51 protein-coding genes and 1 tRNA gene (2 of these 52 running past the window's edge) are annotated in these 56,352 nt (G+C 67.9%); 27 read left to right on the top strand and 25 right to left on the bottom strand.

Annotation, left to right across the window (positions count from 1 at the left end; translation table 11 throughout):
- The 4 genes from KEG38_RS35495 to KEG38_RS35510 form a co-directional block, all read right to left on the bottom strand.
- A protein-coding gene (locus KEG38_RS35495; RefSeq protein WP_272424796.1) for a fused MFS/spermidine synthase crosses the window boundary here: on the bottom strand, positions 1–1,339 show its 5' portion. The gene continues 224 nt to the left of window position 1, outside the view; 1,339 of the gene's 1,563 nt are visible here — the first part of the coding sequence; it begins with the start codon at positions 1,337–1,339; the stop codon falls past the left edge of the window.
- Positions 1,336–1,881, bottom strand: a complete 546-nt coding sequence (locus tag KEG38_RS35500) for a hypothetical protein (protein WP_272424798.1) — start codon at positions 1,879–1,881, stop codon at positions 1,336–1,338. Before KEG38_RS35500 ends, KEG38_RS35495 begins: the two co-directional genes overlap by 4 nt.
- Before the next feature lie 189 nt (positions 1,882–2,070).
- Complete coding sequence (locus tag KEG38_RS35505; RefSeq protein WP_272424800.1) at positions 2,071–3,588, bottom strand: serine/threonine-protein kinase; 1,518 nt, start codon at positions 3,586–3,588, stop codon at positions 2,071–2,073.
- On the bottom strand, positions 3,585–5,927 hold the full coding sequence (locus KEG38_RS35510) for a FecR domain-containing protein (RefSeq protein WP_272424802.1): 2,343 nt from the start codon (positions 5,925–5,927) through the stop codon (positions 3,585–3,587). The genes KEG38_RS35505 and KEG38_RS35510 overlap by 4 nt, the downstream gene beginning before the upstream one ends.
- 164 nt (positions 5,928–6,091) lie before the next feature.
- Here KEG38_RS35510 and KEG38_RS35515 point away from each other — a divergent pair, with 164 nt between their 5' ends.
- The 3 genes from KEG38_RS35515 (at position 6,092) to KEG38_RS35525 (ending at position 11,123) form a co-directional block, all read left to right on the top strand.
- Entirely contained in the window at positions 6,092–7,840 is a 1,749-nt protein-coding gene (locus tag KEG38_RS35515) for an OmpA family protein (protein WP_272424804.1), read from the top strand.
- A complete protein-coding gene (locus KEG38_RS35520; RefSeq protein WP_272424806.1) occupies positions 7,837–9,609 on the top strand; it encodes an adenylate/guanylate cyclase domain-containing protein in 1,773 nt (590 codons plus the stop codon). Before KEG38_RS35515 ends, KEG38_RS35520 begins: the two co-directional genes overlap by 4 nt.
- A 101-nt stretch (positions 9,610–9,710) precedes the next feature.
- Positions 9,711–11,123 (top strand): sigma 54-interacting transcriptional regulator, encoded by a 1,413-nt coding sequence (locus tag KEG38_RS35525; RefSeq protein WP_272424808.1) that lies wholly within the window; start codon positions 9,711–9,713, stop codon positions 11,121–11,123.
- Positions 11,124–11,127: 4 nt separating this feature from the next.
- On the opposite strand, the gene KEG38_RS35530 is transcribed toward KEG38_RS35525, so the two are convergent.
- The gene (locus KEG38_RS35530; protein WP_272424810.1) at positions 11,128–11,961 is read right to left on the bottom strand and encodes a LysR family transcriptional regulator; all 834 of its coding nucleotides are present in this window, start codon (positions 11,959–11,961) and stop codon (positions 11,128–11,130) included.
- 85 nt (positions 11,962–12,046) lie between these two features.
- Between KEG38_RS35530 and KEG38_RS35535 the strand changes: the two genes are divergently transcribed.
- Positions 12,047–12,766, top strand: a complete 720-nt coding sequence (locus KEG38_RS35535; protein ID WP_272424812.1) for a TSUP family transporter — start codon at positions 12,047–12,049, stop codon at positions 12,764–12,766.
- Positions 12,767–12,899: 133 nt separating this feature from the next.
- Positions 12,900–12,974: transfer RNA gene (locus tag KEG38_RS35540), tRNA-Thr, on the top strand.
- 95 nt (positions 12,975–13,069) lie between these two features.
- Here KEG38_RS35540 and KEG38_RS35545 read toward each other — a convergent pair.
- Positions 13,070–14,032 (bottom strand): tyrosine-type recombinase/integrase, encoded by a 963-nt coding sequence (locus KEG38_RS35545; protein WP_272424814.1) that lies wholly within the window; start codon positions 14,030–14,032, stop codon positions 13,070–13,072.
- A gap of 12 nt (positions 14,033–14,044) precedes the next feature.
- On the opposite strand from KEG38_RS35545, the gene KEG38_RS35550 reads away from it, so the two are divergent.
- From KEG38_RS35550 to KEG38_RS35570, 5 genes are all read left to right on the top strand, one after another.
- A complete protein-coding gene (locus KEG38_RS35550) occupies positions 14,045–14,353 on the top strand; it encodes a hypothetical protein (protein WP_272424816.1) in 309 nt (102 codons plus the stop codon).
- Positions 14,350–14,757 carry a SpoIID/LytB domain-containing protein gene (locus KEG38_RS35555; RefSeq protein ID WP_272424818.1) on the top strand — a complete coding sequence of 136 codons (408 nt, stop codon included), beginning with the start codon at positions 14,350–14,352 and terminating at the stop codon, positions 14,755–14,757. Before KEG38_RS35550 ends, KEG38_RS35555 begins: the two co-directional genes overlap by 4 nt.
- A gap of 241 nt (positions 14,758–14,998) precedes the next feature.
- Positions 14,999–15,631 carry a hypothetical protein gene (locus KEG38_RS35560; protein WP_272424820.1) on the top strand — a complete coding sequence of 211 codons (633 nt, stop codon included), beginning with the start codon at positions 14,999–15,001 and terminating at the stop codon, positions 15,629–15,631.
- A 251-nt stretch (positions 15,632–15,882) separates the two neighbouring features.
- Complete coding sequence (locus tag KEG38_RS35565) at positions 15,883–16,242, top strand: Ig-like domain-containing protein (protein ID WP_272424821.1); 360 nt, start codon at positions 15,883–15,885, stop codon at positions 16,240–16,242.
- 208 nt (positions 16,243–16,450) lie between these two features.
- A complete protein-coding gene (locus KEG38_RS35570; RefSeq protein WP_272424823.1) occupies positions 16,451–16,942 on the top strand; it encodes a hypothetical protein in 492 nt (163 codons plus the stop codon).
- A gap of 15 nt (positions 16,943–16,957) precedes the next feature.
- Here the strand turns inward: KEG38_RS35570 and KEG38_RS35575 are convergent, their stop codons facing one another.
- Positions 16,958–17,422, bottom strand: a complete 465-nt coding sequence (locus KEG38_RS35575; RefSeq protein ID WP_272424825.1) for a hypothetical protein — start codon at positions 17,420–17,422, stop codon at positions 16,958–16,960.
- A gap of 537 nt (positions 17,423–17,959) precedes the next feature.
- Here KEG38_RS35575 and KEG38_RS35580 point away from each other — a divergent pair.
- Entirely contained in the window at positions 17,960–18,151 is a 192-nt protein-coding gene (locus KEG38_RS35580; protein ID WP_272424827.1) for a hypothetical protein, read from the top strand.
- A 365-nt stretch (positions 18,152–18,516) separates the two neighbouring features.
- A complete protein-coding gene (locus tag KEG38_RS35585; protein WP_272424829.1) occupies positions 18,517–19,935 on the top strand; it encodes a hypothetical protein in 1,419 nt (472 codons plus the stop codon).
- Positions 19,936–19,962: 27 nt separating this feature from the next.
- Here KEG38_RS35585 and KEG38_RS35590 read toward each other — a convergent pair whose 3' ends face one another.
- Positions 19,963–21,102, bottom strand: coding sequence for a hypothetical protein (locus KEG38_RS35590; RefSeq protein WP_272424832.1), 1,140 nt, complete (start codon positions 21,100–21,102; stop codon positions 19,963–19,965).
- Positions 21,103–21,215: 113 nt separating this feature from the next.
- Positions 21,216–23,972: an ATP-binding protein gene (locus tag KEG38_RS35595; RefSeq protein ID WP_272424834.1), complete on the bottom strand. Its 2,757-nt coding sequence runs from the start codon at positions 23,970–23,972 to the stop codon at positions 21,216–21,218.
- Positions 23,973–24,221: 249 nt separating this feature from the next.
- On the opposite strand from KEG38_RS35595, the gene KEG38_RS35600 reads away from it, so the two are divergent.
- Complete coding sequence (locus KEG38_RS35600; RefSeq protein ID WP_272424836.1) at positions 24,222–24,518, top strand: hypothetical protein; 297 nt, start codon at positions 24,222–24,224, stop codon at positions 24,516–24,518.
- Between the two features lie 255 nt (positions 24,519–24,773).
- Here the strand turns inward: KEG38_RS35600 and KEG38_RS56155 are convergent, their stop codons facing one another.
- Positions 24,774–25,169: a tyrosine-type recombinase/integrase gene (locus KEG38_RS56155; RefSeq protein ID WP_372518213.1), complete on the bottom strand. Its 396-nt coding sequence runs from the start codon at positions 25,167–25,169 to the stop codon at positions 24,774–24,776.
- 165 nt (positions 25,170–25,334) lie between these two features.
- Complete coding sequence (locus KEG38_RS35605; protein ID WP_272424838.1) at positions 25,335–26,195, bottom strand: sigma-70 family RNA polymerase sigma factor; 861 nt, start codon at positions 26,193–26,195, stop codon at positions 25,335–25,337.
- A 79-nt stretch (positions 26,196–26,274) separates the two neighbouring features.
- On the opposite strand from KEG38_RS35605, the gene KEG38_RS35610 reads away from it, so the two are divergent.
- Positions 26,275–26,733 carry a carboxymuconolactone decarboxylase family protein gene (locus KEG38_RS35610; RefSeq protein ID WP_272424840.1) on the top strand — a complete coding sequence of 153 codons (459 nt, stop codon included), beginning with the start codon at positions 26,275–26,277 and terminating at the stop codon, positions 26,731–26,733.
- 120 nt (positions 26,734–26,853) lie between these two features.
- On the opposite strand, the gene KEG38_RS56160 is transcribed toward KEG38_RS35610, so the two are convergent.
- The 3 genes from KEG38_RS56160 to KEG38_RS35620 all read right to left on the bottom strand — a co-directional run bounded on the left by KEG38_RS56160 (position 26,854) and on the right by KEG38_RS35620 (position 30,752).
- A complete protein-coding gene (locus tag KEG38_RS56160) occupies positions 26,854–27,126 on the bottom strand; it encodes a tyrosine-type recombinase/integrase (protein WP_372518212.1) in 273 nt (90 codons plus the stop codon).
- Positions 27,123–27,287, bottom strand: coding sequence for a hypothetical protein (locus tag KEG38_RS35615; RefSeq protein WP_272424841.1), 165 nt, complete (start codon positions 27,285–27,287; stop codon positions 27,123–27,125). The genes KEG38_RS56160 and KEG38_RS35615 overlap by 4 nt, the downstream gene beginning before the upstream one ends.
- A gap of 264 nt (positions 27,288–27,551) precedes the next feature.
- Complete coding sequence (locus KEG38_RS35620; RefSeq protein ID WP_308216893.1) at positions 27,552–30,752, bottom strand: tetratricopeptide repeat protein; 3,201 nt, start codon at positions 30,750–30,752, stop codon at positions 27,552–27,554.
- 269 nt (positions 30,753–31,021) lie between these two features.
- On the opposite strand from KEG38_RS35620, the gene KEG38_RS35625 reads away from it, so the two are divergent.
- Together KEG38_RS35625 and KEG38_RS35630 are read left to right on the top strand one after the other, a co-directional pair.
- On the top strand, positions 31,022–31,663 hold the full coding sequence (locus KEG38_RS35625) for a hypothetical protein (RefSeq protein WP_272424842.1): 642 nt from the start codon (positions 31,022–31,024) through the stop codon (positions 31,661–31,663).
- A gap of 68 nt (positions 31,664–31,731) precedes the next feature.
- Positions 31,732–34,710: an RCC1 domain-containing protein gene (locus tag KEG38_RS35630; RefSeq protein ID WP_272424844.1), complete on the top strand. Its 2,979-nt coding sequence runs from the start codon at positions 31,732–31,734 to the stop codon at positions 34,708–34,710.
- Between the two features lie 27 nt (positions 34,711–34,737).
- Here the strand turns inward: KEG38_RS35630 and KEG38_RS35635 are convergent, their stop codons facing one another.
- On the bottom strand, positions 34,738–35,640 hold the full coding sequence (locus tag KEG38_RS35635) for a sigma-70 family RNA polymerase sigma factor (protein WP_272424845.1): 903 nt from the start codon (positions 35,638–35,640) through the stop codon (positions 34,738–34,740).
- Positions 35,641–35,724: 84 nt separating this feature from the next.
- On the opposite strand from KEG38_RS35635, the gene KEG38_RS35640 reads away from it, so the two are divergent.
- A complete protein-coding gene (locus tag KEG38_RS35640) occupies positions 35,725–36,084 on the top strand; it encodes an arsenate reductase family protein (protein WP_271918323.1) in 360 nt (119 codons plus the stop codon).
- Between the two features lie 127 nt (positions 36,085–36,211).
- On the opposite strand, the gene KEG38_RS35645 is transcribed toward KEG38_RS35640, so the two are convergent.
- A complete protein-coding gene (locus KEG38_RS35645; protein ID WP_272424847.1) occupies positions 36,212–37,441 on the bottom strand; it encodes a monooxygenase in 1,230 nt (409 codons plus the stop codon).
- 120 nt (positions 37,442–37,561) lie between these two features.
- Between KEG38_RS35645 and KEG38_RS35650 the strand changes: the two genes are divergently transcribed.
- Positions 37,562–37,792, top strand: a complete 231-nt coding sequence (locus KEG38_RS35650) for a hypothetical protein (protein WP_272424848.1) — start codon at positions 37,562–37,564, stop codon at positions 37,790–37,792.
- Positions 37,793–37,935: 143 nt separating this feature from the next.
- On the opposite strand, the gene KEG38_RS35655 is transcribed toward KEG38_RS35650, so the two are convergent.
- The 4 genes from KEG38_RS35655 to KEG38_RS35670 all read right to left on the bottom strand — a co-directional run bounded on the left by KEG38_RS35655 (position 37,936) and on the right by KEG38_RS35670 (position 40,754).
- A complete protein-coding gene (locus KEG38_RS35655) occupies positions 37,936–38,694 on the bottom strand; it encodes a DsbA family protein (protein ID WP_272424849.1) in 759 nt (252 codons plus the stop codon).
- Positions 38,695–38,759: 65 nt separating this feature from the next.
- Complete coding sequence (locus KEG38_RS35660; RefSeq protein WP_272424850.1) at positions 38,760–39,308, bottom strand: zf-HC2 domain-containing protein; 549 nt, start codon at positions 39,306–39,308, stop codon at positions 38,760–38,762.
- Positions 39,305–39,928 (bottom strand): RNA polymerase sigma factor, encoded by a 624-nt coding sequence (locus KEG38_RS35665; protein WP_272424851.1) that lies wholly within the window; start codon positions 39,926–39,928, stop codon positions 39,305–39,307. The genes KEG38_RS35660 and KEG38_RS35665 overlap by 4 nt, the downstream gene beginning before the upstream one ends.
- Positions 39,929–40,082: 154 nt before the next feature.
- Positions 40,083–40,754, bottom strand: coding sequence for a DNA alkylation repair protein (locus KEG38_RS35670; protein WP_272424852.1), 672 nt, complete (start codon positions 40,752–40,754; stop codon positions 40,083–40,085).
- A gap of 683 nt (positions 40,755–41,437) precedes the next feature.
- Here KEG38_RS35670 and KEG38_RS35675 point away from each other — a divergent pair.
- Both KEG38_RS35675 and KEG38_RS35680 read left to right on the top strand, forming a co-directional pair.
- Complete coding sequence (locus KEG38_RS35675) at positions 41,438–41,860, top strand: PDZ domain-containing protein (protein WP_272424853.1); 423 nt, start codon at positions 41,438–41,440, stop codon at positions 41,858–41,860.
- A gap of 117 nt (positions 41,861–41,977) precedes the next feature.
- Positions 41,978–42,133: a hypothetical protein gene (locus tag KEG38_RS35680; protein ID WP_272424854.1), complete on the top strand. Its 156-nt coding sequence runs from the start codon at positions 41,978–41,980 to the stop codon at positions 42,131–42,133.
- Between the two features lie 31 nt (positions 42,134–42,164).
- Here the strand turns inward: KEG38_RS35680 and KEG38_RS35685 are convergent, their stop codons facing one another.
- Entirely contained in the window at positions 42,165–42,335 is a 171-nt protein-coding gene (locus KEG38_RS35685) for a hypothetical protein (RefSeq protein ID WP_272424855.1), read from the bottom strand.
- Positions 42,336–42,888: 553 nt separating this feature from the next.
- On the opposite strand from KEG38_RS35685, the gene KEG38_RS35690 reads away from it, so the two are divergent.
- A complete protein-coding gene (locus KEG38_RS35690) occupies positions 42,889–45,321 on the top strand; it encodes an FG-GAP repeat domain-containing protein (RefSeq protein ID WP_272424856.1) in 2,433 nt (810 codons plus the stop codon).
- A 34-nt stretch (positions 45,322–45,355) separates the two neighbouring features.
- Here KEG38_RS35690 and KEG38_RS55750 read toward each other — a convergent pair whose 3' ends face one another.
- Entirely contained in the window at positions 45,356–46,660 is a 1,305-nt protein-coding gene (locus KEG38_RS55750) for a HEAT repeat domain-containing protein (RefSeq protein WP_272424858.1), read from the bottom strand.
- Between the two features lie 363 nt (positions 46,661–47,023).
- On the opposite strand from KEG38_RS55750, the gene KEG38_RS35700 reads away from it, so the two are divergent.
- Both KEG38_RS35700 and KEG38_RS35705 read left to right on the top strand, forming a co-directional pair.
- Positions 47,024–48,430: a hypothetical protein gene (locus tag KEG38_RS35700; protein WP_272424859.1), complete on the top strand. Its 1,407-nt coding sequence runs from the start codon at positions 47,024–47,026 to the stop codon at positions 48,428–48,430.
- A 477-nt stretch (positions 48,431–48,907) separates the two neighbouring features.
- Entirely contained in the window at positions 48,908–49,423 is a 516-nt protein-coding gene (locus tag KEG38_RS35705; RefSeq protein ID WP_272424860.1) for a tetratricopeptide repeat protein, read from the top strand.
- A 360-nt stretch (positions 49,424–49,783) separates the two neighbouring features.
- Here the strand turns inward: KEG38_RS35705 and KEG38_RS35710 are convergent, their stop codons facing one another.
- Positions 49,784–50,455, bottom strand: a complete 672-nt coding sequence (locus KEG38_RS35710; RefSeq protein WP_272424861.1) for a hypothetical protein — start codon at positions 50,453–50,455, stop codon at positions 49,784–49,786.
- 780 nt (positions 50,456–51,235) lie between these two features.
- On the opposite strand from KEG38_RS35710, the gene KEG38_RS35715 reads away from it, so the two are divergent.
- Together KEG38_RS35715 and KEG38_RS35720 are read left to right on the top strand one after the other, a co-directional pair.
- Positions 51,236–52,039 carry a hypothetical protein gene (locus tag KEG38_RS35715; protein ID WP_272424862.1) on the top strand — a complete coding sequence of 268 codons (804 nt, stop codon included), beginning with the start codon at positions 51,236–51,238 and terminating at the stop codon, positions 52,037–52,039.
- Between the two features lie 65 nt (positions 52,040–52,104).
- Complete coding sequence (locus tag KEG38_RS35720; protein ID WP_272424863.1) at positions 52,105–52,908, top strand: hypothetical protein; 804 nt, start codon at positions 52,105–52,107, stop codon at positions 52,906–52,908.
- Between the two features lie 114 nt (positions 52,909–53,022).
- On the opposite strand, the gene KEG38_RS35725 is transcribed toward KEG38_RS35720, so the two are convergent.
- Both KEG38_RS35725 and KEG38_RS35730 read right to left on the bottom strand, forming a co-directional pair.
- Positions 53,023–53,571: an RNA polymerase sigma factor gene (locus tag KEG38_RS35725; RefSeq protein ID WP_272424864.1), complete on the bottom strand. Its 549-nt coding sequence runs from the start codon at positions 53,569–53,571 to the stop codon at positions 53,023–53,025.
- Between the two features lie 385 nt (positions 53,572–53,956).
- Positions 53,957–54,388 (bottom strand): hypothetical protein, encoded by a 432-nt coding sequence (locus KEG38_RS35730; protein WP_272424865.1) that lies wholly within the window; start codon positions 54,386–54,388, stop codon positions 53,957–53,959.
- A gap of 263 nt (positions 54,389–54,651) precedes the next feature.
- On the opposite strand from KEG38_RS35730, the gene KEG38_RS35735 reads away from it, so the two are divergent.
- Complete coding sequence (locus KEG38_RS35735; RefSeq protein ID WP_272424866.1) at positions 54,652–55,188, top strand: hypothetical protein; 537 nt, start codon at positions 54,652–54,654, stop codon at positions 55,186–55,188.
- Positions 55,189–55,221: 33 nt separating this feature from the next.
- Positions 55,222–56,352: the 5' portion of a glycoside hydrolase family 5 protein gene (locus tag KEG38_RS35740; RefSeq protein ID WP_272424867.1), read on the top strand. Its footprint extends 222 nt past the window's final position; 1,131 of the gene's 1,353 nt are visible here — the first part of the coding sequence; its start codon is at positions 55,222–55,224; the stop codon falls past the right edge of the window.

Here is a 56,352-nt window from a genome sequence, read left to right on the forward strand (position 1 = left end):
TTGGCGGATCCGCCGCCTGCACGTGCGGGAAGACCTGCGCGAGCGTGCGCGCGAGCGCGTGCACCACGCCGCGCTCCTCGCCGTGACGGCCCGCATTCACCATGAGCACGCCGCCCGGTGAAAGGCAGCGCCGCGCCGCCGCGAAGAACTCCACCGTCGCGAGCTGGAAGGGCACGTACGGGAACTGGAACGCATCGAGCACGATGACGTCCTTTGTCCCCGGCGCGCGCTGGGCCTCGGCTTCGAGGAAGGGGCGTGCGTCGTCGATGATCACCGAGGCCTCGGGTAACTCGAAACCGAGCCACTTGCGGCCCGCCTCCACCACCGCCGCATCGAGCTCTACGCCCACCACCGCCGCCGCCGGGTAGAGCCGCCGGAACACCTCCGCCGACGTGCCGCCGCCGAGCCCGAGGAGCAGCACACGCTCTGGATTGGGCCGCGTCCCGTAGCTCGGCGCCATGGCGTAGTAGGCCCACACGTCGCGCACGGGCAGCTCGCCGTCGAGGCGCGCGAACGATTGCACGGCGAATCCGTCGTTGACCCGGATCTGCCGCTCGGCGCCGCGCTCGACTACCGCGATGTGGTTGTGGCGCGACTCGCCTGCCCAGAGCAGCCGCCCATGCGCGGGCGACGGCGTGGACAGCGGCGCGAAGGAGAGAGCCACGGTCAGCGTCGAGGTCGAGAGCCCGACGATGGCCTCGCGGCGGGCGCGGGCGCGAAAGCCGAAGACCGCGGCGCTCACCGAGAGCAGCACCGCGGCCACGTCGAACGTCGCGCGTGTCCCCAGCCAAGGCAGGAGCACGAGCCCCGCGCCGAACGTGCCCACGAGGCTCCCGAGGGTCCCCAGCGCCGAGAGCCGCCCGGCGAGGCGACCGAGTTTCCCGGTCGCCTCACCGTCGCCCGCATTGCCGGCCGCGTGCATCACGAGCGGGGGCAGTGCACCCAGCGAGCCGATGGGGAGCGCGATGGCGAGGGCTGTGATGGCCGCGAGCATCCCCAGCGAGGAGGCGCCCCCCGCGCGGAAGCGCGCGAGGCTCGACGAGAGCACCCACGGCACCACGCGCGGCAGCGCCGCGAAGAGCAGCGACGACGCAAGCATCAGGCGCACGATCCACTGCGAGGCCGCGCCGCGCGCGCTGAGCCAGCCGCCGAGCAGGTTGCCGAGCGCGAGGCTCCCGAGCACCGTGCCGATGAGCATCGCCCACGTCGTGGTGCTCGTACCCAGGTGCGGCGCGAGCAGCCTGCCCGCGGCGATTTCCCCGTTCATCACGGCCGCGCCGCCCAGGAAGCTCAGCACCATCCATGCGGCGAGCCCTTGCGGGCGCGTAGCGTCGCTCATTGCGCGGCCGTGAGGCGTACCGTGCACGTGTCGCCGCCGTCGATGGTGCACGCCACGTCCTTTCCGAGCTGCGTCTTCAAGTCGACCCTGCACGTGGCCACGATGCCGGGCGCCCCCGCGCCGCCCGCCGAGCCGCTGCTCGTGCTGCCACCGGCCCCCCCGCCGCCCGCAGCGCCGCCGCCTCCCCCGGCGCCCGTCTCCTCGGCCGTGGAAATCGGGAGCTTGAGGGTGACCCCCGTGCTCACGAACGGCTCGTCCTCATCGCTGCATGCACCGACCACGCCCCCGGCGACCGGGGCGACGTCGCCCGAGGCCTTGGTGACCGACAGGCTCGCCGTTTCATCGCTCACGCCCGGCTGCATGGAGCCGTTGATGCGGATGCGGCCGCTGAGGTCACCGCCGCAGGTCGTGGTGATGTCGAAGGTGCGGTCGAAGGACGATTGCGCACACAGTTCCTCTGCGCTGTCGGCGAGGAGCAGCGAGAGGAGGCCTGCAGTGGCGAGGATGCTGACGCTATGACGAACGGTGCGAAGCAGATTCATGGTGTCTCCAAGGAAGGTAAAGCCGCCGCGCCCGTGTCCGGGCTGACGGGTGCCATCGGCGCCGCGACGCGTGTGCAAAATCCTGGCCGCGAGGTCCAGTCTGGGCGAAAGCCGTGAGATCTAGCCCGTCGGCACCCTCTGCCGGGGGCCGCGCGGGTCGCAAGACTGACATCGCGATCCGGGGGGGTCTTACCGCCCCCGCCGCAGGATCCGACCAATCTTTTTGCCGAGCCCGTCCGGGCTCGCGGGGGCGTTCGCCACGTCGGCCGCGCCCGCCGAGACGAGCCGTGTCATGCGCTCGGGCGTGAGCGATGCGGCGCACACGAGGACCCGCGCCTGCGGGAGGATGCGTGCGAGCTCGGCGAGCTTTGCGGCCGCGCCGTCGATGTCGCTCCCCGCGTCGACGAGGACGACGCCGAGCTTCGCGCGGTCGTTTTCGTCGAGGGCTTCGAGCGGCACCAGGTAAATGCCTTGCGACGCGAGGCCCGTGATGCAGGCAGGATCGACGGCCGATGCGCTGGCCATGCGGATCCAGCCGACCTCCGTGAGCCCGTGCCCCGGATCGGTCGAATCATGGGCGCGGGCGAGTTGCCCGTCCCATTGCGGGGCGCGCGACTCCCGGCCGCCGAGCGGCTCGTTCCCTTTGCGCGTGACGAGCTGCGTCGCCAGCGATTGTGGATCGAGTGCGTCTTCCAGTCGCTTTTTCACGATCGCCGCGCTCGCCGGCCTCCGCTCCGGCTGCTTGGCGAGCATTTCGAGGCGCAATTTTTCGAGCAGCGGCGGCACAGCCTCCGAACCGGTCGGGCGCGCGAGCGGCGGCGGCGGCAAGAACAGGTGCGCCGAGATGATCTCGATGGAGTTTTTCCCGAGGAAGGGCGGCCTCCCTTGCAGCATCGCCGTCAAGACGCACCCGATCGCATAGATGTCCGTCGAGGGGCCGACGGCGAGCGAATGGCATTGCTCGGGGCTCATGTATTCGGGCGTGCCGCCGACGGCCTCGGGCTTCGTGAGCGTCGAGCCCTGGTCGTCCTCCTTGGGCAATTCCACGTGCGCGAGACCAAAATCGAGGATCTTGACGAGGCGTTTGCCCCCCAGGTCCGTGAGGAAGACGTTTTCCGGTTTCAGATCGCGGTGCACGATGCCCCGCGCGTGCGCCACCTCGAATGCGTCGAGGATCTGGCCGAGGATGTCCCGCACGTCGGTGAGCGGCGGCGCCGCGTCCCGGTCGCGGAGCCACGCGTGCAGCGTGACCCCGACGAGGTATTCCATCACCAGGAAGGGTAAACCGTCGTCGTCGCCGTAATCCATGACGCGCACGACGTTCGGGTGATCCATCAGCGTCGCGGCCCGGGCCTCGCGGTAAAACCTCCGCACGTAGTCGGGCTCGATCGCGATGTTGTAATGAAGCAGCTTCACCGCGACCGGCATCCGCAAGGTGACGTGCTCGGCGCGGTACACCTCGCCCATGCCGCCCGAGCCGATCCGCGCGAGGAGGCGGTATTTGCCCCCGAGGACGAGCCCGACGTGCGCGCCGCCGCCGCGCTCCTTCGGGAGCGCGGGCATACGCGGGGCGGCCTGCGGCGAGGGAAGGGTTTGCAGCGTCGTGTGGTGCTGCGCTTCGAGCTCGTCGAGGTCGTCGGCTCCGGGCGGGCGAACGCTGACGCGCATGGGTTTGGACGGCGAACGATCGTCGTCGTCGTCGCTCATCGGGTTTCTCCCTCCAGGCGGAATCCGAGTGATCCGGTCACCGTGCCCGCCGCCTGCCAGGTGACGCTCTCCGCCCGCCCGACCCAGCCGGACAGCGCGAGGAAAACCGATCCGCCCGCCTCGACGCCGGCCGTCAGGCCATAAGGAACCACGACCGTGCCGTTTTGCCCGATCGTGGCGAGCACGTGCGCGTCGGCGACGACATACGCCCGGAGCCAGCGCAATGGATCGTACGTCGCGCCGATGAGCAGATACGGCTGCACCCAGGGGACTTGCGCGGTGGGTTCTTCCAGCATGAAGCGAGCGCCCGCATTGGCGACCCACGTCATGCGGCCTTTCGCGCCGCCGGCGGCAGCGCCCACGTCGAACATCAAGTCGCGCTGATTTTCGAGCGGCAATCCAATACGGAAGAGCGGCGCGATTTCGAGCTCGGATGCGCCGCGCTGGAGGACACGATAGCGCGCGCCGAGCCACGCCATGTCCTCCGTCGGCACGCTGCCCGGCATCTGGACGGAGTCGGCGCGTTCGAAAGGCGTCGTGACGATGAGCGCGTCGAGCCCGAGCGGGCCAAACGAGCCGCTCACGCGACCATTGGCCTGGAAGACCGGGCCATTCGCGGTGCTGCCCGCGCTCAGGCCGCGGCCGACGGCCGTGGGCGCCGTCGGGCTCGTCCAGGGCACGGCCGTGACGCCGGCGGGGCGGAAGGGCGGCAGCCACGCGCCGAGCGGGCGGAACACCGGGCGCCGCGGCGGAGGCGGCGGGGGCTTGTCCGGGGCGAGGACCGTGGTCGTGCCGAGGACCTTTCCGCGAGCATCCAGGACGTCGAGCCGCGCCTCGCCGTGCGCCTCGCCGACCGGGATCGACGCGAGGAGCGCGCCGCCCTCGGCCACGGCGAGCGGGACCGTCTCCACGCGCTCACCGAGGCGGATGCGGAGGCGCGGCGCGACGCGCTTCGGGACGTCGATCTCCCCGAGGCCCTTCGTGGCGACACGCACGCGGATCTCGCGCTTCGTCTCGTCGAACGTCGCTTCGGGCGTCGACACGACGGGCGTGGGGACGAGGGTGATCCGCTCTTCGAGGCCGCTCTTCGTGCGGAAGCGCAGCGTCTTCGGCGCTTGCTTGAGGAGGTCGATCTGCGCGGGCGGCGGGCCGAACGGTCCTTCGTCGAGGGCCACCTCGACCGGGCTCGAGGCCGTGAGCGCGAGGACGCCGTAGGGGTTCACCGTGACGGTCTTGCCCTCGAACCGCGCACCCTCGCCGCGGAGCTCGGCCGCGACGACGTCGATGGTGCGCACGTCCGAGGCGACGCCGAGGTACTCCTCGACGTCGATGGCCCGGACCCGCACGCGGTAGAGGCCCGGCGGCATCTTCTCGGCGCGGAACGAGCGGACCTCGGCGGGGATCTCTTCCCGCACGACGAGATCGTGGAAGCCCTCGTCGCGCGAGACTTCGAGGCGATAGGCCTTGGCCTTCTCGACGGGGTTCCAGCTCGTGGTGAGGACGGCCGTGCCCGGGGGCGCGAGCACGACGGACGGCGATCCACCGTCTTCCCAGCGCGGCGCGGGCGGCAGCGGTCGCGGCGCGGCCGGGGGCGCCGTTCCCTCGAAGCGCGTGCCGTAGTTCTTCGGGACGGTCACGGTCTTGCCGCCCGACTGGACTGCGGCCTTGCCGTCGAAGACCGCCACCGTGGTGCGCGCCTTCTTTCGTTCGACGACGGTGTCGCTCGACTCGGCGCGGACGACGCCGCCATCGGGCACGGCGACCTCGGCGGGCTCGCCGCGCAGCGCGGACAAACCCGCCTGCACCTCGCCCGCCTCGATCTCGACCGTCGGCGGCGTCTTCGAGACGCGCGTTTTGCCCGCGGTCCCGTAGATCACGACGAGCGTGTTCTGCGCGAGGAAGACGTGCGTGTGGTCGAGGAACTCGATGTGCGCGCGTCCCTCGTCCATCGTCTGGACGTTGTGGTTGCGGTAGAGCGCGGTGCCGGTCGCGACCGTGTCCCACCCGCCGCCCGAGGGCCTTCCGCGCACGTTGGGGTGGCTCGACTTGACGCGCGCGTCGGGCACGCTCGTGACGCCCTTCGGCAGGATCAGCGTGATGCCCTCGGGCAAGGGCTTGCGGCTCGTGCAGTCGACGCGGTTGTAGCGGTTGATGAGCGGAACGTGCACGGCCGCGCCGTACATCACCTTCGCGATGTCCTCGCACGTCTCGCCCTTCTGCACGCCCCAGTGCACGATGGGCTCGAGGAAGCCGGGCGGCGGCGGCGTGTCGGCGTGGGCGCGCGGGGCGAGGAGCACGAGGGCCAGGGCGGCCAAGGCTCCTTTCACGACTGTCCGCATGCCCATTCCTCCGAAGACGCGCCACGCCGAACCGCGGGCACGGTCGCCAGCATAGACGCGGTTCGTGGCGCATGGCGAGGGCCGCGCGTCTTCCCGCGGACGCGCCCTCCTCCCGCTTCGTTTGGAGTTGCCCCCTCGCGCCCTCTGCCATAGCGTCGCACCCCATGGTCGCCCGGGTTTTCCGCTCCCTCGCGTGTGCGGGCGCCGTGTGGCTCGCACCCGCCGTGGCGAGCGCGCAGACGGCGACCGCGCTGGAGCGCCTCGAACCCGCTCCCGCAGGCGACGGTTTTTTCGCCGTGCCACGCGCCGACGTGCCCGGCGACCTCCGCACCTCGGCCGCGCTCGTGTTCTCGTACGCCGATTCGCCGCTTTCGCTCCGCGTGGGGTCGGGCGATGCGGCGCAGGATGCCGGCGAGGTGGTCTCGTATCAGCTCACCGGGCACGTCCTCGCCGCGATCGAGATCCATCGGTTCTTGAAGTTCGATCTCGACGTGCCCGTCACGCTCGCGCAGGGCGGGGATTCGCCTTCGATCACGGGCCTCGTCTCCGCGCTGCCGCCGGGCACACAAGTCACGTACGGCTCGCCCGAGGGCGCCGCGATGAACGATCTGCGGCTGGGCTTGCGCCTCGTGCTCTTGCCCCAGCGCGGCGCGATCCCCGCGGCGAGCCTCGTCTACGCGGTCTGGGTGCCGACGGGCGACGAGACCGCGTTCACGGGCACGGGCGAGGTGCGGCACATGCCCTCGATCGTCGTGGGGGCCGACATGGGCCGGTTTTCCTACTCGATCGCGCTCGGGCGGCGCGTGCAGGACACGCGCAGCGGGCTCGGTCTGCTCGGCGGAGAGCTCGTCGCGGGAGGCGCGATCGCCGGGCGTTTCGGCCGGTTTTCGGCGTACGGGGAGCTCTACGGATCAACGGTGACCGTGGAGGCCGCGCCGTTCGGGCGCGGGACGACGAACATCGAGTTGTTGCTCGGGGGGCGCGCCACCCTGGGGCCGCTGTCGTTTGGCCTCGCGGGCGGGCCCGGGCTCACGGCCGGCGTCGGGACGCCGACGTTCCGGCTCGTGGCGAGCGTCGGTGCTTCGTTCGACGTGCCGCAGAAGGCGCAGGCGAAGGCCGAGGGCGCGACGAACGCACGCGCTTCAGCTTCGGCGGGGGATCCGAAGGCGAACCCGAAAGGGAAAAACGGGTCGGGCGTTGATGCCGCCGCGGCGCCGGACGCCGACGGCGACGGTGTTCCGGATGCGAACGATGTTTGCCCGGACCGCGCCGGCGACGCGACGCCCACGGCCGCGCGCCCCGGTTGTCCGCCCGATCGGGACGGTGACGCCATCGCGGACGCCGACGACGTCTGTCCCGATGAACCGGGCGTGGCGAGCGCGGATCCCGCGCGTTTCGGCTGCGCGCTCGACACGGATGGCGACGGGATCGCCGACGCCGTCGACGCTTGCCCCAAGGAGCGCGGCGAGGTGAACGCGGACCCCAAGATCACCGGCTGCCCCGCGTCCGTGCGTGTCGAGGGCACGCAGATCGTGATCCTGCAGGAGGTCAACTTCGCCACGGGCAGCGACGTGATCGCGCCGGAGAGTTACGCGCTCCTGGAGCAGGTCGGCTCGGTGCTCGCGCAGCACCCGGAGATCGCGCGCGTGGCGATCGATGGCCACACGGACAACGTCGGCGCCGAGCGGGCGAACGTCACGCTGTCGCAGCGGCGCGCCGTGGCCGTCGTGCGCTGGCTCGTGGATCACGGCGTCGATGCGCGACGGCTGGAGGCGCGTGGTTTCGGTCCGCGCAGGCCGGTCGCGAGCAACGACAAACCCGAAGGACGCGCGAAAAACCGCCGCGTGGAGTTTCAGATCCTCCGCCGCACACCACTCGGCGAGGCCGGCTGGAAGGAAGGCGCCGCGAAGTGAAGCTCGGCTCCATCGGCGCACGCGCGCTCCTGCTCTTCGCCGCGGTCGGGCTCGTGCCCGTCGGCGCGGTCGTTTCGCTTTTGCTCTCCGTGAACCGCCAGGCGGTGCAGACGAGCGAGCAGCAGCTCCAGGCCGCCGTGCTGGAGGAGCTCGAGCGCGCCACGATGCGTCACGTGGAAGGCGTGCGCGTCGACGCCGACGCCGTGGCGTTCGCGCTTTATCAGGCCGCAAACGGAAAGCCGGCCGCCGGCGCGGGCGATGGGCTCGACGCGGTGCGCGCGACCCTCGGCACGCGCCGCGAGCTCGGCGCCGTCCGCTTCGAGGTCCCCGAGCGCAGCGTGAGCACGGTGCTGCGTCAGAAAGGGGATGACGTCGCCGCGGGCGTCGACGTGCCCGCCTCGACGCCCGAGACGCGCAGGGCCGCCGACGAGCACGGCATGGGCGTCTCGCTGCTCGGGTCGGGCAAGGGCCTGCTCGTCGTGCCGATCCCCGCGGTCGAGGGCGCGGGCACGAAGGCACGCGGTTACGTCACGGCCACGCTCGACGTCGCCGATCTCCAGCGCGAGATCGACGACATCGCGGGCCGTCGTTTCGGCGGCGCCGTCGGCCTCGTCGTGGTCGACGCGACGCGGCGCAGCGTCGCATCCCACGGCATGCCCGAGATCGGGGCTTTCGCCGACACGTCGAACCACCCGCTCTGGACGGGCTTTTCCAAGGAGAACCCCGGCGTCGTGGGCGTGGTGCGCGTCGCGCCGTACCGCGCGGAGAGCGGGGCGGACATGATCGGCGTGGTCCGCTTCCTCCCGGGCCTCGGCTGGGGCGTCGCGCTCGCGCGGCGTGAAGAAGACGCGTTCGCCGTGCTCTCGGCCATGCAGCGTCGCGGCGCGCTCGTCGCGCTCGGCGCGGCCCTGCTCGCGCTTGCGGCGGCGGCCTTCTCGGCGCGCTGGATCGCGCGGCCCATCGTGCACCTCGCGGGGCAAGCGCGTCTCGTCGGCGAGCGCCGCTGGCGGGAGCTTTCGCTCACCTCGTCACGCACGGACGAGATCGGCACGCTGACGACCGAGCTCTCGCGCATGGCGACCGATCTCGAAGGCAGCGAGATCGAGATCGCCCGCCAGGCCCGTCAGCGCGCGGATCTCGGCCGATTCCTGAGCAAGGAGCTCGTCGAGGCGATCGTGAGCGGCCGGCACGAGCTCGCCCTCGGAGGCCGTCGCGCCGCGGTCAGCGTGCTTTTTGCCGACGTCGTCGCCTTCACCCCGCTCGCGGAGACGAGGCCGGCCGAGGAGGTCGTCACGCTCTTGAACGAGCTCTTCTCGGTGCTCACGGAGGTCGTCTTCCGCCACGGCGGCACCGTCGACAAGTTCATCGGCGACTGCATCATGGCCGTCTGGGGCGCGCCCGTCGCCCAGGAGGATCACGCGGCGCGCGCCCTCGCAGCGGCCGAGGACATGATGCGTTTCCTCGAGACCGCGAACGAGTCGTTTCGCGAGCGCTACGGCACGACCATCGAGCTCGGCATCGGCATCAACTCGGGCGAGGTGCTCGTGGGCAACATCGGCTCGGACAAGCGGATGGAGTACACCGTCATCGGTGACGTGGTGAACGTCGCCGCGCGGCTCGAGGCGATCGCCCGCCCGAACCAGGTCCTCGTCGCGGAGGCCACACGCGCGCTCGTGGCGAGCGGCACGTTCGAGCTTTCGCCCCTCGGCGAGCGTGCGCTCACCGGCCGGAGCGCGGCCACGAAGGTCTACGAGCTCGTGACGGCGTGACTGAGCTGTCGGCAGACCACCTCGATGCTGCACTTTCCGCTGGATCCCTGACGGCACCCCAAGACCTCGGGCGCGTGCATGGGCTAGAGTAGGCGGGCGAAATGAACAGGCCCCCGTTCGGAAGTGATCCGTCTTTGTCGCCCGGCGCGTCCGGCCTCGGACGCAACTCGGAGACCACGCCGCAGTTCTCGGACCCCGTGATGATCCCGCGGATCGAGCTCTGCGTGGAGCGCGAGGCGGGCAAGGCGACCGAGCGCGTCGTCGTGCTCGAAGGCGAGCTCTTCCGGATCGGCTCGCACGCCAGCAACGATCTCGTGATCACCGACCCGATGGTGTCGCGCTTCCACTGCCGGATCGCGCGCGGCGTCGGGGGCTTCCGGATCATCGACACGGGCTCGCTGAACGGCTCGCGCATCGGCGGTGTGCGCATCCGCGACGCGGATCTGCCGCTGCCCGAGTGCCGGATCGAGCTCGGCGAGTCGATCGTGCGCGTGCGCGAGCTTCACGCGACGGCCTCGGCCGACGTGCCCGCCGCGCCGAGCTTCGGCTCGATCTTCGGCGCCTCGGTCGGCATGCGCCGCCTCTTCGATCTGTTGAAGCGTGTCGCGAAGACGGACGCGAACGTGCTCATCGAGGGCGAGAGCGGCACGGGCAAGGAGCTCATCGCCACGGAGATCGTGCGCCGAAGCCCCCGCGCGAACAAACCGCTCGTGATCGTCGACTGCGGCGCGATCTCGCCGAACCTGATCGAGAGCGAGCTCTTCGGTCATGTGCGTGGTGCCTTCACGGGAGCCGATCGCAACCGCATCGGCGCGTTCGAGGCGGCCGACGGAGGCACGGTCTTCCTCGACGAGATCGGCGAGCTACCGCTCGACATGCAGCCGAAGTTGCTCCGCGCGATCGCGTCGCGCGACATCCGCCGCATGGGCGAGAACCAGTCCCGCAAGGTCGATGTCCGCGTGGTCGCCGCGACGAACCGCAGGCTCGAGCGTGAGGTGAACCTCGGCCGATTCCGCGAGGATCTCTACTACCGGCTCAGCGTGGTCACGGTGCGCGTCCCGCCCCTGCGCGAGCGCATCGAGGACATCCCGCTGCTCGTGAACAGCTTCCTCTCCGCGCTGGAGGCGACGGACAAGGCGCATCTCTTCACGGCCGAGGTGCTCTCGGAGATGTCGCGGTACGACTGGCCCGGCAACGTGCGCGAGCTCCGCAACCACGTGGAGCGCCGCGTCGTGCTGGAGACCGAGGCCCCGAGCTTCCGCGACGAGGAGGAAGGCGTGAGCTCGTCGCAAGAGAAGCCCGCCCCGAGCGCCGGCGCCGTCGACATCGAGGTGCCCTTCAAGACCGCGAAGGACACGATGATCGACCAGTTCGAGCGTGCCTACCTGGCGGCGCTCCTCGCCTGGGCCGATGGCAACGTGAGCCGCGCGGCGCGCAAAGCGCAGCTCGACCGGATGTACCTGCACCGCCTGCTCCAGCGGCACGGTCTGCGGCGCGCGGGCGCCCTCGAATAGAGGGTCAACGCTTCGCCCGCGCGGCGCGGCGCGCGAGCAGGAGGTGCCGGAGCGCGGCGGCGGCGGGGGGCAGGCGATCCTCGCCGCGATGCACGATGTGCATGGGCCGAACGATGGGCGTCGCCGGGTGCGGCACCTCGACGAGCCGACCGAGGGCGAGGTCGTGCTCGACGGCGAAGCGACTCACGAGCGCCACGCCGATCCCCGCGCGCACGTTCCCCTTCACGGCCGCGATGCTCCCGAGCTCCATGACGACGTCGGCGTCCGGAAAATGCTGGTCGAGCAGGGCGCGTGTCGTCGAGCCCCGGCCGAACGTCACGAAAGGAGCGCCCTCCGCCGGCAGGCCCGGCGCGGCGACGAGGATGAGCTGATCGTCGATCCAGGGCTCTCCCTCGGGATGCGTGACCACGCCGAGATCGATCTCCCCGCGTTCGAGCGCGTCGAGCACCTCGGCCGTCGTCGCTTCACGGAGACGAAAGCGCACTCCGGGATGCGTCGCCCGGAACGCCGAGAGCGTGGGCGGCAAGAGGTACGTGCACGCCGTCGCGCCGGCGCCGAGCCGCACCTCGCCGGCTTCGAGCCCCTCGACCTCGGCCACGGCGCGCATGGCATCACCCATGGCCGCGAGGATGTGCAGCGCACGTGGCAGGAGAACACGTCCGGCGGCCGTCAGGCTCGTCCCGGCGCGGTCCCGATGGAGGAGCCGCGCGCCGAACGCCTCTTCGAGCCGCTGAATGGACGCCGTGAGCGCCGGCTGCGACAGGTGCGCATGCCGCGCGGCCCTCGTGAACGTCCCGTGTTCGGCGATGAGGACGAAATGCCGAAGGGCATCCAGCATCAGCCGAAGTTATCACAGCCTTCCGAACAATCGATTGGTCCGATGGCGGAGCAGCCCCTACGTCTGGCCGTGAGGAGGTGAAGCGATGCTGGCGCTTCTCCCGGTTTTCGGGGTTCTTGCGGGCATACTGACGACGATGGCGGGGCTCGGCGGGGGCATCCTGCTGCTGCTCGGGCTGTCGCTCGTGTGGGGCCCGGCGGCGGCGCTGGCGTCGACGGCGCCGGCGATGCTTTTCGGCAACCTGCACCGGCTGTGGCTGCTGCGGGAGGAGTTCGACCGGGAGGCGGCGAAAGCGTTCGCCTGGGGCGCAGTGCCCGGGAGCTTCCTGGGCGGTCTGATGGTGGCGTGGATGCCGGAGGGCGTGCTGCGATGGCTGATGCTGGCGATGACTGCGGCGGCGCTGGGGCGAGCGTTCGGGCTGTTCACGTGGAGGCCGCAGGCGGCGGCGATGACGCCGGCGGGGCTGGGGATCGGGGCGATCAGCGCGACGGCGGGGGGAGCGGGGCTCTTGGTGGGGCCGCTGTTCATGGCGGCGGGGCTGACCGGCAAGCGTTTCGTGGGGACGATCGCCGCGGCGGCGGTGGCGCTGCACGCGGGGCGGGTGGCGGCGTACGGGCTCGGCGGGATGATGACGCAGGAGACGGTGGTGCGAGCGACGGTGCTGACAGTGGCGGTGATGGGGGGCAACGTGGTGGGATTGTGGCTGCGGGATCGGGTGCTCGATGAGCGGAGAGCGGAGCGGCTGGAGCTTGGTGCCCTGGTGGTGTGCATGGGGCTGAGCATGCTGGGGGTGGGGAAGGGGTGAGGCTGCGGCGGAGAGGGGAGGGGATTGGGGGAGGCGTTCGGTGGGCGGTTGGGGGCGTTGGGAGGGGGGTTGAAAAAAGTCGTTGACAAGCGACGCGGAAGATGGTTTTACTGCGCGCCCGTTCGACGGGAACGCCGCCTTAGCTCAGCGGTAGAGCAACGGTTTCGTAAACCGTAGGTCTCGAGTTCAAATCTCGAAGGCGGCTCCAGGCGTTTCTTGGGTGATTCCGCGGGGTTAGACCTCGCGAGGATGATCACCCGCAGGGTTGGTCCGGAGGGTCGTTACCACGCTGTTACCAGCGCGTTACCACGACTCCTCCTTGAGCCCTTGAGCCTGTGCCATGCGCCGGGCGGCCTCTTCGAGGTCCTGCTTCATGAAGTGCACGTACCTCTGGGTGGTCGCCAGGTGCTTGTGACCTGCCATCCGCTGGACAACGTGGACAGGGATGCCTGCGCGGAGCCAGCTGGTGATCGCGTAGTGTCGGAGACAGTACACCGACCACTCCTCAAGCCCGGCACGCCGCCCGACCCGCTTGAACGCCTGGTCGAGTCCGTACTGGCCCCACGGCTTACCTCGCTTGTTCAGAGCGACGTATCCGTCTCGCGGCCCCTCCTCGACGAGAGCGAGTAGGGGCGCGAGCTGCGGGGCGATCGGGATCTCTCGCTGCCCGGTCTTCGGCGTGTGCACCTCGCCGTGGGACCGGCCCTCCCGGATGCCGAGGACGCCTCCCATCGCGGCGCCCCCTTCCCGCCGCAGCTTCATGTCCTTGCGACGTAGAGCACGAAGTTCGTTCGGGCGTAGCCCGGCGAACACCATGAGCGCGAAGGCGCGGCGATGGAGCTCGTTGGCGGTCCTGAGCAGCTTGGTGATCTGCTCGTCGGAGGGGATCTCCAGGATGCCCTCGTCAAACGGCTTGAGCTTCGGCAGGTTCGCCGGTCGATCCGCCACGTAGCCGCGGCTCTTGGCGAACCGGAGCACGGACCGGAGGACGATCTGCGTGTTGTTGCGGGTGGCTCGGGCGAGCTCCCGCTTCGACATGTCGAGATCGAGGGCGGCCGCGGCGGCGCCATCAACCCTCGAGATCGGCTGCGGGCCGAACCTCGGGAGCAGGGTGCTCTCGAGGACCGACTCGTAGCCTCGCCGGGTCGTGACCTTCAGATCGGTGATCATGAAGGTCGCGCGGTACTCGGTGATGACGTCGGTGAACGTCTTCTCGGGAGGCGAGGGAGGTTCGACGACGGCAGCGGGGGAGGCGCATCGACACATTGCATCGTGATCATGGATCCGCCGCTGTTGGTGGGGGACGAGCCTCCCCCGCAATGGCAGGTCTCCGCCACGCTCACGCTTCGCGACGTCGTGTTCGGAAAGGAACGGTTGCTCGTCAGTCTGCCCGTGGTGATCGTGGGGCCCCTCGTGCAGAAGCGGCAGGTCGTGGCGATGGCGAAGTACCCGAGTCCCGTCGAACGATGGGCTGTTCGCTTCTGGAGTGGTGCGGGGCGCGCGACGGCGCGGGTCTGGTTGCATCCGGGCACGTCACCGGTAACGGATTGCAGGATCTTCGTGGTTCGGCATGGATTGAAGAAATGAGCATTCCAATCGGGGAGGAGCATACCGAGGCGCCCGAGCGGATCCTCACGACCGCGGGGTGGCTCTCGCTCGAGCTCGAATACGTGCCGCGGATAGTCGCGGGTGAGCATTTGCACGCGCATCCGAAGGCGAAAGCCGCTCTCGCCATCGCCGCACGAACGTTCGTGCTCCGGGCGATGCGCGACCGGCCGACGCTGGGACGCACGACATCGATCCCGAGCGGGCCGCAGTTTCAAGTGTTCTCGCGGTATTCCGGCGAGGGCTACGTCAAGGCAGCGACGCGGACGCGGGGCATCGTGTTGCGTTACCAGGGGCGAATGATCCTCGCAAATCATGTCGCGGGGGCGTATTGGAATCCGGATGGGTCGCATGGTCCAGATCCGACGAGACCGAGCGATGGGTGACCTACAACGCCGGGCGGCGAGGGCGTGACGTCATTCCGACGAGTTTGTCATTGCGCTCTCACCCTGGGACCCGCGGCTGTCTGGGGCAGCATTGTGCGCACTGGTTGGCCGCCCAGGGATATGATTACGTGACGATCCTCCGGTTTTTTTACGGCGAGGACATCGAGTTTCACGAGCTCGCCAACGGTGAAAGCACGGGCCTCGGTCAGGTGGCTCTCGGAATCACCATGCGGAGGTAGCCGTGGCGCTTCGGCTCGTGCAGGCCGGCGAAGGGCATCCGAGGCCGCTCGTTTTGGCGTTTCTGATCGGGGTCAACCTCGATCCGAAGCTTCGCGCGGCGTTCGGGCCGCGGCCGTGCATCGTGGCGGATGGCGTCGCGAAGGGGCCGATGATGGGGGAGCTCTTGGAGTTCGCGCACCAGCGGGCGGGGGTGCGCGAGGTGTCGCGGCTTGCGCTCATCGGGTATTCGGCCGGGTGCCAGCGGGTGCGAGGGCTTTACCTCGGGGGGTGCGGGCGAGCGCGTATCTGCTGGCAGATGGCACGCACGCATCATGGCAAGGGGAAGGCTTTTTGCTCGACGGCGCGCGTGTTGCGTATGGCGACGGGGTGGAAGCTCGATCGGGCCGGCTCCGTCGATCGGCCCGTCGTCACGCGCGAGGGCGCGCTGTGGGTGTACTCCTACGCGAGCGCGGACATCGACGCGCTTGCCCACGCGGCGCAGCTCGTCCGCGTCGTGCCCGAGCTCAGCGCGAGGCATCTCCGGGCTTGGGTCGGGACTACGGAGCCGCCGCGGAAGGCGCAAGTGCCAGGGGTACCATTCAATCTGCTCGGGATCCTCGTGACGTTCCTGCTCGAGTCGACGTCCAGAACGTAACCGTTTTTGTCAGGTGCACGCTGACAAACGAATCTTTGCCATTATATGCGAGATCGTTGGGATCCGTCATAAGAGGCGCTTGCTGCAAGGAATACCATGAAAGATTTTCGTGTCGTAATTTCCGGGCACAAGTTGCACATCCGTGGGCGGAAAAATGCCGCTTCGACGTCGGCACACGACGTGTATGGCGAACCGCCGGACATCAAAGGGTGGGTAACCCCCCAGGAGCAAAGAAAATGAAATCGTATTGCATGCTCTTCGCCATGGCGTTCTCAGCGATGTCGATGGTTGCCGCTGTCGGTTGCGGCGATGACAACGCGGACGACATCGAGCTGGACAACAAGACGGTCTCGGACCTCGATCTCACCCCCGACACGAGCTCGATGAAGAAGGGCGAGACGCTTCAGTACACGCTGAAGGTGACGTATTCCGACGGGACGTCGGACGGGGATATGTCCAGGCACGCCCGTGTCGAGTGGATCTCGAGCGACCCAGCGACCGCTACCGTTTCCGCTGACGGCCTCGTGACCGCGATCGACGAGGGAACGGTCACAATCACCGCCCGCTTCGGCGGCGAGGAAGAGTCCGAGACCCTCGTCATCATGCCCTGAAGTCAGCGCTGCGCTGATTCTGGTTTGGTGAGAGACCCGATCTCGGGGAGATCGGGCCTCTCCGCTTTGGGACAGGTCATGGCTGGCTGGCTCGCTCGTCGCTCCGGATTCCGGTCCTGCTCAAGTCGACGTCCCGAACGTAACGGTTTGTCAGGTGGACGCTGACAAACCTTTGCGGTGCGGATCTGATACGATCGCCGCCCCGAAGATGACTCCTGCCCGGCTCACCCTTCTTTCGCTCGTCGGCGCCACGTTCACCGCAGTCAGCGTCTACGTGCTCACGCCTCCGCGGGCCGCGTCGATGGAGGCCCTGCGGATGGGGCTCGGGGTGTCCGTCATCGGGTTGCCGGCTGCGCCGTTCGAGCTCCGGCCGGAGGCGGAGGAGGTGACGCCGGAGCTGGCGCCGTCGGTGGAGCCAGTCGTGCGTCCCGTGCCGGAGCCGGTGATCGTGCCGGCTGCGACGCAGCCACCGCCGGTCGTGAAGCCCGAGGCGACGCCGGCTTCGAAGTCGCCGCCTCCACCGTCGGCTCCACCAACCTCGACGCCCCCCTCTGCGGTCGAGCCGATACGGTTCGTCATCACGGGGCCCAACGGCTTGGTGATCCAGGGGAACATCCCGGTTCCGACGGGACCTATCGTGCTGCCACCGTTGCCCACGATCGTAGCTCCGGTCCTCACGCCATCTCCCGGGCCGCGATGAAGCTTGTACGTTTCGCTATTTGCCGTTCAAGGCAGTTCGTAGGCGAGCGCCGAGCCCGTCGAGCTCCTGCTGATTCTGTTCGTAGTGCTCTTCCGCAGCCACGCATGGACCACGGACACCGGTGCTGTCGATGGTGAATCTGCCCTTCGGGCAGCGTTGGAGGTCGGCTCGAAGCAAGATGTCGTTCCCATTCGCGGTACGGGCGATGGTAACTGTGAAACGCCGGACGAGCGTGGCCGGTGTGTCCTGCACGAAGCCGTACCCCAAGCCCGTGTCTTGCCACTGGGTCTGCACGAGCCCGACCTCTTTGTCCACGTTGGCAGGCGAGTACCCCTCGCTCGCCAGGTGGCGGGCCACGACGTCCGCTGGGTCGCCGTCTGCCGATGCGGCGGTGAACCGATAGGGCTGTTGGGGGTGCGGGAGGAAACCGCCGCAAGCCCCCAGCAGGAGCACGAGGAGCATGAGGGAAGAACACTTCATGATGACCTGTTCCGTGAGAGGGCTGCCAAAGATACACGACGAGGGCAAGGCTCCAAACTTCTCGCTATCCCCCATGTTGCCCGCGCATCGGATCGGTGAAGAATTTCACGGAGGCTTTATTTCTCCCTCTCTGTGAACCCTTTCCACCCCCGCCTGCGCAGACCCTGGGTATGAGCATGCCGCTCCCGTGTCCCTCTCCCCCCACCGTTCGCCCGGACGAACTCCTCCCGCAGCTCCTCGCCCTCCGCCCGGACATTCTGCGCTGGCTCCGCCGCTGGACCCACGTCGAGGCCGACCGCGAGGACATCTGCAGGAGGTGCTCCGCGTCTGCACCCGCCGCCTCGACACCTTCGACCCCGCGCGCGGCGAGCTTCGCGCCCTCGCACACGCCTGCCCCGACGCCTCCGCCCCACGTCTCGCCGAACCTCGCGAAGCCGTTTGCCGCGGCTCCGGATGCCCGGACCCGGTAGGGGCGGCGCGCCCTGCCACCTCGCGACGCCCTTCTCGTCCCTTGGCGGATCAACTATTTCAGTGATCATGAATAGAAAGATCGAGCGACTCGGTCCTGACTCGGTTCGCGTTCTGATGTCCGTCGACGATCTGGCCATCATCAGATCGGCATTGCGGGAGACCGATCAGGCTCTGGAAGACTGGGAGTTCGAGCTCCGCGTCGGGATGCCGAGGGAACGACTTCTCGAGCTCCTGCTGTTCTTCCGAACTGAGTCATGAGACGTGTCCTCGCAGTCCCGGACGTGTGTCGAAAGACAGGGCGCGCCCCGGGATCGGGTGATGGGTTTTTCTCCGTCCCGTTTCCGGAGCAGAGCCGGAGCTCGGTGCATCGTCGAATAGCGGCTTCACGAAGTTCGGGCATGGCCACAATGTGGAACCTCGTAAAAGAGGGGGCAGCATTGAGGTTGATTCCGTGGAGCAACTCCCATCCCTCATGCTCAACGATGGCGATGTAAGCCGCATGTAAGTTCCTTCGCAGCCGCCTTCGGGTCAGGTCTGAGCCGACCGGATCGCGAGCAACATCGGCTGCGGGTATCCACCGTCGCCGACGCGCGCTCCGCCCCTTCAACCCAACGGAGACAGACATGACGGTCCGCAAGAGCTTATTCCTCGTCGCCGGCAGTTTCCTCGCTTTGATCGGCGCCTGTGGCGGCGACGACGACCCCGCGTCGGCTGTGTCGGAGGTCGTCGCGTTGCCCCTGCACGGAGAAGCCGACCTCCTCCCCGGATTCGCATACTCCACGGGTCTGCAGCCGAGCGGCTCGCCCGTGCAGGCGTCGTTCGACCTCTCCGCAAAGGGCGCGGCGACGGTGGACGCCAAGGCGGCGCCAAGCGGATCGAAGAGTGAGCCCAAGCTCACGGGCATGCCGGGCAGCGGCAAGGTCGCGCTGTCCGGTGGTTTTTCGATGGTGGGCACGCTCAAGGTCGATATCGACAATCTGCCTTCCTACGACGGCCCGATCCCCGGCCTCGAGAACGTCGAGATCACCTTTGAAGGGAGCACGGCTTTCGACCCGTTCTCGATCGGGACGGGCATCACGACGCAGGCGCTGATCCCACCGGTGCGACTGCCCAAGATCCCGCTGCCCGGAAGCATCCCGGGCTCGCTCGTCCTCGAGGTCGAGGAAGGTAGCTTCGTCGAGATCGGCTTCACCGGCACCTGCGCCGCGATCGACGGGACCGACGTGGCCTACCAAGGCGACGTCGTGCGCGGCGGGTCGCTCATCATCCAGCCGAGCATCGAGATCGAGGTGCCCTTCGTCGGCACGAAGACGTTCGAGATCCCCAAGTTCACGGCGGACCTCGCGCTCGGCACCACGAGCCTCGCGATGGCCGCCGAGGTGTCGACGTTCGGCGCGCCCACGAGCGGCGATGAGGCCAAGGTGGGGACGTGCGAAGGCAATGGGGCCGGCGGCGGCGGAGGCGGCTCGTCGTCGTCCTCCGGCACCGGTGGCGCGGGCGGCTCCGGCGCGGGAGGTGCGGGCGCGGGAGGCGCGGGAGGTTCGGGCGCGGGGGGTTCGGGGGGTTCGGGCGGGGGGCCCGTCTGCAACGACGACCTGAACCCCGAGCCGAACGATACCAAAGACACGGCGACCAAGATTGCGGCCGACATAAGCTGCAGCCCGGTCACGGAAGACACACGCGCCGGCGTGCTCGATGGCGAGACCGACATCGACATTTACTCGTACCCGAACGGGATTGACGTCTGCGCCGGCCCAGCCAAGCCGTGGCTCAAGGCCTATGCGACCAAACCCACGACGTGGTTTTGCATCATCCCGCGCTGCGCCGCCAAGGAGATCCCGGACATCCTCGAGTGCCAGGACGGGCAATACTACTCGCTGGACGGCATGGAAGCCTGCTGCAACCAGGGCGCTGACGTGCTGATGCACCTCGAATGCACCGCAGGCGGGAGCACGCTGACGAGCTATCTGGTCTACGTCGATCAGCCCGGCGTGAACGAGTGCACCGATTACGCATACTCGCTCACGTTTCTATCACCTTGAGGGGACACGATTGCATCGTGCGCGGCGTCATTCGTGGTTCGATGCGCCGCGCGCTGCACCCTCGCTCCGCAGCGCGCGGTTGTACCGCTCCACGAAGCGCCTCGCCTCGCTCTTCGTGAGGTAGTGGTCGTACTTCCATCCGTCGTAGGGCGCGCCGAGGAGCCCGATCCCCGCCGCCAGCGACGGGACCGAGATGCCCAGCATGACCCCTCCGACGGCGGGTATGCGTCGATCGGGCACCGCGGGATTGTCGGTGGCGAGGATCACCACACCCACCGCAGCAGCCAGGACGCCGAGGCTCCCGAGGACCACGCCGGTCGCGCGCATCTGCGGCGCACGATCGCGCACGTAATCGTCGAGCTCGTGGGAGCCAGTTCGCCTCGCGTAACGGCGCACGAACTCGTTCTCCGTGATGCAGCTCTTTTTCGTGCAGAGCTCGAACTGGTCTCGATTCTCGCTCGACTCGCGGACCTCGATGCGCTCCGCATCGTACGTCGCCCTTCCCGGGGACTCGGGTTCCGCCTCGGCCGCGAGAGGAGGCGCCGCGTCCTGTCCGCCGAGCGCGAACGCGACAAACCCGCGTACATGGCGCCGGTCGATGTGTGTGAGCTCGAGCGGATGGGGGCCCTCGTCGAACGCGACGTCCGCATTGCCGCCGGGCGCGGTCGGCTTCGCGAGCGCGATTTCCCCTTCGCCGAGCGTCGCCGAGCGAACATAGCCAACGCCGCACGAGGCCCTCTGACAACACTCCGTGTAGGCCTTCGTCGCGGCCTTCTCGACGCGCGCGCGCACGTCGAAGTGGTAGTGGACGTGCGACGCGCCCGGAGCTCCGGCCGCGCGCGCGGCGTCCGGGGAGAGGAGCTCCGCGTCTTCGATGACGTCACCTGGGACCGGCCGCGGCTCGACGTCGACGAGAGCGTCCGCGCACGGGTTGGGCGCGAGCTGGTCGGCGAGCGGCCGGGTCGTGACGTAAGGCGCGAGCAGGACACGGCCGAGGATGGACGCGTTCTCGGACGGGGCGAAGACGATGTGTTCGTCGTTCGCGAGGGGAGAGCGCGCGCGAAACTGGGCGAACGCGCCTCCGCGCAGGCTGGGAGGGGTGTTGATCATGCAGCCAGCGGCGGACGCCAGCGCGATGAGGGCGACGAGGCCCGAGCGTGTCTTCATGGTCCTCCTGGGTTCGGCGAGCGCGAGCTCGCTTCCACCGTGCGGTCACGGGCGCTTACATGCCGCTTACATCCGAGCCGCGTGCCTCCCGAGAATCGTGCTTCCGAGGCGGTTCAGCAGAAATCGATCGAGAGATCGGGGGAGAAGAAGTAGCCGAGGTCGTTCCCGAGAAGGACCTCGCGCAGCCCAAGATCGCGCATGCGGGTCAGCATGACGTGGAGGCGGTTGCGTGCGGCGTCCGCCAGGATCCGCTCGCCGGGCCAGCCGATCTCGATCAGCTCCTCGAACGAGAACGGGCGAGCCGGCGCGGCGAGGTGGGCCTGCGCGAGCGCGACGAGGAGGCGCCGCATCACCGGCCGGTTTGCACACGCGACGCGTGGACCGCTCGGCGGCTCGAACCAGCGGCCGGTGGCATCGAGCCGCAGCACGCGGGGCGCCGCGGGGGCCGGGGAGGCGTGTGTCGCGAGCGCGCTGCCGAGGAGGCGCGCAAGGACGCGCAACTCGGTGACCCACCGAGAGCCCGCGCCGTTCGCGGTCGCGAGCACGGCGCCGAGCCGTCGCTGGGCGCCGCCTTCGAGCTCGGCGGCGGCCCCGCCGTCGCCGTTCGTTCGAGCACGTTGGGCCTCGGCCAGATCGAGGAAGCCTTTGCAGATCTCGAGCGCTGGCAGGTGCGTATCGGCACCGGCGTCGAGATCGCGCTCGGCTGCCGCGAGCAGCTCGCGCGCCTCGTCGATGTGGCCGACCGCGGCCTCGAGCACGCTCGAGACGACCGTGACGAGCCCCGAGTAGACATGGCGGCCGAGCGTGCGCACCCGCGGGAGCGCTTCGCGCAGCTCGAGCCGCGCCTCGAGAGGGCGCCCCTGCTCGAAGAGCGTGACCGCTCCGCACGCTATCGCGGCCACCTCCAGCGTGTGCTCGCCGGCGGCGCGAGCCACGTCCCGGGCATCGCGGTATCGAAGCGATGCCTCGCTCGGATCGCCCGCCTCGAGCGCGGCGTGCCCCAAGCCGAGCAGCAAGCGCGGGGGCGGCGCAAGGCCGAGCGCTTGGGAGTGGGCGAGCGCCTGCTCGGCGTACGCACGCGCGGCTTCGAGCTCCCCGGCATCGAGGTGCACGTACATGAGCTCGAGACGCATGCTCAGCTCGAAGGGGGCTTCGCCCACGTCGCGGAAGCGTTCGAGTGCCTGCTCGACCCGTCGCCGCGCGCGCGGCTGCTCTCCGCGCAGGCGGGCGACGAATCCGAGCATCGCGTACGCGAGGCCCTCGAGGCGGCGGTCGCCGACGTCGATCGCAAGGCGTAGCGCGTGGTCGGCGGCGCCGCGGCTCTCGTCGAAGCGCCCGCGCAGGAGCAGGACGAGCGCAAGGAAGCGCCGAGCCAACGACTCGAGCGACGCATCCTTCGCGCGCACGGCGAGCGCCACCGCCTCGTCGAAATCGCGCTCGCTCACGTCGAGCCTCGCGACGCGCCAGGCCACGCGCCCGCGGGCGATCAGCGCATGGCCGCGGACGCGTGGATCCACCTCGGCCACCGAGGGGTGTGCGAGCGCTTCGTCCAGCCAGAGGAGGTGCGCAGAAGGGGAACCGTCGTGCCAGCGCGGCTCCTCCAGCGCCACGAGGATCCGGAGCGCAGCCTCCACATCCTTCGGAGAGCTCGACGAGAGGCCTCGGCGCACGACCGCGAGCAGGTTCTCGCGCTCGACGAGCAGCCGCCGCGCGGCGGCGCTCGGGTCGATGCGCGTGAGCGCGGCACAGCGCTCGGCGTACGCGAGGAAGTAGCGCGTGTGGCGTTCGAACACCGCGGTCCGTCCCTCCGATGCCGCGAGCTTCTCCTCGGCGTACTTGCGTACGCTCAGGTACATCGTGAGCCCCGTCTCGCATTTGTGGTCGTCGTACCGCGCATGACTCAGGAGCGACTTGTCGCGCAGCCCCTGAAGGGCCTCGAGCGCGTCATCCCCGCCTGGATCGAGTACCGCTTCGGCGGCGTCGACGCTGATGCGGCCGTGGAAGACCGCGCACTGCGCGAAGGCTTCCTGCTCCCAGGGCGGAAGGAGCCCCCACGACCAGTCGATCGCGTCGCGCAGGGTCGACTGGCGGCCGCCAGCCTTGCCGCGTCGCCCGAGGACGTCGATGCGCCGCTCGAGACGCTCGAGCAGCTCGGCCGGCGTGAGCGTGCCGAAGCGCGCGGCCGCGAGCTCGATGGCGAGCGGTAGTCCGTCGAGCTCACGCACGAGGCGCACCACGACGGGCGCGTCGGCCGGCGTCGGGTCGTACGAAGGGTAGACCTCGCGGACGCGTGCGATCCATAACTCGACTGCTTCGCTGCCGGCGAGGTCGTTCCGCTCGGGCAGCGACAGCGGGGCGAGGTCGTGCACGACCTCACCCGGGATGCGCAGTCGCTCGCGGCTCGTCACCAGGAGCTGGAGCTCGGGGACGCACGCGAGCCACGCGCCCACCGTCGCGTCCGCGTGCTCGACGACGTGCTCGAAATGGTCGAGCACCAGGAGCGCAGGCCCGAACGCCGCAAGCGAGCGGACCATCCGCTCCATCCATTCGTGCTCGAAAGCCCCTTCGGGGTCGGGCACGCCGATCGCGCGCGCGACGGCGGCACGGATTCCGGCGGCCCCGCGCGCACCTTCGAGGTCGCAGAAGCCGACCCGCAGCGGCTCGTCCTGCGAGGGGTCCTCGAGCATGGCAGCCAGACGCGCCGCGAGCGCGGTCTTGCCGATCCCCGCGGTGCCGGTGAGCGTGACGAGCGGCGCCCCTTCGGCGATGAGCTGCCCGACGCGGGCGAGATCGGCGCCTCGGCCGACGAACCCGCGTTCGCCCAGACGCGGCCGGCCTCGGAGAGCGCGTTCTTGCTTGGGAGCGCCCATCACGGGCGCACTGGAGGCGTCCGCGTGGGAAGGGGGATGCGAGCGGATCGACATCGCAGCAGCCGCCGCCGTCGCCTCGACGGGCGCGTGCTGCCCATCCTTCGTACGACGCCCTTTTGGGTCCAAGCCGGGCTGCGGGCGGAGCCGCAGCGATGAGCGAACGCGTCCTCTCGTCACTTTCGATGCCAAGGACCGATGCTACGACCGCTGCGTCGAGCGCGAAAGCATGGACGTTCCGGGCGAGCACGCGTGGGCCCTCTCATTCGCACGCGCGACGTGCTGAAGAACGTGCCCGTGGCGCCGTCGACCGACGACCAGGGCATCCTTCGGATCGAGATCACCGACGAGTACGTGCGCGCGGGCAAGAGCCTCTGGAAGACGCGCGACGACTTCACCACGCGCGATGATGAATGCGCGGCCGACGTCCCGTGGATGACTCCGTCCGCCGGGTGCGAGGCCTTCCTCGGGGCGAACGACAAGGCGCGAATCCAGTGGCAGCACGAGAGCGACACGGCCGCGTTCGAGCAGTCCATCGTGCAGCCGTGACACCGGGCGCGCCCCCCCCCCGTTACCAGAGCGTTACCACGAACTCGTTCCCGCCCTGTCTCATCCTGTCTCTCCTGTCCACCTCCAAGAACCCCCTCGCATGCGCGAGAGTGCCCGGAACGACGCTCATTTTGCAGTCGTTCTCGTGACTTCGCGAGGGGCCCTCGAGACCGCGGGAAAGGGTTTCGTACATCGTAGGTCTCGCGTTCGAATCTCGAAGGCGGATCCAGGCGTTTATTGTTTGATTCCGCGTGGTTACACACCGCGAGGTTGAGCGCCCGTCAGACTGCCAGGGAAGTGCACGTACTTCTGGGTGGTCGCCAGGTGCTTGTGACCTGCCATCCGCTGGACAACGTGGACAGGGCTGCAAGCGCAGAGCCACGAGGTGATCGCGTCGTGTCGGATACAGTACACCGACCACCCGCTTAGGCCCGCCCGACGGCAGACGTGCTCGAACGCTTGGTCGATCCCGAACTGGCCCCACGGCTTGCCGTGGTCGTTCAGGGCGACGTGCGCCTCCCGCGGTCCCTTCTTCACGATGGGGGCGAGGAGCCGGGCGAGCTCCCTGGCGATCGGGATCTCCGCAAGACCCGCTCCTCCGCGAGTGCTTGACCCCAGGTCTTGAGCCGCTCGTCGGCTACATCGAGGCAGCCCGCACCAACACGTTCGGAAACGCTACGAGAGAGCGCGAGTTTCGCCGCGCCGGGGTGTCCCATCGGGTGGGCAGTCAGCGGAGCCTGGTTCGGAGATCTTGCAGAGGGCTCGTAACGGATTTGAGGGGGAGGGGCGGACGAGATCACGTCCGCGACAGCCGCGTCAGCCGAGTGTCGTGATCTCGAGCGTTTTCAGCCCGTCTTCGTCGTCGATGACGTCGATGCGCGTGATGACCCCCTCGCCGAACGTCAACCGAAGCGCGCGTGACAGCCGGCCGCCGGGCGCGTAGATTGCGCCGACGGTGCCGTCGACGAGCGCGGGTTCGGCGGTGTCGAATGCATGCGCCGTCCTCGCGAACCCGATAGCCGACCTGGCCAAGTTTCGCACGCTTCGGATCTCGCGCGCCCGACCGCCCGCACCGCCCCCGTGGACGACGACGTTCGGATCGAGAACGGCGACGACGGCCTCGACGTCGCCCGCTCGAAGCGCGCCAAGAAGCGCCTTGACGATATCGTGCTGTCGCGCAAGCTCGGCCTCATCGCGTTCGGGCGCGCCACGCACGCGCCGCCGCGCCCGGCTCGCGAGCTGCCTCGCGGCGACCTCCGAACGTCCGACGATCGGCGCGATCTGCTCGAACGACACGCCGAACAAATCGTGAAGCACGAACGCGAGCCGCTCCACGGGCTCGAGCGTCTCGAGGACCACGAGCAAGGCGATGCTGACCGAATCGGCCAGCACGGCCTCATCCTCCGCATTCGAGGTCGCCTCCTCCGGCACGACGTCGCCATCTTCCGCCCGGGCCTTCCGCGAGCGCAACATGTCGAGACACACCCGCGCGACGACGGTCGTAAGCCAACCGCGAAGGTTTTCGACCTCGCTTGTCTCTGCTCGTGACAGCCGAAGCCACGTCTCCTGAACCGCGTCATCGGCCTCGCTCCGCGATCCCAGCATGCGATACGCCACCGCGCGGAGATGCGACCGGCTCTCCTCGAAAAGGCCGATGAGATTTTTTTCGTTCGTCACCGTCACGTCCTCGTTCTGCGATTCGTCACATCAGTGACGGGCGAGCGGGCCCGGATGTGACCAGAAGGAGAGATTTGTCATGCAAGCACGACTGAAGAACCCGGCGACGCTCGTTCCGGAGGCGATGCAGCCCATCATGACGCTCGTGAAAAGTCTGCAGAACGGCAAGATACCGCCGCGAACACTCGGCCTGGTCCACGCGCGCATCAGCCAGATCAACGGCTGCGCCGTGTGCCTCGACATGCATGCCCGTCAGGAGAAGAAGGGGGCCGAGCCGGACGATCGCCTACTCGTGCTCGCCGGCTGGCGGGATGCCCCCTATTTCACGGAAGCCGAGCGCGCGGCACTCGCGCTGGCCGAAGCCGAGACCCGCCTCGCCGACCGCGCCGACGCCGTCCCCGACGACGTCTGGAACGAGGCCGCCCGCCACTTCGACGAACAAGCGTTGGCCCAGCTCGTCCTCTACATCGGGCTCATCAACATGTTCAACCGCGTGAATGTCACGACACGGCAGGTCGCGGGCGCTCAGAGCTGGTGAATGTAGGGTTTCTTATGGTCGCCACCATCGGGAGCGTGCGAGCGAGGCTGCGGAACGTGCGGCACAAATAGAATTGTGTGACCCCCAGCATCGATCTTTTGGGCAAACTGCCCAGCCTCCTCATGGCCTCGCCGTGGCCTCACTGTGGATGAAGTGCACGTACCTCTGGGTGGTCGCCAGGTGCTTGTGACCTGCCATCCGCTGGACAACGTGGACAGGGATGCCTACGCGGAGCCACGAGGTGAACGCGTGGTGTCGGAGACAGTACACCGACCACCCGTTTAGGCCCGCCCGACGGCAGACGCGCTCGAACGCCTGATCGATCCCGAACTGGCCCCACGGCTTGCCGTGGTCGTTCAGAGCGACGTGCGCCTCCCGCGGTCCCTTCCTCACGATGGGACCTGATCGTCCGAGGGGATCTCGAGGATGCTCTGCCCGATGGGCTCGAGCTTCGGCAGGTTCACCGGCCGATCCTCCACGTATCCGCGGCTCTTGGCGAATCGGAGCACCGGCCGGAGGACGATCTGCGTGTTGTTGCGCGTCGAGCGGGTCAATTTCTGCCGGGACAGGTCGAGGTCCAGATCCGCAGCGGCCTTCCCATCGACCTTGTCCAGGGGGAGCTCGCCGAACTCGGGAGCAAGGTGTTCCGGAGGACCGACTCGTAGCCCCTTCGACTCGTGACCTTCAGCTCGGCCACCATGAAGGTCTCGCGGCACTCGGCGACGAGCTCCGCGAAGCTCTTGACAGACGGGTTTCCCCGTATCGTTCTACTTTGCGGACTGCCATGGTCAGACTCCCTTCCGATCATCCCAGCCACTTCAATGCCTCGGTCGCGTCGCGAGCCATCGATTGAGCTCGGCAGCTTCGGGGATGTTTGCTTTCGTGGAGCGGGCGAAGGCCCCCTTCGCCGCGTTCGCGAGCGTGAGGGCGCGATCGCGATCGCCTTTGCCCTCCCACAAGGCCCGCGCAAGAAAAAAACGCGCGTTGGCGAGAACCTCGGGACGACCTTCCCAGGTCGGCGCCTCGCAGAGAGCGAGCGCGCGTTCGAGCGGCGCAAGTGCCTCTTGGGGGCGGTGCAGCGCGAGGAGGGCTTTCCCTATCGGAGTTAGCACCTCGGCAAGGGATGAGTGTTCAGGACCACCGACTTTCTCCATAATGCCGAGCGCACGCTGGAAATGCGGGAGCGCTTGCAAAGGCTTGTCGGCGCGGAGCAGCATGTCTCCCCAGTCGAGGCGAACGATGGCGTCGTTCTGAGATTCGACCGCGGATGCTTTCTTATACAGCTGGATGGAACGTTCGAAGCGAGCAGCCGCGGACGTATACAGCTTCTCCTCTGTATCGACTTTGGCCAGACAAAGTGTCGCCAAGGCCAGCCGAGCGCTCTCCTTACCCATTTTCGCTTCCATGATCGAGTGGGCCCTCTGGCAATACCCCCGCGCTTTTTCCAGTTGACCTGTATAAACGTGCGCATGACCAAGAACCTCGGTGGCGTCCGCGATCGCTGTGCTATGGTCATCGTGCGTCTTCCGCCAGATGTCCAGGGCACGATTCACGTAAGAAATCGACTCCTCCGCCTTTCCTTGCTCGAAGAGTGCAAGTCCGATGACGTACAGGGTTTGGGCAGTATCGCGGTTGTATTGCCCGTACGACTGATCGATGAGCGGAAGCGCGTTTTGAAGTAATGTGATGGCCTCCGCGTATCGACACTTCCCAAAGAGTGCTACCGCGATCCGACGCCGCATCCCTGCGGTCCGGGGGTGCGTCGGGCCGAGGTCCTTGACATAAATATCGAGTGCCCGTTGAAGGGCATGGTGGGCCTCATCGAACCGTATCCCCTGGTTCAGATACGTGGTGGCCAATTCTGCATGCACCCTGGCCACGTTGATGTTGTCTGGTCCGAGCAACTCGAGCCGTAGCTCGAGGACACGCTTGTACCTGTCAACGGCCTGCATCATGTCGCCCTGCTGCCTCAAGGTATATCCTTCGTACATGAGCAGATCCGTCTCGAACGCCTTATCTCCACCGATTCGCTCCAGCGCTGCCCGCGCGGCGCGATGGATGCCCATCGCCTCATCGAAACGCGCTTGCTGGCCTCCGATGACATAGAAGAGCTCCATCTGGGCACGCGCAGCCACCCGGTCATGTCGGCCTGCTTCCGCGGCCAGGGCGGCCTCGGTCAACGTTTGCGCGGATGCCTTCACCTCGACGTCCTGCTCGAGAATGCCGCGTTCGAGAAGCGCCTCGGCCTCGAGGGGTCGGTATCCCAGCAGACGCGCTTCTTCGGTGATTTGTCGGGTGAGCGCAAGGCTCTCTTTGTACTGGCCTGTGCGGGTGAGCGCCTTGGCCTCGGCGAGACGGCCGCGCAGCTCGTCCACCTTGGCGCGCGCCGTCGGGTCGCTGGGCGGCCGAACAGGCATTGTGAGCAGGTCCGTGCGTGCACACAGCTCGACGGGCGCCACGTTCCCCGCGGCCTCCACGGCCTTCTCCACCGTCTTCGCGTTCGCGCGCTGGAACTCGGTGGTGAGCGCTTTGACCTCCTGGAGCCGGTCCTTCAAGCACTGCATCCGCAGGTCGAGCAGGGACTCGGATTGCTCACCGCGCATGTGTGTCGCCTCGCAAGCGTCCGTGTGCATCGCGACCCACTTCGATGTATAGGCGTCGAAGGCGCGCTCCACGCCCTGCCAGGCATCGCTGGCAAAGGACACACGCGTGGCGAGGAAGGCGTCACGCACCGATTGCTTTTGTGCCTGATCCCAGACACCTGCGAGGTTTTGTTCGGCGCCCTGGCACAAGCGGGGGGGCGTTGCCGCGGGCTTCTCGCGCACGAATGCGAAGAGGACACTCACGCCGAGCGCCAGGGCCGTGCCCGCGAAGAGCGCGATGCGGCGAAGACGAGCGCGAGGGTCGTGGGTGAGCGTCGAGAGCAGCTCATCCATCGACGGAAAACGCTCGGCTGGCTCCGCGGATAACCCACGCAGGAGGGCTTGGTGAATGCGCTTCGGAATGCGCCGGCTCTTCGGGGCCGCGCGTGGAAGGCCACGCGAAATGGACGCGAGCAGGCTCTTGTACGTATCGCCCGTGAAGGGGCGCTCGCCGTAGAGTGCCTCGTACAGCGCTACGCAGAAGCTGAACTGATCGCTGCGTGCGTCGACCGAGGCGCCCTCGACTTGTTCGGGCGCCATGTACGCCGGTGTTCCCACCAATGCTCCGCTGCGCGTCAGGTGGGCGGCGAGCAGACGCGTGGGCTGCACGCCATCCAAAGCAGGGAGAACTTCCTCGTCCCTCTCCTCCTGCTGACCTGGGGTCGTACCCAGCGTGGCGCGCGCCAGTCCAAAGTCGGTCACGCAAACGCGTCCGTCTTGCCCACAAAGTACGTTGTCGGGCTTGAAATCACGGTGAATCAGCCCAGCCGCGTGGGCCGCGGCGAGACCGCGCCCTGCGAGCACGAAGCGATCGAGCACCTCGCGTGTCTTGCGTGGGCGCTCGCGGATCCATTGGGTGAGCGTCTGTCCGTCGAGGAGCTCCATGGCGACGAAGACGTGCTCTCCCACCGTGCCGCAATCATGAACGGTGATGACGTTCGGGTGCGAAAGGCGAGCCATGGCCTGAGCCTCCCGGAGGATACGCACCCTCGAGCCCTCGACGCCGAGCTGCTCGATGACCTCGGGGCGCAAGATCTTGAGCGCAACTTTGCGATCGAGCTCGGGGTCGTAGGCCGCGTGGACCACGCCCATCCCGCCCATGCCGAGGCAATCGAGGAGAAGATAACGTCCGACGAGCGTACCGCGCGGTAGGAGTGCAGCCGGTATCGGTGCATGATGGCTGTCCAGCGCGCCGAGGGGAGCGATGGTGGGAGCAGCACCAACCTCATCCGCGAACAGGGACGAGCGCGCGAACTCCACCAGAGCGCGCCGGCATTCTGCACATCGATCGATGTGCCCTTCGACGCGTGTCGCCTCCTGCTCGGAGAGCACACCTCGAACGAAACTGAGGACAGTGGTTGCGTCGATACAATCCATGGGGAGCCGTCGACGAGTCTACAGCGCGGTGGGTGTCGCAACAATTGCCATCTGTCCGCCTGCGTTGGCCGGAGGTGACGGAGGATGGAGATTTTTTTGCGACAGGTTGCCGAGGTCGGTGTCCATCAGCGCGAGAGGCATCGACTGTCCAGATCTGGAGTGGCGCTCCCGACGTGAAGCACTGCGTGCGCGTGGTGTGGGTATGGCGCGCGCTCATGCGGGCCGGATGCTGCGTGCGTGTCCTTGCGCATGGAGAAAGAAAACGAACGATGAACGATTCGCGTTGGTTTTACCTTGCAGTGGCCTTGGCCGTCCCGGTGATCGGCTGTGGGAGCAGCGATGGTCTTTTTGCATCGGGGGGTACCGCGGGAGCGGGAGGCGCCGGCGGCGGAGCGGCGGGAGCGGGAGGCTCCGGCGGCGGATGCGATACGCAGAGCTGCAACGAGCCTCCGCCCGCCGGGTGCGCTGATGAGTTCTCCGTGCTCAACTACGAGAGCCAGGGCATCTGCTGGGAGGGCGCGTGCAAGTACCCCTCGTCGTCGATCACCTGTGATGCCCCACCCCCGCCCGCCTGCAATGCCGATGGCTCGCTCCGCACCTATTCATCCATAGGCACGTGCGCGGACGGGACGTGCTCCTACCAGCCGATGGACGCCGATTGCGGCGCCGCGGGCTGCTGCGAGGACCATTGCTGCGAGCTCGAACCATCCAATGCCGACACCCTCGGGCCGCTCGAGCAGAACGGTCTCGTGATCTCGGCGCCCCAGGGCACCTTCAACACCTCGACCGACTGCATCACTCCCTCGGTGCTGGGCGACTGCAAGGTGGTCGCGCCGGCCGGTTCGCCGGAGGTGTGCGTCTGCCGGGCCGACGAGCTGACGATCAACTCGCTCACGATCGCGGGCAAGTGATCTTCCCCCGCTTCCGTGGACAAACCGACGATGCCGCAAAGGCGGCCAGCTCCCAAGAAGGACCTCACGTGAAGAATCATCGATTCAATGTAGCGCTATGGCTCGGGCCGCTCGTTTTGCTCGCGGGGGCCTGTGGCGCCGATTCCTCGGGAATGGGCGCAGGAGGCGACGGGGGCGGGCAGGCCGCGCGTCCGTCGTCGGAGGGAACGGCCGAGGCGCAGGCGGCATTGACGGCGGGCGCGGGCAGCCTGGGTACCTGCGACGGAAACCCGGCGCGCTGCGCGGCGGTGAACGTTGCCGTGGGCTTCGATCACACGGTGGCGCTGAAGTCGGACGGCACGGTCTGGGCCTGGGGGTGGAACGGCAACGGCCAGCTCGGGGACGGCACGACCCTCGAGCGACACACAGCCGTGCAAGTGAGCGGCCTTGGCGGCGTCATCGCGGTGGCGGCGGGCGCCTCTTACACCGTTGCGCTGAAGTCGGACGGCACGGTCTGGGCCTGGGGGTTCAACCAATTCGGCCAGCTCGGGGACGGCACGACCACCGAGCGTCACACACCCGTGCAAGTGAGCGGCCTTGGCGGCGTCGCCGCGGTGGCGACAGGCCGGCAACATACCGTTGCGCTGAAGTCGGACGGCACGGTCTGGGCCTGGGGGTGGAACAGCTACGGCCAGCTCGGCGATGGCACGAACATCGATAAACTCACGCCCGGGCAAGTGGGCGGGCTGATTGACGTGACCGCAGTGGTCGGCGGAGGGTACCATACCGTTGCGCTGAAGTCGGACGGCACGGTTTGGGCCTGGGGGGAGAACAGCCACGGTGGTCTCGGCGACGGCACGACCACCTACCGAGACAAACCCGTGCAAGTGATCGGGCTGAGCGGTGTCACCGCCGTGGCGGCCGGTGTCTTCCACAGCGTCGCGCTGAAGTCGGACGGCACGCTCTGGGCCTGGGGGTGGAACGGTCCCGGCCAGCTCGGCGACGGCACGAGCATCGAGCGTCACACGCCCGTGCAAGTGATCGGGCTGAACAACGTGACCGCCGTGGTGGGGGGCGAAGACCATACCGTGGCGGTGAGGTCGAACGGCACGGTATGGACCTGGGGGAGAAACGATTCCGGTCAACTCGGGGACGGCACGACCAACAATCGATCTACGCCACTGCAACTGGTGGCGCCGACCGGTTTCGCCGCGGTGGCAGCGGGCCCCAGGCACACGGTGGCGCTGAAGTCGGACGGCACGGTCTGGGCCTGGGGGTGGAACAACGAAGGCGAGCTCGGGGACGGCACGATCCTCGATAAACTCACGCCCGTGCAAACGAGCGGACTCAATCTCTCCCCGGAGTGCGGCGCAATGGCTGCCTGTAACGCGGGCACGGGCCTGTGCGCTGCCGTGCCCGGGCCGAACGGGACGGCGTGCGACGACGGCAATGCCTGCACGCAAACGGACACGTGCGAGGGGGGGATGTGCGTCGGAGGCAACGAGCTCGTCTGCCCGCCGGTGGGCGAGTGCGAAGTGGGGCTCTGCAATGCGGCCAATGGGGTGTGCTCGGCGGTCCCCAAGCCGGACGACACGCCTTGCGCAAGCGGGGTTTGCCTTGCCGGCGTATGCGAGATCGAGGCAACGACGTCGAGCACGAGCGCGACCGGAACCGGCGGCGGTGGCGGCGGTAGCAGCTCGACCGGAACCGGCGGCGGCGGCGGCGGCGGCGGCGGCAGCTCGACCGGAACCGGCGGCGGCGGCGGCGGTAGCAGCTCGACCGGGACCGGCGGGATGATGGAGACGAGCTCGACCACGGGCGCCGGCGGAGACACCGGGGAAAACCCCTCCAGCGAGAGTGGCTGTGGCGCCTGCGTCGTCGGTAGCGGATCGGCGAACGGGGCCCCTTGGATCGGCCTTGGGCTCTTGCTCGTGCTGCGGCGGAAGCGGAAGAGCCTAGCGTTTCGCCAGCGCTCCGCTACCGTGGCGGCGATGCGTTCCCTTTCGCGTTTCCTGCCGCGCGCTCTCCTCGCTGTCAGCCTCGGGTGCCTACCGGGTTGCCTTGACCTCATTCGTGGTGGCGCTGAGCTCATTCGAGAGGCGAATGCCCCGGAGGAGGACCCGGCGAAACCCGAGCCCGCCGCTGCCGCGAAAGAGCCGAAAAAGCCCAAAGAGTCGAGCTTTCCTGTCGTCGCGGCGCCGTATCAGCGCCGGATCCTCTTCGCGAACAAGTCGCTGAAGGCGGACGCCAGCAACGCCTCGATCGCGATCGACACGTGGACGCTTGGAGACCCGCTGTATATCCATGCCTATGGGGGGCCCTACGGGGAGGAGGCCCCGAAATACGTCGTGTTGTACGCAGAGGTCAACGGCGAGCCCGCCGCCTGTGCCGACAATGAGATCATCCAGGGTGCGGATTTCGGGGCGCTCGGCCGTGTCGAGCTTCACGGCGACTCGATCACGCCGGTTCAAGGCGGGGTTGGTCCGCAAGCGTTCGATACGCACATGGGCATGCCGGCGAGCGTCTATGCGGGGGTCTGGGCGAACAACCTGAAGAGCGATCGACCCTGGGCGCGGACCTGGGAGGAGTTCCACAAGCGCATCATCCCCATGCTGCACGTGGGCGACAACACGCTGAAGCTCACGCTCGCGGACGAGAAACGCACCGAGATCTTTGCCGAGGGGACGGTGACCATCAAGGTTCCGAGCGAGGCTGCGTTCAAGGCCGAGCTTTCGGCGAACGTCGAGACATCGGAGAGCGGAGACCCCGCGACCTTGCGCGAGATCGACAAGCTCGTGCGGGCTCATTCCTGGTTTCGTGACCTTCGGATCGTGCGGGTCTCCTACGTCCTCGACAAGTGGAGAAAAGAGTACGAGGGCCGCGAGGTCGTCAGGGCCATCATGAACGTCGACGTGATTTTTCGCAAAACCGGGGACAAGTTCCCCGCGCGATGTCGCGTGAGAGGCGTCGTCGCCGCGCGCAATGCAGAGGGCAGCCCGGAGACGAAATTCGGCAAGATTTTCCTCGACAGTTACACCTTGGAGACGCGGTGGACCCCGTGTCCATGAGCCGACTGGCCCGAAGCCCTGACGAGATCACTCCGCGGCGTCTGTCAGATACCGGTGGATGCTCAGGTTGAGCTCACTCTTGACCAAGGCGAGCAGACTGTTGAAATCCGCGTTGTCGAGCCCCAGCCGCTCGCGGAGAAGGCGTTGTGTCTCGAGGAGGATGGACTCCCGCGCCTGCGCAATCCACCGTGCGACCGTCGAACGGTGGACCCGGTGGATGGCCCCGATCTGATCGATGTTCAAGCCATCGATGAAATGGAGACGTAGCAGGTTCCGATCGCGCGCTGACAACGCTGCGACCGCCGTTTCAAAGGCATACTTGAACTCATTCCTGTAGCGTGACTTGAGATAGTCCATCTCGGGGGACGCGTGGGTCGCGAGCCCCTCGAGGTGGTCGTCTGCGTTGACGCGTGCGGTCTCTCGCTTGCGCCCCCGCCGCGCGTTGAGCGCCATGCGCATGGCGGTGACCCGGAGCCAGGCGCCCAGCGACCCGATTCCGGCATACTCGCCGATTTTCGGCAGCTCGTCGGGCTCTGCAGCAAACAGCTTCTGACGTAGGAGCTGGATGAGATCGCTGCTGTCGTTGTCCCCGGCGACGCGCGCCATCGCTGCATGGAGCCACGAAAAATAGCCGCGCTCGATCGCTGCGATGGCGGCCCCGTTGCCGTGCGCGGCCGCGCAAGCGAGGTAGAGATCACTGATGTTCAGGGTTCCGAGGACCTCGAGTGGTTCGTGTGTCGAGGAGAGGCGCCCCCCCAGGTGACGGGCGAAGGTTTCACCTGCCACATGAATGTCGGGATGCGCTGTATGCGCCGCATCGAGGATCGCGCAGAGCTTCGCTTCGAGCCCTGGTGCTGCAGCTTCGGTCCGTGTGGACGCGCCACCAAGCACCTCGAGGAAAACGGCTGCGAGCGAGGGGGATGGTGCCATGAATTACCAAACCTTACCAGGAGGTCGACCCTTCATCAAGCGACGGGATCGTCCCGGGCGCGCCCGTGCTAGGGTGGCCCTGCTGTGATCCAGATTTTCGGTACGACGAAATGCAAAGCGACGCGTGCGGCGCAGCGGTTCTTCGCAGAACGCGGCATCAAGGTGCAGAGCGTCGACCTGCGCGAAAAAGGCCTCTCCAAGGGAGAGCTCGCCAGCGTCGCGCGGGCCGTGGGCGGCATGCGCGCGCTCTACGATGCGGAGAGTCCACGCGTGAAGGAGCGCGGGCTCCAGTACAGCGCCCCGACGGAGGCACGCCTCGCCGAGCTGCTCTTGGAGGATCCACTGCTGCTCCGCACGCCCATCGTGCGCTCCGGGGCGCGCTCGGCGGTAGGCGCGGCCGAGCCCGCATGGAAGGCGCTCGCGGACGCCGAGAAGGCGCGGTGATCGGTCACCGCAAGGTGCTCGCTAGCGTTCGGACGTGACCGCGCGGAAGTTGCGAATCATTGAAAGTCGCTCGATTGAGGGAAGGGGCCGGATCACGCTCGGGCGAGCGTGATCCGGCGGGGGAGGGTCATTTCGCGAGGCAGGCGTCGAGCTCGGTCTTGCAGACGATCGCCGGATCCTGGTCCGGGCCGGCTTTCTTAAGGAAGCAACGCAAGGCGTCGGAGAACTCCCGCGAGACCGCGGCGTCCGAGCTCGTCACGCAGGGCGTTATCTCCTGGCTCGCGCTGATGGCCTGCTGCACGCAGGCGAACGACTCGGCGCACGTCGCCTTGCCATTGCCCACCCACTCGGCACCGATGAAGTTCGGCTGGCCGGGGACGTCGGGCTCGGCGCGGCAGTGCGCCGTCGCCGAATCGGCCGGGTAATACGAGCCGAGGAGCATGCACATCTCGTCCGTCGAGCGCGGGCCCTCGAAGACGTCCCTCGTCTCTGCGTTCGAGTAGTCACACCAGTAATCGAACCACTCGCCTGCCTTGACCTGGAGGCCTTCGCCGAAATCCTTGACGGCCACGTTCTCCCATTGGGTGCTCGTATAGAACGGATCCGCCTGCCCGACGATCGACGCGGCATAACCAACGCCGCGCGCGTGCATGTGCGATTGCACGTTCGCGATCGTGATGTCCGTGTGCACCGGGCACCGCATGCGCGCGCGGCCCTCGGCCTGCGCCCCGACGTAGATGAAGGGGTTGTAGATGAAGAGGATGTCGCCCTCCGTCTTCACCTCGGCCTCGGGGATCGTGTAGAGGTTCACCCGGACCTCGGGCTCGATGACGTTCATCGAGGCGTTGATGTAATGCGCGTTCATGAGGAGCACCGCGCCCGGGCGCACCTTCATGGCCACGCCCTGGGGGAAGCGCAGCATGGAGTCGCCGTCGGCGTTCTGCGAGCCGGCGACGAGCTTCTCCACCTCCCAGCCATCGGTCGCACCGTCGGAACAGTCGAATACGCCGCTCGTGTCGACGACCGTCCCGTCCTCTTTCTGGGTCGGGATGTCGTCGTAGCTCGTCTGGAAGAGCAGGAAGTGGTGGCTCCCCTTCGAGTAGCGCACCTCGTCACGGTTGACGAAAAGCCCCTCCGCGGGTGCCTTCACGAACATGCAATGCTCGGCCTCGGTGCCGGGGTCGAGCTTCGTGACCATCTTGAACTGCACGCCCTTGCCCGCTTCCGGGGGCGCGAGCAGCTCCTGCCCAGGCTGCCCGGGTTCCGCGGGCTCCGAGCCGCCACAGCCCACGAGGGCCGGCAGGGCGAGGGTGAGGGACGGGATGGCGGTCTTGAATAAGAAGTTGCGAAGATTCATGGCTGTCCGTGTGAGTGACCGGTGGTCTCGCGGATCGCGAAGAATTGTTGCCCGAGAGGACGCTTGCCATCTGTTCCCGGTCGCGGTGAAACGTTCATCGGTCTCGCTACTTCGTACGTGGTGGGGGAGGGGCGACAGGGCGGACCCGGCGACGAGCGCGCTCCTCGGGCAGCTTCCCGGGTGGTGAACCTCAGCCGCACGTGGATTCGCGAGGTGCGCAGGACCGAGCTGCTCGAGCCCTATCCGTGGGTCAGGGCCTACTACGACCGCGCCCTGGCGCGTCCGGCTTGGGAGCGCACGCTTGGCCTCTACGCCGAGCGGCTCGGGGTGGCGGTGGCGGACATCCGCTAGGACCGGCGTCGACCAGCGACCCAGATTCCGCGGCGCGGGACCGGCAGCGGGCCATTTCCTTTTGCCAGACGCCGGTACCCCGGCCCGCCACAGCGAGCAGCAGGTCACCCTCGAGTCGATCCGGACGCGAAGTTCGGCTCAGCTCAGCGCCCGACGAGCGCGCGGTCGATGGCCGCGCGGAAGTCCTGCACGGGCAGGGCGCCCGGGATGCGGCGACCGTTGACGAAGAACGTCGGCGTGCCCTTGATCTCGAGCCGCGCAGCCTCCGCCTTGTCGGCGGCGAGCTGGGCGTCGGTCTCCGCCGATCGCATGTCGCGGCGCAGCCTCGCGACGTCCAGGCCGGCGGTCTCGGCGGCGCGCTCGATTCCCTCCTGATCGAGCGTCCCCTGGGCGCCGAGCAGCGCGTCGTGCAGGGGCCAGAATTTGCCCTGCGCCTGCGCCGCGATCGCGGCGCGGGCCGCGTCCGCGGCGTGCGCGTGGAACTTGAGCGGGTGGTGCTTGAAGGCGATGCGCAGTTTGCCCGGGTACTCCTGCTCGAGGTCGCGCAGCGTCTTCTCCGCGCGAGCGCAGAAGGGGCACTCGAAATCGGCGAACATCACGAGCGTCACGGGCGCGCTCTCCGGCCCCCGCACGGGCGCTTTGCCCAGCGAGACCTCTTCGACGACGTCGGACGGCGCCTCGGCCTCCGCATGCTTGCAGTCGCAATCGGGTTTGTCCCCGTGGCACCCCTCCGCCTCGGGCGCAGCTTCCTGCGCCGCCGGCGCGGCGGCGGGCCGTATCGGGGTTTCGTCGGTCGGACCGATGCTCTCGGGCGCCTGGCTGCATGCCGCGGCGAGCGCGACGGCGACGAGGGCCATGGAACGATTGAGAGAAACGAACGGCGAGCGGATCGCGCGTGACATGGCAAGGGCTCCTGGGCCGGGGAAATGCGGGAGGCGGCGCGTGCCACCGGATCCCTCGTCCGGCCTCATTCCTCCTGTGGCCCGTCCTCGGAGCAAGTTACACAAGATCGGCTCATGCACCCATAAGGCTCCTCGGACTCGGGCTCGGGCTCGGCGCTCGGGACGATCGCGGACGCGCACGCATAGCAGGTTTCCCCGGCGCGGGCGTCTTCGTGGGCTGGCGCGGAGGGCTCGGCCGTGAGCGGAGGCGCCTCCTCCCGGGGCCACGCGAGCAGGACGAGGAGCGCCGCAGCGGCCGCGAGGACGAACCCCGGCCCCGCCCATTTGAAAACGGGGTGCTGCCTGCCTCGCGCCTTCGCTCGTGAACGAGGCGCCTTCGCAATCGGGCGGACCTTTTCGGACGCGCGCGCCCGAGCCAGCACCGCCTCGAACGGGGGAGGCGGTGGAAAGGCCGCCCCGCGGGCCGAAAAGACGCGCTTCTCGCGCTCGAGCCAGGCCATCTCCTCCTTGCAACTCCGACAAACTTCGACATGCGCGGCCACGCGCGCGGACTCCTCCGGGTCGAGCTCGCCCCGGAAGAACGCCTCGACCGCCTCGGCATGGCAATCGCTCATCGCGCACCTCCTTCCCCGAGCTCCGCGCGCAGGATCTGCCGGGCGCGGTGGATCTCGATCTTCACCTTGGGCACGCTCCACCCCATGGTGCGCGCGATATCCTCATAACAGAGATCGTGATCGAGCCGCAGCAAGAGCACCGTGCGGCGATCCTCGGACAGCTTGCCGAGCGCGCCCTGCACGAGGCCGAGCGCCTCGCGGCCGAGGACGTCCTCCTCGGGCGAGCCGGAGGAGGCGTCCGCGGGGCGCTCCTCCCAGGCCTCGGGAGGGTCGTCGGTAAGCACCTGCCGGCGCCGCCGGCGTGCGCGTTTGACCTCCATCGATACGTGCCGGGCGATCCCGAAGAGCCAGGGCACGGGGCGCCCTTCGGCCTCGAGGGTGTGCAGCCGCTGGAAGGCCCGCACGAACGTCTCCTGTGTCGCGTCGCGCGCGGCCACGGGATCGCCGAGGAGGTCGCACAGGAAGCGATGGATCTGGTGGGCGTGGGCGGCGTAGAGCGCCTCCAGTGTCGAACGTGTCACCTCGGGGCTCCCCGCGCGCGGGCCCTCGGCGGGGGGGGCGTCCGCCGCCGCGAGCGCGCGCGCCGGTGCGATGAGGGAGGCGTCCGGGATCGAGGTCACGCTGCCACTGTGGCCGGAGGAGCCCGCAGGTTACAACCGATCTGCGCGGGGGGGGCGGGAAGGCGCTCAGGGTCGCTGGTGGACGCGGAACGTCGTCGACGCGCATGCTCAGGCCTCGGCGCGTGCGGGGGGATGGACGATCGCAACCGTTTGGTCAACTTTGCCGACGCACCATTTCGTTGATCCAGATGGGGGCAAACGGAGAGGTGCAACCCTTGGAAACCGGATAATCGCGATAGATTCCCAGTCTTTCGCCAATGGCAATAGCCCGCTTGCGATGCTTGGGGAAGTGAATGCCGATTCCTGCAAGGCAGAAATTCATCGTCCATTGCACTTCCGAAGCAGCGTTTCCCATTTCAGACTCGATACGGTCCAGAAGCGCTGGCAGATCGAGTCCGTCCGGATGTTTCGCGATGCGCTCCGACGTCAGGCTCCAGCCGGCGCGGGCGGCCCAGGGGTCATCATCTTGCATCCATGATTGGCGAAGAGACTCCTTGTCAGGATGGTTCTTGACGACATTGGAATTCAGCCAGTCCGCAACTTGCACAAAGTCGACAGATCGCACCATCCGATCCATCTCGTCGCGAGACAGGTTTTGGGGCTTGAGCAGAAGGATTGCCAGGAGCCGGGCGTCGATGTTCCCGGTTTCCCAGAGAGCGATGGCCAACGGGTGGTCGGTCTTGACCTTCGCGGCAAGCTTCCGTATGTCACCAAGACGGACGCCGAACTGATTGTCCCCTGCGCCATGTTTCTTGTTTTGCGCACGGACCTTCTCATGACCGAGAGATTTTAGCTGCGCGAGGGCATCCTTGAGAGTCATTGTCATGCTCGTGGCGCTCCTTGAGTCGGAGGATGCGGGACAACTGTCTGATTAGGCCATGCCAGTCCTTGCGTTCGGTCGAAACATCAAAGACTGTGCTGGGACGCACGTCAAGAGGGATGTAGAGGAGGGGCCAGGGTAACACCTGCTCAGGCGCGTCTGGACGGGCGCCCAGGGACGTGCAGGGGCCGCCCGCTCCTCGGCCCCGCGGCCTACAGGTTCCTGCTCGATGTCCGCACTGCCGCTGGCTGATGGTTCCGCATCCGGTGCTTCGAGGCATCAGCGTCGAAGGAGCACGCCATCGGTGTCATGACGGTGGTCGGTAAGGACTTCGTGCGTTTCAGGTTTGTCCACGTTACGGCGCAGGTTGGCGTCGCAACGCGCTTGCCGTCGAGGACCGCGGCCACGTAGCCACGCGGGTACCCGAAGGCCTAGGGGTTCACTCCGGGGCGGCCCCGAAGGCTGTGCGGCGATCAAGGTGCGAAGCTGCCCCAGCCGCTGGACAACGAGCAAGGTTTCGTGAAGCCACCGTTTGCTCACTCCTTCCAGACCGGCCTTGCCGGGTGACACTTGCGTTCTTTGCGAGACTCTCCTCCAGGCCCGTACCGGAGCAGGCAGGCGCAGGCGATGGACACGCGTGCGATGCTGCTCAATGAACCACTCGAGACACCGATAGCGAGGATCCCATCATGAAGAATCTGACGCGACTCATGATCATTGGCGTGCTGGCTGCGGGCCCCTGCTTCATTTCGCCCATAGCATCTGCTCAACCCATCACATGCGGCGGGGTGCACGGCGCTTCGGTTGCAGGCCTCCGCGGCATTGCCTTCGGTGACCCTCCGGTCGGTTCCACGTCCGGTGCTGTGATTGAAAGCATCAATCCCCCCAGCCCGTTCCTGCCTGCTCGGATTCCGAGCGGCGGCACGTTCACACCCGAACTCGGCGACATGATCACGGAGGTCAACGGCATCCCGATTAGCTGCGTGGGCAGCTTGATGAATGCAATGAACTCGGTGCTGGCGTCGACCTCCGTGCGTCCTGTCCTCGTGAGCTTCACCATCCGGCAGGCGCGCTTCGGCACCAGCGTGACGATCTCCGCCGTGATCTCGTGACACAACGCGAGTGCCGGACAGAGGCGTCTCGCGGCAAACGGTCAGCAAGTGGCGAGGGGAGATGCTCCTGCTCGAGCTTATGCGCGTGGACTCGGCGTACCAGGGATGGGAGAAGAGGTGTCGCTCGACGAGCTGCGCGCGCGGGCCGAGGCACGTGGCGCCGCGGTCGACGGGCCGCGGAATCAGCCGTGGTTCACGCGCGAGCTCGTGGTGACGGATCCGGAAGGGTACAAGCTCGCATTCGTGACGCCGAACGAGCGCGTGGAAACGTGACGAGAGGTGGGGGGAGGATGCGTCGAAGGCGCTAGCGCTGCCAGAGCGGGCATGTGTGTTCGACATATTCGTCGAAGCGAGGATCCGCGTTCCTCTGCTCCGGGCAGTACTCCTGCACGACGGACTCGAGCTCGGTCCGGCAGCTCTGCATGTCGACCACGGCGCAGATCGCCGGGGCGGACTTCGCGACGACCCGGGCCATCGCCATCTTCAATCCCCAATGGGTGTCCGATGAACGGCCTTCTGTTGTAGGCGCAGCTCCTTGGCCACGTCGAGCGTCGTCATGAGGCCCTTGTCGTGTAACGCCTGGATTTCGGCCCCAAAACGGGTCGGCCGGTGCTCTGGCACGTACTGTTTGTCTGGAACTGTGCCATCCGCCGGTCGATCTGCGTGGGGCCGGCCGTGGTGTTCGGCGTGGCATCGTGGCAGCCAGCACCGCGGATCGTTAGGCAAGCACGGCGGGAGATTCAGCCGATGCCTCACCAGCGATCGCCGCCGAGGAGGCGGGCATCTGCCCATTCGGTGTCGATGTACCTCGGGCGAACGGCATGCTCTCCAATGCCACAGGCTCGCCTTGCGCAACACGACAGCCTCCGCGCCGCGCACGGACATCGACGGGAAGCCGCGCGACGCCATGCCGGATATCAGGGCGGACGAGCTCTCGCAGATAGTTCGGTCACTCCACGCGGCGTTCTGATAGGCTCCCCGGACGCTTGCTTCGGAGGGAGATCGTGAGGAGAGCTTCTGCCGTTCGGATGGCGTTGGTCTGGGTGTGCGCCGGTGCGTACGCGTGCTCCGAGGTCGACGCGGAGCCTCCCACGTCGTCCTCCACCAGCTCGAACGCGTCCGCCAGTGCAAGCAGCGGCGCCGGTGGCAGCGGCGGCAGTGGAGGCGCGCCATGCATCCCCGTCGACGATCACGACGCGTGCACCGATGACCTCTGCGATAGAAGCGGCCCCGTGCACCCGCCGAAGGCCGACGGCGCCGCGTGCGTCGTCGCCGACGGCTGTATCGTCGGCAGCACCTGCCAGGCGGGTACCTGCATGGGGGGCAGCCCGATCGTCTGCGACATGGGCAAGACGTGCGTCGCCGGCGCCTGCGTCGGTCCCCCGTGCGCCGGGACGATCGGGCTCCCAGGCATGCCCTACATCCCGGTAGGCGACTTTCCATCGGCCATTGCGGCGGCAGATCTCGATGGCGACGGGCGATTGGACCTCATCGTCGCAAACACGGGCGACGGTACCGTGAGCGTGCTCGAGAACCTCGGAAACGGCAAATTCGCCCCCTCCGTCAACCTCCCGATCGGACCGAGCCCCTCCGCGGTCGTCGCGGCCGATCTGGACGGCGACGGCAAACCCGACCTCGTCGTGACAAACCGCGACGGCAACGCCGTGAGCGTGCTCGAAAACCTCGGGGGCGGCGCCTTCGCCCCGCCGTTCACGCACGCCGCGGGCCTGGGTCCGAGCGGGGTCGCCGTGGGGGACCTCGACGGCGACGGCATGCCCGATCTCGCCGTCGCAAACAGCGGCAGCAGCAGCGTGGGCGTCCTCTTCAATCTGGGCGGCGGCGCCTTCGCACCCATGATGGCGTACAGCGTGATGGGGTCCCCGAGCTCGGTCGCGATTGCAGATCTCGACAGCGACGGCAAACCCGATCTCGCCGTCGGGTCGCGCTACGTCCTCGTGGGCGGCAACGTGAGCGTGCTCCGCAACCAGGGCGATGGCTCCTTCGGCGCGGCGGTCGAGCAATACGCGGGCGTCGGGCCTGCGTCGGTCGTCGCCGCGGACCTCGACGACGACGGCCGGCCCGACCTCGCCGTCGGCACCGCCTCCGACGACTGGAGCGGCAACCTGACCGTGCTCGAGAACGAAGGCAACGGCAACTTCGCCTCGCCGACCGTGTACCTCACGCTCCATCCTGTCTTCGAGGTGGCAGCGGTGGACCTCGACGGCGACGGCAAGATCGATCTCGCCGCTGCGAGCGGAGGCACCAGCGCGGGCGTGTTCATGAACCAGGGCAACGGCACCTTCGCCGTACCCGTCCCCTACGGCACGGGCAGGGACCCGGAAGCGCTCGCGGTCGGGGACCTCGACGGCGATGGCAAGCCCGATCTCGCCGTCGCGAGCGCCCATAGCGACAGCGTGAGCGTGCTGCTGAACCAGGGAAGTGGTGTGTTCGGCCGGCAGTACCCCGTGGGCAACCTTCCATCCGCGATCGCGGTGGCGGACCTGAATGGGGATGCCCTGCCCGATCTCGCCGTCGCGCGCGCCACCGGCAGCGGCGTCGGCGTCCTGTTTCATCAGGCCGACGGGAGTTACGCCGAGCCCGTCGATTACGCCACGATCGAAGACCCTCACGCCATCGTCGCGGCGGACCTGAACGACGACGGCGCGCCCGATCTCGCTGTCGGGAGCTATGGCGCCGGCGGCGTCGACGTGCTGCTGAACGACGGGAATGGCGCCTTTGTGCCCCCGATAAACCACGCGGCGGGCGAGGGGGTGAGATCGATCGTCGCCGCGGACCTCGACGGCGACGGCAAGCGCGATCTCGTCGTCGCCAGCCAGTTCAGCGGGAAGGTGAGCGTGCTCCACAACCAGGGGAACGGTGCCTTCGCCGCTGCCGTCGACCACGACACGGGCATGGTCCCGGTCTCGGTCGCGGCGGCGGACGTGAACGGCGACGGCAAACCCGACCTCGCGGTCGCGAATGCGGTCGGCGACGTGAGCGTGTTCTTCAACCAGGGCGACGGCACGTTCCACCCTCCTGTCCACCACGCCGCGGGAGGGGACCCGGTCTCGGTGGTCCTCGCGGATCTGAATGGCGACGGCAAGCTCGATCTCGCGGTCTTGAACTACAGCTTGGCCATCGCGAGCGTGCTCTTCAACGAGGGGAACGGATCCTTTGCCCCCGCCGCCGAATACGCGGCGGACGCGATGGCGCTCTCGCTCGCCGCAGGGGATCTGAATGGCGACGGCATGCCCGAGCTGATCTATACCCAAGACGTAGGCGTCGGCGTGCTCGTCAACGATGGCAGCGGTGGCTTCGCCCCTCCCGTCACGTACGGCGCAGGCATCGCGCCCGGCGCTCTCGCGGTCGCGGACATGAACGACGATGGCAAGCCGGACGTCGTCGTTCTCAATGCCCACGGCGCCGACGTGAGCGTGCTTCTCGACACCTGCATCCCGTGAGCGGCCGAGCACGGCGCGCCGCGTGTGTACGCGGTCAGCGGTATGGCCCCCGCTGCTTGATTTCCATCGCGGCCACCACCTCGGCCATGCACGCGCGGACGTGGGCGTCACGCGCGCCGTGGGCGAGGCGGCTCAGCGCAGGCAGCGCCGCCGCCGCTCCGTGCTGCTGGAGCGCCAGCGCGGCTGCGCACTGCACGTTGGGATCAACGTCGTCGAGCGCGGCGATCAGCGCGCCGAGGGTCGCCTGGCCGAGAGGGGTGAGTTTGCCCAGCGCTTCCGCGGCCTGCCAGCGGGCGCGGCCATTTCGGCGATCGCCGAGTTCGTCGAGCAGCACCGCGACCACCTCGCGCGAGCCAATGCCGAGGCCGCCGAGCGCCAGAACGGCCATCGGGAAGACGAAATCGTACGGGGCGCGTCGCTTCTGGCGCTGCCGGATCGTCTTCATGAGCACCGGCAAGGCCGCCGGTTCGCCGATCTTGCCCAGCGCCCAAATGGCGGCCTCGGTGCGCTTTTCCGCCTCCGTGAAAGCGTCGGCTTCGGTCACGGCTTCGATCAGCGCCGGCACCGCCGCCTCGGCGCCCTGACCGATGCAGCCCAGGGCGCGAGCGACGGCGCTGAACGGGTACGCTTCGGCGGCCTTGCAACGTTGCAGCAATGCGAGTAGCACCGGCACGGCGGGCGCGGCATCGGCGCCGAACGGCTCGAGCGCGTGGAGCACGGCATAGATCATATCGCTGCGGACATCGTGCCGTGCGAGGTGCGTGGCGAGCACCGGCACGACGCGGTCCGGCCATGCGCCGAGGTTCCCGAGGGCCTTGACAGCCGCGAGCTGCGACGCCGTGTCGTGCGGAGGCCGGTCCTTGGCGCGTCGGAGGAGGAGGCGCACGTAACGCGCTGTGCGCGCGGTATCGATCGCCTGCAGCGCCAAAAGCGCGCGGGCCGCGAGCGTCCCGTCGGTCGCGACGGCCGCCCGGCGGAGCGCGGGCACGGCAGCCGACGCCGCGGGGCCGATCGTTCCCAGTACATCGGCGGCGTAGGCGCGCACCGCGGTGTGGTCCAGCAAGTCGACCAGCACGGGGACGATCCGGTCGGCGTCCGAGCCCCACTCGCGCAGCGCTTCGACCACGGTCGCCAGCCGCTCGTCGTTTGCGTGAGGCCCGCGCGCATATTGGGCTGCCGCCCCCAGCAGCACGGAGAGCCCGTCCGGGCACGCACGCAACCCGTTCACCAGCGTGACCACCGGCGAAATCAAGATGTCGTCGTCGTCGGGTCTGATACTCTCGAGGAACGCGAGCCATTTCTGTGCGCACGGAGAGGGCGGCGGTTGGAGCACAAGCACCGGGGTGATCGTACGACGATTCTCTCTTCCTGACCACGAGTACCGCCTGGCGTCGAGCACGCCGGCTCGGCGTGGAGCTCGGCGCGAACCTGTGTATACCCATGGGAAAAATTTCCGCGGTCGGGCACTTCGTGATGCTCAAATCGCCGCAAAGCGTCCTGTTCCACATCATGCAGTGGACGCATTGAGCAAGCGTGCACGCGGTCGCTCCACACGCGCCGCAATGCACAAATCGAGCACGCTTGCGCAGTTCGCGCAGCATTGCGCAATCCGCCCCCCGCAATAGACCCGCCATTCCCTCTCCTGGCCCCCGAACGAGCGCGGCATGCAATGTGCTGAGCGCATCGGCCAAGGAGATTGATGATGAAGAAGATTGCTTTCGTCGTGCCGTCCGGTGTCGCGACCCTCGCCCCCTCGCACGCGCGAACAAGGGCGAAGCGCCTCGCCATGATGCCGGTCGTGCTGGGCCTTCTGGCCGCCGCCGCCGCCGGATGCACGATGGAGACGGCCCCGGCCGACGACAGCGAGGTTTTGCAGGCCACCGCCGAGGCTTCCGCGGCCCTGTCGGCAACGCTGGTGGGCGCGGTGGAGCGCCAGCAGATCGTCGGCGACGTGTACCATTACAGCTTCCTGCTGAAGGTGGGGAACACGCCCAATGCGCGCATCCGCGTGCACCGGGTCGTGCGCGAGGATTCGCCGAACGTCCCGCATCCGACGTCGCGGGCCATTCTGCTCATGCACGGCGATTTCGCGACCTTCACCACGAACTTCGTGCCGTCGCAGATCAGCCCTGCCGCGAAGCCCGATCGCGATCTGGCCGTGTACCTGGCCAAGCGCGGGATCGACGTGTGGGGCGTCGATCGACGGTGGACGACGGCGCCCGCGGAGGGGACCGATTTCTCGGATTTCGCCGGCATGGGGGTGGCGCAGGCCGTCTCGGATACGGGCCTCGCGCTGTCCTTCGCGCGCACGATCCGCACCTTGACGGGCGGGGGCCAGGATCGCCTGTTCCTGGGCGGGTTCAGCAGCGGCGCGCAGCTCACGTACCTGTATGCGGCCGAGGAGAGCCAGAAGCCGCTTTCGCAGAGGCAGGTAAAGGGCATCGTGCCCATCGACATCTATGGCAAGCTCTCCCCGGCGGACGAGTCGCTGAGGCTCTACGCCTGCGCCAATGCGGCCGACGAGTATGATTGGGTCGCGCAGGGGTTCGTGGACAGCGACAACAGCACGTTCGCCCAGCCGCTGGGCGCGCTCGCGGCTTCCGCACCCTGGGGCGATTCGCCGATCTTCGAGGGCTACACCAACCGGGAGGCGATGCTCGGGTTCGTGTCGGCGACGTTCCTGCTTTATGAGCCCAAGCCCCTGTATCACCTGGTGGCCGGCATGTACAAGAATGGGTTTCCCACCACGTTGCGCTATTCGTCGGAGGCGCTCGTCAGCGATTGGCTCGCGCATTCGCCGCCGCACGAGTCGCTGGTGGAGACCGCCGACCGGGATGCCATGTGGTGCGGGACCGGGACCCTGCCGCTCGCGGATCACCTCGCCGACATCTCGGTGCCGCTCTTCTACCTCGGCGCCGCGGGCGGCTTTGGCGATCACGGCCTTTACACGACCACGCTGGTAGCCTCCACGGACGTGACCACGCATGTGGTGCGTCGCCTCCCGGCCTCGAGCGAGATCGAGGACTTCGGCCATGCGGATCTGCTTTACGCGGAGGATGCGCCCGCGCTCGCGTGGGCGCCGCTCGCGCAGTGGCTGCTCGCGCATTGAAGTTTTTCGTTCCCGCCAAGCCGCGATTTCGCTTGCAGGGCGTTCATCGCCGACGGTACACTCTTCCTTGCCCGACGCGCCTCGCCCAAGAGCAGGCGCTCGAGAGCGACATGCCGACGGATGCGGTTCGGTGTCGAGTCGATGTCTTGGTGGTGGACGGAAAGCTGGAAGAAGCGCTTCGTGAGCTGCGGAAGTGCAGTGGAGACACGCTCCGCGAACTCCGCAAACGGCGACGGGACGGACCGAAGCCGAGCGAGAAGCGACGAAACAAACGCTACTTCGTGAACCGGTTCTCGGGCTGGCGCTGGAGGCTTGCCCGGGCCGAGGACGAGCTTGAGCGCGCTCGACGAGATCAGGAGATGTTCACGAGGAGAGCTGCGCTCTCAGCGATGAGCGCTTCGTCCAACCGCCGCCGAACAAGGGCCTGAGCCGACGGCGCGGGTTCGCTCGCTGATCGGACCGTCCCGCGGACCGAGCATGTGGCAAGATGCGCATGTGGGCAAGAAGCCGTGGACCGCCGAACGTCGATGGGAGAGCCTCGTCAAAAAAGGCATTGTCGATCCAGATACCCAGCCGGGCGATCTGGACGCTCTGGCAGGCAAAGTCTCCGCAGCCCTATCACCAACGATATACGACGACAGCGTGCGCAGCGCGGACACCCGAACTCTCTTCGAGGCGTTCGTAGACGAGCTTCATGCGCAGGTCGAGCGTAAGGTCAATCTCAGTGCCCTCGCATGGCGCTTGGAGGCCATCGCGTCGGCCCTCGAGGGCATGGTCGAGATCAAGGACCCCCTGCGCTTCCTCGAAACAGCCGTCCTGGCGGCGCCAACGTCGGTGGCCCTGCAGGTGAGACTCGCAAACAGTCTCCTCGGAGAACGCCGATACGTGGACGCCGAGGAAACCCTTGCCCGCGCCCTCGCGCTGGATCCGACCAACCAAGACGCCTTGTCGCTCCTCGACATCTGCAAGCGAGATCCGCAACGACCTCGATGAGCACGCTGCTTCCACAGGCGTCGTCGAGGACGCTGCGCATGGGTCTCATCTGGGGGCGATGAGCTGGGGCGTTGCCCCAGGCCCCACCAGGGGTTGTCCACCCCTGGACCCGGACCAGCGCAAGCGCTGGACCCAGGGTCGATGAACTGCGCGATGCGCAGTTCATCGAACAGACGACGTTGCCAATCGAGACAGCCGCGCTGCCATTTCGATGGGCAACGTCGTCCTTGGTCTTGTCACTGGCCCGTTGGAAGAACTGCGCACCGCGCAGTTCTTCCACCACGAGTCCAGCGCTTGCGCTGGTTCGGGTCGAGGGGCGAATAGCCCCCGCGGGGTCCGGGGCGGCGCCCCGGCGCGCTTCTATTCGGTGGGGCCGGACTTCTTGGGCTTGCTCGGGCGGTCGGGGATCACGGTATGGATCTCGACCTCGCTATATCCCTCGATCTTGTAGAGCCGCTTCAGATTGGCGAGATCCGCGTGGACGACCTTGGCGAGCGCCGTGCGCACGCGGCCGAGGATCTTGACCTGCGCGGCCGGCTTTCGGGCGGCTTCGACGGCGACGCGCAGGGCCTCGCCCTCCGCCTGGATCTCCGCCGCGGCGCTCGCGGCCGTCGCTTTTGAAAGCTTCGGGTGAATCCCCGCTTGCAGGAGCTCCACCAGGATCTCCATTCGGTCCGGCTGGCCGTCCGTGTCGCCTTCCGCGTAATAGGCGGTGCCGTCGGGGAAGAGGACGGACAGGGCGGCGTCGGAGGCGGGACGGCCGACCTCGTTCCAGATGATATCGTAGTTCTTGCCGAGCGCGGCGTCGGCCGACAGGTTGCGCGCGTCGATCTGCGCGGCGAGCGGCGCGTGCACCTCCTCTGCGGCCTTGTGCTTGGCCTCGACATTGGCCACGAGCGCGAGCGAGGCGCCGAGGCGCTGTTCGGCGAGCTCCTGCCACCGCCCACCGCGCGCCCTCGCATTCGTCAGCGTGTCCTTCGCATCCCCGAGAATGTTGCCCGCGGCGGCATCCCGCCGGACGATCTCACCCATGGGTCCTCCCTTATCTGGTCTTGTGAAGTGCCCCCACCCACCGAAGCGGTGACGCTATAGCAGTTGGGCGGACAGGGGAAAGGCCGAAAACGGCGGAAGTGTGCCCGGAGCGGGGGTCACGGCGGGGTGAGATCGGAAAGGCGGGCTCGGTACGGCGATTCGGGGCGCCGTGAAGCGGCAAAGGGAGATGGGGGGAAGGGATCCACGGCGCTGTGGATCGGGGTTCCGAGGGTGGGATCGGCGATCCACGGCGGGGTGGATCGGGCAGGGGAGAGGGCCGCGGGCGAGTCACGGCGGCGTGAAGTGGAGGCGGGAGGCGAGGAAATGCGGTTCACGGGGACGGGGAAGGGGTGGAGGCGAGGGGGAAAGCGAGTTCGGGGCGGTGTGGGATGGCGGTGGCCGGGAGGGAAAGCGGTTTCGGGGCGCTGTGGGGTGGGGAAAGCGGAGGCGGAGGCGGCAAGTGAACTCTGATTGTGTATCGCTCCCGCGGTCCCGCCGGATCCCGCCGCCCCGGTCACCGTCATGGGACGCTCGGTTCCCGGGCGCATCGTGAGCCCCCTGGTTCGTGTGGCATTGCCGCCAGCCGAGCCACGTGCGATTCGGTCCTCCATGCAAGCACGGAGGAGACGCCGCTGGGCAATGGTGGGCGTGCTGGTGTTGGGATTTGGTGGGGCAGGTCTGACGGGGGCGTGCGGGTCGCCTCTCGATCCGGGGCCTGTCGATTCGTGCCCGACTCCAGCCGATACCCCGACCGACACGTCGACCGAATGTGCGGAGCCGATGCCCAAGCCGTGCATGCTTTACCGCATCCCGCTCGTGGGAAACCCGAGCACGGACGTCGCGCTGCGCAGCAAGTACATCGCTGCGTTCGGCAGCGCTTGCTACATGTCCGTGGCCGATACGTTCGACTGCTTCTACCAGGAGTGGGAGGACGCGTGTGCCGATGCCGTGAAGATCGGCGAGGTGTCGGGAAATGCGCCGTACGCCAAGGACTACAAGTGTCAGCCCGTCGGCAACGGTGACTACACGCTGCAGGTCGGCTCGGATGTCGCGAACAAGATCACGATCAACCATCAGGCCGCGCCGCTACAGACGTCGCTCATCGAGATCAAGAGCGTCCCGACGGAGGTGAGTGGTCCGTACCGGAACTTGGTCGAGGTCACGACCATCAAGCCGGAGAAAGACTTCAACTGCTCGAGCGGCCAGGTCGGCGCCGACGGCATGACCATGAGCCAGCGGAAGTGGATCCTCCAGGTCAACCGCAAGGCGCACGGCGGCAAGATTCACTCCGATCTCGCGGGCTTCACGTGGCCTTGCAAGGATGAGAACTGCAAACCGACGATGTGCACGGAGAACCTCGTCCTCCTGGATCCGGATGATGAAAAGACGCCTCGATACGACTCCGATCGCGCGGAGGTGCACCACGTGGTGCCCATGAAGGATCTGCGCGGTTGCCCGTGGGGCACGAACGCGTACAAGAACGCGGCCGTCATCTCGCGGAGGCTCAACCAACATCTCAAGAACAAGGTCCCGCCGATCAAAGAGGTGACGCTGATCAACAACGTTCCGCCCTACACGCCGTGACGTGGCCGGCGGACGCAGGCGGCGCGACCGTTGACGCCGAGACAAACCGGGTCTAGGCGAAGCCGATGATCGAACGGGTCACCCGCCACTTCGGACGCCTCGTCTTCGACCGAGACGCCATCGTCCGCGCCGCGCTGCGCGCGTACGTCGAGACCTACCTCAAGCGGATCGCGCGCTTTTGGTATCCAGCCTCCGACGGCATGGAGTGGACGGGCGACCCCAAGCGGGGCGCCATCTACAACGACGACGGAGAAGGAAACTACGAGGTCGTGGCGTGGAACGAGGCAGGCGTCGTCGGTCTCGCGTACGAGCTCGGGTGGGGTCCGATCGAGCAGCTCGGCCTCTCGGTCGACGCGGTGACCGGCGGCCCGGACGATGTGCGCGGGGCCGTGCCAGGGCTGCCCGCCGAGCTCGAGCCCGCGTTCGTGATGGCCGTCGGTTGGCTCTACGTGGGGGACGAGCATGGGGAGAGGCGGGCGGGCGTGGGCTTCTGGCTTCACGGCGATCGCGTCGGAGGCACGCTCCTCGCCGTACACGATCCGAGACGGGCCAACGGCGCCCGCCGGCTGGCCGCGTGGGGCTTGCTCCACGACGGGCGGCTCTTGCCGCTGTCTTGTGAGTCGTATTATCCACGCCCCGGGTGGATCGTGACGTACCACGACCGCCCGCAAGACGCTCCCGCCCACGCGGTCATCGACGCGGTGGTCGATCGGAGGCTGAAAGGCCCCACGGAGTTCACGCCTGCCGAGCTCGAGACGCTCCTTCTCCCCACGCCCGACCCGAAGCGCGTGCATGGCGCCCAGTACAGGCTTCAAAAGGTCGGCATCACCTGGCCCGGCTCGCCCGAGATCCCCGAGGAGCCGACATGACGAGCCAACCCCTTTTTGGGGGGACTCGTCTCCCCAAATGAAGGCGCAAGCTCCTACCGATCAATCTACGTCGTCGCAAAGCGGAGGCGGAGGCGGAGGCGGAAGCAAGCAAATTCAGGCGAGCGCGAGCGTCTTCAGGTGCTCCCGGGCGAGCTGCAGGCGGGCGTAGGCGGTCTTGGTCTTGATGCCGAGCGCTTCGGCGATCTCCCGGATCGAACGGCCTTCCAGGTACGGCACGACCACCGCCCGGATGCGCGGGCCAATCCTCAAGAGGAATCGCTTGAGCCGGAAGAGCCCGTACGTCGCCAGCACGAGCGCCTCCGTCGACTCCGCTTCGTCTTCCCGCTCGGGAAAGTCATCCGAAAGGCCCGCGAGGACCTCCCGTTCGCAACGCGCCAGCTTTCGATGATTGCGCGCACGGTTGAGGCCGATCATCAGGAGCCACGGGCGCGCCTGCTCCGGCGTGACGAGACATTCGAGGCGTCGCCAGGCCGTGAGGAAGACCTCCTGCACGACGTCGTCCACGTCGCGGGGAGGGATGGCCTGTCCAAGAAGAAGGCGGCGCAGGAAATCGCGGTGTTCGAGGTAAAGGCGCCCAAGCAGGGCGTGCGCCGCCGTAAAGTTTGCCGGCGGCGGATGGAGCGGTATCGTGACCATACTCATGACTCCGGGTGATTCGGGGTTGTGGGGAGACGCCGGTCGGTGTTGCTAGCGCCGGCTGGCGTCGCTTGCTTTGTCTCATGGATTGCGGCCGGAGGCAATTGGAAAAGAGCGGATTGGTTCGTCGGCGGAGAACCCACGATCCGCCGCGAATGGGGCGAGGGGCGTTGGAATGGGAGCTGTGATCCTGCGCGGCTGAAAGTCCCTCACCCCAACCTGTTCGATGAACTGCGCATCGCGCAGTTCATCGACCCTGGGTCCAGCGCTTGCGCTGGTTCGGGTCGAGGGGCGAATAGCCCCCGCGGGGTCCGGGGCGGCGCCCCGGCGCGGCGGCCCCGAGAAGATCGTCGACGAGCTCGACAGACCGCCCCTCACGAGCCCGTGCGCCTCATCGGGGCTTGGACATTTCGTCGGCGAACGGGCAAGTCTTGATGCCCTGAGCTTCGACTTCTTTGCGAAATGCGCCGGGTCGACTGCCAGGGTCGAGCACGCTCATTTGCTTCGCCAGATCCTTCGCCTGATCGGTCTGAAGCTGCGCCGAGATCCACTCGGCCAGGATCCGCGGTCTGTCCTCCGCCGAAGCCGTTGCGGCCCCCGGCGCGCGCGAGGGCGCATTGCACCAGGCCTCGAGGTCCGATTTGTAGGACGGCTTGGCCTCGGCAGGCGCCGAAGCCTCGGCGGGGGACGAAGCCGCCGGGGCGCCCGTCGCTCCCGCTTCCGACGGGGGAACCTCGACCGTCGATGCAGGAGGGGGGCTGCTTCCACCGCACGACGTGGCGAACAGACCGGCCATCAGGGCCGCAGAAAACAGGACACGCATGAAGATTCTCCTTGGGAAAGCTCCTACGCGCGAATCGTCGGCTCCTCAAGCACGATTGCATACTCGGGGCTTGCAGCCCGGGGGCGACGTCCGGGAAGACGTCGTATCGGAAGGCTGCTGGGGCGCTCGTGCTTGTGGTCCGTCGCACCGAACAAAAAAACGCAAAAGCGCCCCTCCCTCCCCGTCTCTAGGGCGAGCGCCGGCGGCCCGATGGTCCCGGCGACACCGTGAGGAGAACAGGGATGCGCAAGATCGTGGTTGTCATGGCACTGCTGGCGGTGGCCGGCTGCAATTCGAACAAGGGCGAGGAGGCCGCCGCCAAGCCGGCCGGCTCGGGCGCGCCGGCGGCGAAGGGCGCGGCCGAGGCGCCGAAGGGTGGCGAGGCCAAGGGCGAGCTCGTGGACGTGGAGCTCACCCCGCTGCCCCTCAAGATCAAGGTTCGGCCGGGCGGCATGGGCGCCATGGACATGAGCCTCGACGATCAGCACAAGAGCGCCACCGTGGACATCGGCGACGGGGCCTCGCTCAACGTCAGCGAGGCCAAGGACGATTTCGCGGCCCTGAAGAAGGGCTTCGAGGGCGATACCGTGCTCTTTCCCTTCAAGAAGTGGGCGAAGGAGGGCCCGAACATGGCCATCGTCCAGTTCGAGAACGCGGGCAAGACGGGGTATATCGGCTTCATGCTGAAAGAGATCGGCGGCAAGAAGTACGTCTGCAAGACGACCGGCATGGACGGGGTTCCCTCGGCCGAGGTCGCGGAGAAGAACCTCAAGCCCTGCGAGACCCTTGCGGCCAAGTGAGCCGCGGAGCCGCATCTTTCAAGGGAGCATCGAATGTCATCCGAATGGTTGTGTGCTGTTCTCGGAGGTTTCCTGCTCGCCACAGCCGCGGGGTGCGCGGCCGGCCATGCGGGGCAAGATCCGTCGAGCGGTGGCTCGGATAACGCAGGCGGGGCCGGCGGGGCCGGCGGGGCCGGCGGCGGCGGTCACGGGGGCGGCGGCGGCGGCGGCGGCGGCGGATCCCCGGGCCACGCGCTGCCGCCGCTGCCGCTTCACACCGAGGGGCGCTGGATCCTCGACGCCTCCGGAGAGCGATTCAAGTTCGCCGCGGTGAACTGGTACGGCGCCGAGGAGATGGACTACGTCCCCGCCGGCCTCGAGATCGCGGATATCGGCGCCATCGCCGCGCGCATCCGCGCTCTCGGCTTCAACGCCGTTCGGCTCCCGTGGTCGAACGAAATGGTCGATCTGAACCCGGTCGTCGCCGACCAGGTCGTCAGCGCCAACCCGAAGCTCAAGGGCAAGACCGCGCTCGAGGTGTTCGACGCCGTGATCGACGCGCTCGCGTACGAAGGGCTCGTGGTCATCCTCGACAACCACGTGAGCGAGGCCGACTGGTGCTGCAGCGATACCGATCAGAATGGTCTCTGGTACACAGCGAAATACCCGGAGGCGACGTGGCTGAAGCACTGGGAGGCTCTCGCGAAGCGCTACGCGGCGCAGCCGGCGGTCGTGGCGGCGGATCTTCGTAATGAGCCGAGGCCGGTGCTCGAAGCCGGCTGCCAGGCCTGCACGCAGTGCCCCTGCGGGAGCTGCGGCTGCGTGACGCCCGTGTGGGGCGGAGGCGATCCCGCCACCGACTGGCACGGGGCGGCCACCCGCGGGGGAAACACCGTGCTGAAGGAGAACCCGAACCTGCTCATCGTCGTGGAGGGGCTCAACTATGCGTCCGACCTCGGGGGGCCTTATACGTTGCCCGTCACGCTCGACGTCCCGGGTCGGGTCGTCTATTCGGCTCACGACTATGCCTGGTTTCACGCGGGGCTCAGCGATTATCAGCAGCTCAAGACGGAGCTCGGCAACAAGTGGGGCTATATCCTCACGCAGGGGCAGCCCTTCACCGCGCCCGTGCTCGTCGGCGAGTTCGGCACCTGCCACAGCGGAGCCACGTGCGTGAGCGACGCG

It is taken from the genome of Polyangium jinanense, from assembly GCF_028435265.1.
Classification (GTDB): Bacteria; Myxococcota_A; Polyangia; order Polyangiales; family Polyangiaceae; genus Polyangium; species Polyangium jinanense.

Excerpts from the sequence above, each read along its gene's own strand:
- KEG38_RS35500 (WP_272424798.1), bottom strand. The coding sequence starts at position 1,881 with ATGAATCTGCTTCGCACCGTTCGTCATAGCGTCAGCATCCTCGCCACT.
- KEG38_RS35505 (WP_272424800.1), bottom strand. The coding sequence starts at position 3,588 with ATGAGCGACGACGACGACGATCGTTCGCCGTCCAAACCCATGCGCGTC.
- KEG38_RS35510 (WP_272424802.1), bottom strand. The coding sequence starts at position 5,927 with ATGCGGACAGTCGTGAAAGGAGCCTTGGCCGCCCTGGCCCTCGTGCTC.
- KEG38_RS35515 (WP_272424804.1), top strand. The coding sequence starts at position 6,092 with ATGGTCGCCCGGGTTTTCCGCTCCCTCGCGTGTGCGGGCGCCGTGTGG.
- KEG38_RS35525 (WP_272424808.1), top strand. The coding sequence starts at position 9,711 with ATGAACAGGCCCCCGTTCGGAAGTGATCCGTCTTTGTCGCCCGGCGCG.
- KEG38_RS35530 (WP_272424810.1), bottom strand. The coding sequence starts at position 11,961 with ATGCTGGATGCCCTTCGGCATTTCGTCCTCATCGCCGAACACGGGACG.
- KEG38_RS35535 (WP_272424812.1), top strand. The coding sequence starts at position 12,047 with ATGCTGGCGCTTCTCCCGGTTTTCGGGGTTCTTGCGGGCATACTGACG.
- KEG38_RS35545 (WP_272424814.1), bottom strand. The coding sequence starts at position 14,032 with ATGTGTCGATGCGCCTCCCCCGCTGCCGTCGTCGAACCTCCCTCGCCT.
- KEG38_RS35550 (WP_272424816.1), top strand. The coding sequence starts at position 14,045 with ATGGATCCGCCGCTGTTGGTGGGGGACGAGCCTCCCCCGCAATGGCAG.
- KEG38_RS35555 (WP_272424818.1), top strand. The coding sequence starts at position 14,350 with ATGAGCATTCCAATCGGGGAGGAGCATACCGAGGCGCCCGAGCGGATC.
- KEG38_RS35565 (WP_272424821.1), top strand. The coding sequence starts at position 15,883 with ATGCTCTTCGCCATGGCGTTCTCAGCGATGTCGATGGTTGCCGCTGTC.
- KEG38_RS35570 (WP_272424823.1), top strand. The coding sequence starts at position 16,451 with ATGACTCCTGCCCGGCTCACCCTTCTTTCGCTCGTCGGCGCCACGTTC.
- KEG38_RS35575 (WP_272424825.1), bottom strand. The coding sequence starts at position 17,422 with ATGAAGTGTTCTTCCCTCATGCTCCTCGTGCTCCTGCTGGGGGCTTGC.
- KEG38_RS35580 (WP_272424827.1), top strand. The coding sequence starts at position 17,960 with ATGAATAGAAAGATCGAGCGACTCGGTCCTGACTCGGTTCGCGTTCTG.
- KEG38_RS35585 (WP_272424829.1), top strand. The coding sequence starts at position 18,517 with ATGACGGTCCGCAAGAGCTTATTCCTCGTCGCCGGCAGTTTCCTCGCT.
- KEG38_RS35590 (WP_272424832.1), bottom strand. The coding sequence starts at position 21,102 with ATGAAGACACGCTCGGGCCTCGTCGCCCTCATCGCGCTGGCGTCCGCC.
- KEG38_RS35595 (WP_272424834.1), bottom strand. The coding sequence starts at position 23,972 with ATGGGCGCTCCCAAGCAAGAACGCGCTCTCCGAGGCCGGCCGCGTCTG.
- KEG38_RS35610 (WP_272424840.1), top strand. The coding sequence starts at position 26,275 with ATGCAAGCACGACTGAAGAACCCGGCGACGCTCGTTCCGGAGGCGATG.
- KEG38_RS35620 (WP_308216893.1), bottom strand. The coding sequence starts at position 30,752 with ATGGATTGTATCGACGCAACCACTGTCCTCAGTTTCGTTCGAGGTGTG.
- KEG38_RS35625 (WP_272424842.1), top strand. The coding sequence starts at position 31,022 with ATGAACGATTCGCGTTGGTTTTACCTTGCAGTGGCCTTGGCCGTCCCG.
- KEG38_RS35635 (WP_272424845.1), bottom strand. The coding sequence starts at position 35,640 with ATGGCACCATCCCCCTCGCTCGCAGCCGTTTTCCTCGAGGTGCTTGGT.
- KEG38_RS35645 (WP_272424847.1), bottom strand. The coding sequence starts at position 37,441 with ATGAATCTTCGCAACTTCTTATTCAAGACCGCCATCCCGTCCCTCACC.
- KEG38_RS35655 (WP_272424849.1), bottom strand. The coding sequence starts at position 38,694 with ATGTCACGCGCGATCCGCTCGCCGTTCGTTTCTCTCAATCGTTCCATG.
- KEG38_RS35660 (WP_272424850.1), bottom strand. The coding sequence starts at position 39,308 with ATGAGCGATTGCCATGCCGAGGCGGTCGAGGCGTTCTTCCGGGGCGAG.
- KEG38_RS35670 (WP_272424852.1), bottom strand. The coding sequence starts at position 40,754 with ATGACAATGACTCTCAAGGATGCCCTCGCGCAGCTAAAATCTCTCGGT.
- KEG38_RS35675 (WP_272424853.1), top strand. The coding sequence starts at position 41,438 with ATGAAGAATCTGACGCGACTCATGATCATTGGCGTGCTGGCTGCGGGC.
- KEG38_RS35685 (WP_272424855.1), bottom strand. The coding sequence starts at position 42,335 with ATGGCCCGGGTCGTCGCGAAGTCCGCCCCGGCGATCTGCGCCGTGGTC.
- KEG38_RS35690 (WP_272424856.1), top strand. The coding sequence starts at position 42,889 with ATGGCGTTGGTCTGGGTGTGCGCCGGTGCGTACGCGTGCTCCGAGGTC.
- KEG38_RS35700 (WP_272424859.1), top strand. The coding sequence starts at position 47,024 with ATGAAGAAGATTGCTTTCGTCGTGCCGTCCGGTGTCGCGACCCTCGCC.
- KEG38_RS35705 (WP_272424860.1), top strand. The coding sequence starts at position 48,908 with ATGTGGCAAGATGCGCATGTGGGCAAGAAGCCGTGGACCGCCGAACGT.
- KEG38_RS35710 (WP_272424861.1), bottom strand. The coding sequence starts at position 50,455 with ATGGGTGAGATCGTCCGGCGGGATGCCGCCGCGGGCAACATTCTCGGG.
- KEG38_RS35715 (WP_272424862.1), top strand. The coding sequence starts at position 51,236 with ATGCCCAAGCCGTGCATGCTTTACCGCATCCCGCTCGTGGGAAACCCG.
- KEG38_RS35720 (WP_272424863.1), top strand. The coding sequence starts at position 52,105 with ATGATCGAACGGGTCACCCGCCACTTCGGACGCCTCGTCTTCGACCGA.
- KEG38_RS35725 (WP_272424864.1), bottom strand. The coding sequence starts at position 53,571 with ATGAGTATGGTCACGATACCGCTCCATCCGCCGCCGGCAAACTTTACG.
- KEG38_RS35730 (WP_272424865.1), bottom strand. The coding sequence starts at position 54,388 with ATGCGTGTCCTGTTTTCTGCGGCCCTGATGGCCGGTCTGTTCGCCACG.
- KEG38_RS35735 (WP_272424866.1), top strand. The coding sequence starts at position 54,652 with ATGGCACTGCTGGCGGTGGCCGGCTGCAATTCGAACAAGGGCGAGGAG.